Genomic DNA, 56,342 nt, shown 5'->3' with positions numbered 1-56,342 from the left:
ATTGCCGCAGTTGCGATTGGCGATTCTCGGCGGCGGGCTGCTGATCGCGCTGCATCTGCTCGCCGAATACGGCGCATTCGTGATGATCCGCTTCGACACCTTCACCACCGCGATCTTCGAGCAGTATCAATCCAGCTTCGCCGGTCCGGCGGGCAGCATGCTGGCGGGCGTGCTGGTGCTGTGCTGCCTGGTGTTGCTCGCGGCCGAGGCGGGAGCGCGCGGTAAGGCGCGCTACGCCAGGATCGGCAGCGGTGCGCCGCGTGCGGCGACCCGAGTTGCGTTGGGACCGAGCACGATTCCGGTGCTCCTCGCATTGGCCGCGGTTGTCGCCTGCTCGATCGGGGTGCCGCTGTGGACCATCGTGCGCTGGCTGCGCATCGGCGGTGCGCGGGTCTGGGATATCACCGAGATCGGTACGGCGCTCGGGCAGACCATCGCGCTGGCGGCGATGGCCGCGCTGATCACCACGGTGTGCGCATTTCCGGTGGCCTGGATCGCGGTGCGCTCCACCTCGGCATTCGCCCGAACTGTGGAGGGCGCCAACTACATTACGAGTTCGCTGCCCGGCATTGTGATCGCGCTGGCCATGGTGACCGTCACCATTAGGTGGGCGCCGCCGCTCTATCAGACGGTGGCCATGGTCGTCGCGGCATATGTGCTGATGTTCCTGCCGCGGGCGCTGGTCAGCGTGCGCGCCGGACTCGCGCAGGTGCCGGTCGGGCTGGAAGAAGTGTCGCGCTCGCTGGGACAGTCCGGTCCGGTCACCTTCGTTCGCGTCACGCTGCGGCTGACCGCACCCGCCGCGGCCGCCGCGGCCGCGCTGGTCTTCGTGGCCGTCGCGACCGAACTGACCGCGACATTGCTCCTGGCCCCCAGCGGAACTCGCACCCTCGCAATGCGATTCTGGTCGCTGTCGGGCGAATTGGACTACGCCGCGGCCGCACCCTACGCACTCATCATGATCGTCGCCGCGGTTCCGGTGACATATCTGCTGTTCACCCAATCCAGGAAGGCGGCCGGGCTATGAGTCGGCTTGTCGTGGACGACGTTTCGAAGACCTTCGGCCAGCAGCAGGTGCTGGGTGGAATCAGTTTGGACGTGCCCAATGGCAGTTCGACCGCGGTAGTCGGCTCGTCGGGTTGCGGTAAGACCACGCTGCTGCGGGTGATCGCCGGATTCGAGGCCCCGGATGCGGGTTCGGTTGCCATCGGCGCGGAAACCGTGACCCGCGACCGCTTTTCGGTACCGCCGCAGCGGCGCAATGTCGGCTATGTCGCGCAGGACGGTGCGCTGTTCCCGCATTTGACCGTCGGCCAGAACATCGCCTATGGCCTGCACCGCGGATTCTGCGGTCTGCGCCGCGGTAAGAGCCGGGTGAACGAACTGCTGGAGATGGTCTCGCTGGATCCGTCCTACGCCGACCGTCGTCCCCATCAGCTCTCCGGTGGCCAGCAGCAGCGCGTCGCGCTCGCCCGCGCGCTCGCCCGCAAACCCGATGTCATGCTGCTCGACGAGCCGTTCAGCGCACTCGATGCCGGGCTGCGCGCCACCACCAGACAGGCCGTGGCCGAGACGCTGCGTGCGGCGGGGATGACCAGCATTCTGGTCACCCATGACCAGGAGGAGGCGCTGTCCTTCGCCGCGCAGGTCGCGGTCATGCGCGAGGGAGTATTCACCCAGGTCGGCGCTCCGGAAGAGGTCTACGCGGCGCCCACCGACCTGTTCACCGCCAAGTTCCTCGGAGATTGCGTGCTGCTCGACGCGGTGGTCGACGGCGATATCGCCAAATGCGCACTCGGCCGGGTTCCGGTGCAGAAGTCGGCGCCGTCGGGTCGGGCGACCCTCATGATCCGGCCGGAACAGCTTGTGGCGCATGTGGTTTCCGATGGTGAACCGAGCAGTGGGATCGTGTGCGATGTGGAGTTCCGCGGGGCGGATGTGATGCTGACCATCGCACTCGACGGTGACACCGATCCGGTGCTGGTGCGCCGTGCCAGCGTCGCCGCGCCGCCTGTGGGTCAGCGGGTGCACTTGGATGTGCTCGGCACCGCCGTGGCCTTCGAAGCTGCGGCCTGAACCACGGACACCCGGCTCGGCGTTGGCGTATCACCGAGCCGGGCACCCATGGCGGCGCACCCTTTCGTGGAGCGAGCGGCGGGAATTGAACCCGCGTAAACGGCTTTGCAGACCGTTGCCTAAACCACTCAGCCACGCCCGCCTCGCCATGAATATTGCCGTCGCCGCATCGAATTGCCCACGATTGCACTCACCGTGATCTCAACCGGCGAGCAATGATCGAAACCCGTCACGGCGGCCCCATCCGGCGCGTCACATCGCAGCAACTGATTTCGCAAGGACGTGAGTGACCCACCGGGTACGCCCAAATCTCGGCCAGGCACTCGACCGCCGGTCCGCAATGCAACTTTCGCCGCACTCACCGGTCGGCGGAAGCCCCGGGAAGGCGCGGGAACATGCAATGATCGGAGCCATGTCACGGCCACGCCCACTCCCGCAGGATCCGATCGAGGAGGCCCATCGCCAATGGGTCGGCCACGGCTGGGGCGATGTCGCCGACGGCATGGCGGCGGTGACCTCGCTGGTGCGGGCCCAGCAAATCGTGATGGCCCGGGTGGACGAAGCACTGAAACCGACCGGTCTGACCTTCTCCCGATATGAACTTCTCATGCTGCTGTCTTTCAGCAAGACCGGCGCACTGCCGATGGCGAAGGCCAGTGCGCGCCTGCAGGTGCACCCCACCAGCGTGACGAATACCGTCGATCGACTGGAGGCCGCGAAACTCGTCGAGCGCGTGCCGCATCCCAGCGATCGGCGCGCCACTCTTATCGAAATCACCACTGCCGGAAGGGAATTGGTTGCTCAGGCAACCGAGGAACTCAATGCGAAAGTCTTCGCGCTCCCCGGACTTCCACCGGATCGGCTGCACACCCTGCTGCAATTGCTCGCCGAATTCCGCCATGCCGCTGGCGACTTCGACACCGGTGACGCACCGGCACGCTGGTCGACCCACGCGGAGTAGCAAACCGGCCAGACCAGTCGGTCTGTACACCACCCCACCGATCAACCGATAACAGTCTGGCATCCAACTAGCGAATTCCCCGCCCCGTCGTCTTGGCAGCGAACCCGAAAGGGTTCACCATGGATTCCATGGTGCTGGTCTTGGGGGTTTCGGCGGGCGCTGGTGGTGCTCGCGCGATGCTGACACATTCCGATCAGCCGCACCTCCCGCCGATTGATCGCTGTCAGGTGCCGCGTCGGGCGGGTGGTGGGGTCGAGGAACCGGTCTTCGAGGCGATTCGGCAGATGCGCGCGGCCGCCGACCGGCGCGACGAACTGATCAGCGGAACCGCCGTCACCTGTCGCTGCCCGCTACACGCCGACGCCATCCGAACCACCGCGGACCACACCCGGCTCGCCGTCGTCGACGAACCGCTGGCCCAACTGCGGTACCTGCGTTTCACCGGCCGCCTGCCCACCAGCGGTTCGGTCATCCTCTACGACCTCGGCAGCTCCGGCCTGACCATCACCCACGCCGACTGCCGGACCGACACCATCCTGTCCAGCAAACACAGTACGGTGCTCGGCGGCGACGGCTATGACGCACTGCTGCGCTGGCAACTCGCACGCGGCGGGGTGCTCACCGACAAGCCGACCAGCCGCAGGCACCGGGAAGAACTCAGCAGCGCCCGTGTGATCACCGCCATGGACACAAACTCCGGCGAGCGCGCCGTGGTCACCCGCAGCGACCTCGCCGAATTGTGCGCCGCCGGCATCCACCATTCGGCCTCGTTCGTCCGCCAATTGATCGAGGAAACCGGAGTCCAGCCGGAGGCGCTCGTCCTACTCGGCGGCTGCACCCGCAACCCCAGCATCCGCGAGGAACTGACCGAAATGATCGAACTCCCGGTCATTTACGACTCCGAGCCGGAGTACGTCTCGGCCCGCGGTGCCGTCCTGCTCGCCGCCGAACGCCCCATCGGCGACGTGCGCATGGCGCGACTGCGCAGCGGAGCGCAGCCGGGTTCCCTGCTGCCGACCACCGCCGACCGCCGCAAACTCATTGCCGCGGCTGCGGTTACGATCGCATTGGGCGCAACGATCGTCGGCCTCCTCGCCATCGACCACACCGCCGCCCAGCGCCCGGACGGCGGCAACGCCCCGACTCCGGTGGAGATCGCAGGCATCCCGGCGAAGCCGCTCAACTGAGAACCCAGCACGAGCGGGCGCACACGCCGTCTCGCCGCCCTCCAGCAGAGCACCCACGCTCGCGCATATTCGGTGGAGATCGCGCAAGCGTGCACCGTGTGCGAGGTCGCGACCCGGTATGCGGGGACCGCCGCCGCGGATCTGTCGCAACGTTTCGGCAACGTGGCCGTCACTGATCGAATACACCTGTGCCCGGCCGAGATTCACTCGGCCGGGCACAGTGCTTGTTCGAATACCTCAGTGCGGCAAGGTGTCAGCGGTTGGTGAACTTCGCCGGACGCTTCTCGACGAAGGCGGCCATGCCTTCCTTCTGATCCTCGATCGCGAACAGCGAGTGGAAGACTCGGCGTTCGAAGCGCAGGCCCTCGGACAGGGTGGTTTCGAAGGACCGGTTCACCGCTTCCTTCGCGATCATGGTCACCGGGAGCGACATCGATGCGATGGTCTCGGCGACCTCGAGTGCGGTGTCGAGCAGTTCGGCCGCGGGGACGATGCGGGAGACGAGTCCGGCGCGCTCGGCCTCTTCGGCATCCATATTGCGGCCGGTGAGCACCAGATCCATGGCCTTGGCCTTGCCGATCGCGCGGGTCAGGCGCTGCGAGCCACCGATGCCGGGGATGACGCCGAGTTTGATCTCCGGCTGACCGAATTTGGCATTATCGGCGGCGAGCAGGATGTCGCAGATCATGGCCAGCTCGCAGCCACCACCGAGGGCGTATCCGGCGACGGCGGCAATGGTCGGCTTGCGGAACTGCGCCAACCGGTCCCAGCGAGCGAAGTAGTCGTTCATGAACATATCCATGTACGACTTGGGCTGCATCTCCTTGATATCGGCACCGGCCGCGAAGGCCCGCTCCGAACCGGTGATGACAATGGAGCCGATCGCGTCATCGTGCTCGAGTTCGTCGAGCGCGGCAATGACATCGTCGAGGACCTGCGCATTCAGCGCGTTCAGCGCCTTCGGGCGGTTCAGCGTGATCCAGCCGACCCGGCCCTTGCGCTCCAGCAGAATCGTCTCGAAGTCAGGCCCACCCGTCGCCCGACCGCCACCCCCCACGGAATCGCTTCGCGATACATCCATCTTTAGGCACCCTCTTGGTCGGAACGATTTCGGATATCGGTGACGATAGCGGAGAAGTCCCTTCCCGCCTGCGCATGGTTGAAACGGGCGTAGATCTCGGCGGCGAGCAGTCCGAGTTGACCGTCGACACCGTTATCGCGCAGGGCGTTCGCGGCCAGACCCAGGTCCTTGGTCATCAGCGCGGTGGCGAATCCGGGCTGGTAGTCGTTATTCGCCGGGCTGGTCGGTACCGGACCGGGAACCGGACAGTAGCTGGTCAGCGCCCAACTCTGGCCGGATGCGGTGGAGACAACGTCGAAGAAGGACTGGTGGCTCAGCCCCAGCTTCTCACCGAGGACCAGGGCCTCGGACAGGCCGATCATCGAGATGCCGAGCAGCATGTTGTTGCAGATCTTGGCGGCCTGGCCGACGCCGGAGCCGCCGCAGTGCACGACCTTGCCGCCCATCACCTGGAGTACGTCGAGCGCATCGGCGAAGTCGGCCTCGCCGCCGCCGACCATAAAGGTCAGCGTGCCAGCGGCGGCACCCGCGACACCGCCGGAGACCGGGGCGTCCAGTGCGCGATGACCCGCGTCGCTGGCGCGGACGGCCGCGGCCTTGGCGTCGGCGACATCGATGGTGGAGCAGTCGATGAACAGGGTGCCGGCGTCGGCGGCGGGCAGCAGGTCGGCGTAGACGTCGAGAACCAGCTTGCCGTTGGGCAGCATGGTGATCACGACATCGCGGCCAGCGACGGCCGCGACGGCCGAATCCACCACGGTGGCGCCGTCTTTGCGCGCCTGCTCCTGTGCGGCGGGAACCGGGTCGAAGGCGAGCACGTCATAGCCGGCCTTGACCAGATTCGCGGCCATCGGCCCGCCCATATGGCCGAGACCGAGGAAACCGATCTTTTTCGTCACTTGCTTTCCTCCGGTGTTGTCCGGTCGCCGCGCGGGCTCCGCTGCGGCAACCCCAGTTCCCTATTGCCCAATTCGGCGAAGTACGCGTCGACCTGCGCGGCGGTGACATCGGCGAGCGTTGCGGGCGACCACTGCGGGTTGCGGTCCTTATCGATCACCTGCGCGCGAATGCCTTCGACCAGATCGTGCGAGGCCAGCGCGGCGATCGAGACCCGGTACTCCGCGTTCAGGACGGCCTCGAGGCTGGTCGCGGCGCGGGCCGCGCGCAGCGAACGCAGCGTCACCTTGAGCGCAACAGGCGATTTGGCGAGCAGTTCGGTGCCGGCCTTGGCGGCCTCCGGCGACCCGTGCGACCGCAACCGATCGACGATCTCCTCGACGGTAGCGGCGCTGTAGCAGGCGTCGATCCAGGCCCGCTGGGCGAGGAGTCCGGACTCCGGTGCGTCCGTGGCGAATTTGGCGATGGCGATCTCCGCGGTCTCGGTCCGCAGCGTTTCCAGCAGTGCCGGAATATCTTCCGAGGCCATGTAGTAGTCGGCAAAGCCCGCGGCAATAGCGTCACCGGCATTCATTCGCGCGGTGGTCAGTGCGACATGCGTGCCGATCTCGCCGGGGGTGCGGGCGAGCAGGTAGGTGCCGCCGACATCAGGGATGAAGCCGATACCGACCTCGGGCATGCCGACCTTGGAGCGTTCGGTGACGATGCGGTGGCTGCCGTGACCGGAAAGTCCGACGCCGCCGCCCATCACGATGCCGTCCATGACCACGACATACGGCTTCGGATAGCGGCCGATCAACGCGTTGAGCACATACTCATCGCGCCAGAAGACGCCGGTAGCCGAATCCGCCGTGGTGGCGCCACTTTTCGCGTCATTGTGAATGGTGACGATATCGCCGCCCGCGCACAGCCCGCGCTCCCCCGCACCGGTGACGACGACGGTACGCACCTCGTCATCATCCACCCAGGCCCGCAGTGCGGCGGTAATGGCAAGGGTCATTGGATGGTTCAGCGCATTGATCGCCTTTGGCCGGTTCAGTGTGATCAGACCGAGCCCGTCACGTTTATCGATAATGACTTCGGACTCGTTCATGCTGCTCCTACCACCGAGCGGGCGACGACCACCCGCATGATTTCATTGGTGCCCTCCAGAATCTGGTGCACCCGCAGATCGCGGACGATCTTCTCCACGCCGTATTCGGCCAGGTAGCCGTACCCACCGTGCAATTGCAGCGCCTTATTGGCGACCTCGAATCCGGCGTCGGTCGCGAATCGCTTTGCCATCGCGCACAATTCGACCTTGTCGTCGGCGTCTGCATCCAGCGCAGCCGCGGCCCGCCACAGCAGCGTCCGCGCCGCCTCCAGCGAGGTGCGCATATCGGCGAGCTGGAATTGCAGTGCCGGATTGTCCAGCAGTCGGTTGCCGAATGCCTTGCGCTCGGCCAGGTATGCCACCGACTTGTCCAGCGCCGCCTGCCCGCCGCCGAGCGAGCAGGCGGCGATATTGAGCCTGCCGCCGTTGAGTCCGTTCATGGCGATACGGAAGCCATTGCCCTCGATGCCGAGCATATTGGCGGCGGGCACCCTGGCATTGTCCAGAATCACCTGACGGGTGGGCTGCGCATTCCAGCCCATCTTCTTCTCATTGGCACCGAAGGAAATTCCCGGGGTATCGGCCGGCACAATGAACGCCGAAATCCCGCGTGCACCAGCATCGCCGGTGCGCGCCATGATGACGTACACGTCGGTACTGCCCGCGCCGGAGATGAATTGCTTCACCCCGGTGAGCAAATAGTCGTCACCGTCGCGAACGGCCTTGGTACTCAAGGCCGCCGCATCCGATCCGACACCCGGCTCGGTGAGTGCGTAGCTGCCGAGCCATTCCATCGAGGTCAGTCGGGGCAGCCAGTGGTTGCGCTGCTCCGCATTGCCGTAGCTGTCGATCATCCACGAAACCATGTTGTGAATGGAGATATACGCCGCGATGGCCGGGCAGCCGGTGGACAACTGTTCGAAGATGCGCACGGCGTCGAGCCTGCGCAGTCCGGAGCCACCGACATCCTCACCGATATAGATGCCACCCATACCGAGCGAGCCGGCCTTGCGCAGCACATCCACCGGAAAGTGCTTCTGCTCATCCCATTCGAGGGCGTTCGGGGCGAGATATTCGTCGGCGAAGTCGCGCGCCATCGCGGCGATGGCGCGCTCGTCGTCATCGAGTGCGAACACGATCGTCAACCTCTCGTCGGTGCGCTCGGTCAGTCCATGGTCGGAATGACGAAGTGGTTGCTGTCCTTGAGACCGGCGGGCCAGCGCTGGGTGACCGTCTTGGTCTTGGTGTAGAAGCGAATCGAATCCGGGCCGTGCTGGTTCAGATCGCCGAAACCGGAGCGCTTCCAGCCGCCGAAGGTGTGATACGCGATCGGCACCGGAATCGGCACATTGATGCCGACCATGCCGACCTGTACGCGGGCGGCGAAATCCCGCGCGGTATCACCGTCGCGGGTGAAGATCGCGACACCGTTGCCGTACTCGTGCTCGTTGGGCAGGGCGAGTGCTTCGTCGTAATCCTTGGCGCGCACGATCGACAGCACCGGACCGAAGATTTCTTCCTTGTAGATCCGCATGTCCCGGGTGACCTGGTCGAAAAGCGTCGCGCCCGTGAAGTAGCCGCCCTCGCCGCCGTCCACCGCCAGGCCGCGGCCGTCGATCACCAGTTCGGCGCCCTCGTCGATGCCGATCTGGATGTAGTTCTCGACCCGGCCGAGCGCGTCCTTGGTGACCAGCGGGCCGAAGTCGGCACCCGCGTCGTCGGAGCGTCCGACGTTCAGCTTGGCGATCCGCTCGATCAGCTTCTCGCGCAGGCGATCCGCGGTCTCGGCACCGACCGGGACGGCAACCGAGATGGCCATGCAGCGCTCGCCCGCCGAGCCGTAACCTGCGCCGATGAGCTGGTCGGCGACATCGTCGAGGTCGGCGTCGGGCATGACGATCGCGTGGTTCTTGGCGCCGCCGAAGCATTGTGCGCGTTTGCCGTTCGCGGTGGCGGTTTCGTAGATGTACTGCGCGATCGGGGTGGAGCCGACGAAGCCGACGGCCTTGACGGTCGGCGAGTGCAGGATCGCGTCGACCGCTTCCTTATCGCCATTGACCACATTGAACACACCCGCGGGCAGACCGGCCTCGAGGAACAGCTCGGCCAGCCGCAGCGGCACCGAGGGGTCGCGCTCGGATGGTTTGAGCACGAAGGCATTTCCACATGCCAGCGCCGGACCGGCCTTCCACAGCGGGATCATGGCCGGGAAGTTGAACGGGGTGATACCCGCGACGACGCCGAGCGGCTGACGCATGGAGTAGACATCGATCCCGGTGCCCGCGCTCTCGGTGTACTCGCCCTTGAGCAGATGTGGGATACCCGCCGCGAATTCGATGACCTCGATGCCGCGCTGGATATCGCCCTTGGCATCGGCAATGGTCTTGCCGTGCTCGGAGGACAGCAGTGCCGCAAGAGAATCCATCTCGTCCTGCACCAGCGTCAGGAATTTCATCAGCACCCGCGCCCGCTTCTGCGGGTTGAACGCGGCCCAGACCTGCTGCGCCTCGGCGGCATTCGCGATGACGGCATCGACCTCGGCCTTGGACGCCAACGGCACCCGCGCCTGCACCTCGCCGGTATTCGGATCGAAGACATCACCGAAGTTGCCCGAGGCCCCGGCGACATGCTGTCCGCCGATGTAATGAGTCAGTTCGCGAACCATGCCAGTCCTGTTCTCGTAGTCGACGCCGCGCATCGCGCGATCTACGGTCATCCTATAGTTGGATGTCCAAGTAAAATAGACCCGCAGGCAGACTGTGACCGATCCCACAGCAACCGTCGAGCGAACTACTTCCCGCGCACAACCAGCGAGTGTGGGCGGTTCTGCGCAGCTCGTCATGACCGCCGATCCACCGGCTGGCGACCGCATTGATGCCCGAACGCCGGCACGAAATCATCGGCATGAACTGGCCCGCGTGTGATCAGCGGCCCTTGGTCGGCCAACCGAATTCGGTGATCGCCGCGACCGCGACGGCATCGCACATACCGGTCGCGACCGCCGGTGCCTCCACCGCGGTCCAAGCCCCGGAGCCGATTTCGCACCACCATGCGATCCGATCGACGCACTCGATGAGCCACCGTCGGACAACACCGGACTCCGGAGCCTCGCCCGACGCATTTGCACTCATTTCGATGCACCACCCTGCGAATTCGTCCGAACCGAGGAGCCCCAGCAGGGCGCAGCCATGCCGCCACTCTCCATCGGAACTCGAGTCCAGGTGAATGTCGCGAATTGCGGTCACGGTGAACCGAATCACCCGGCGAAAATGCCGCCACCGACGACCTCCCCTTTCGAGCAACCAGGGCGCGTTCACCTAGCGCTGTGACCGCTATCACCGTAGGATTAGTTTGACGTCCTAGTATCGGGCGCCATACCGGATCTCTCCCGGAGGACCCCGTGGCCGATAGCACCGCGCTCTACACGCCCACCCATCCCGTCCGATTTGTGACCTCGGCCGCGCTATTCGACGGGCATGATGCCGCGATCAACATCATGCGGCGGATTCTGCAGGCGCAGGGGGCCGAGGTCATTCACCTAGGGCACAATCGCGCGGTCAGCGATGTCGTCGACGCGGTGCTCACCGAGGATGTCCAGGGCGTCGCGGTGAGTTCGTATCAGGGCGGGCATGTCGAGTACTTCGAATATCTCGCCGATGCGCTGAAAAAGGCAGGGGCCGAACATGTTCGGATCTTCGGCGGTGGCGGCGGGGTGATCGTCCCCGAGGAGATCGCGCGACTCGCCGAATCCGGTGTCACGATCTTCTCTCCCGAGGATGGTCAGCGACTCGGCCTGCCCGGCATGATCAATCAGCTCATTCGCGCCTGCGATATCGATCTCGCCACGGAGCCGCCGGTGCTGGACGCGGTGCTCGCCGGTGAGCGGGCCGCACTTGCCCGTGCGATCACCTGTCTGCAGCAGGACACATTGTCGGAATCCGATCGGCAGGCCCTGGCGACGGCCGCCGCCGCGCGCACCGTGCCGGTCCTCGGTATCACCGGCACGGGCGGCTCAGGAAAGTCCTCGCTCACCGACGAATTGGTGCGCCGTCTGCGGTCGGATCAACAGGACAAATTGCGGGTCGCGATTCTCGCGGTGGATCCGACCCGGCGGCGCGGCGGCGGCGCGCTGCTCGGCGACCGCATCCGGATGAACGCCCTCGATGCCGACCATATTTTCTTCCGCTCGCTGGCCACCCGGGGCGGCCACGAATTGCCGCAGAATATCGATGCCATCGTGACCGCCTGCAAGGCCGCGGGATACGACCTGGTAATCCTGGAAACCCCGGGCATCGGCCAGGGCGACGCCGCGATCACCGACCACGTCGATGTGGCGATGTATGTGATGACACCGGAATTCGGCGCGGCCTCCCAGCTGGAGAAGATCGATATGCTGGATTTCGCGGATGTGGTGGCGATCAATAAGTTCGAGCGCCGCGGCGCCGAGGACGCGCTGCGGGATGTGTCGCGCCAGCTGGTACGCAATCGCGAGGAGTTCACGAAGTCCCCCGAGGATATGCCGGTATTCGGCACCAGCGCGGCCACCTTCAACGATGACGGGGTGACCGCGCTCTACCAACACCTCACCGGATTGCTCGCCGTGCGCGGTCTGCCCATGGAGCCCGGCGTACTTCCCAAGGTGAATACTCGCGCCTCGACCAGATTCGCGCAGATCATTCCGCCCGCCCGGGTGCGCTATCTCGCCGAGATCGCCGAAACGGTGCGCGACTACCACGCCGTGACCGCCGAACAAATCGTCGCGGCACAACGCTTGCAGCGCCTCGACCAGGTGGCGGCCGAACTGCCCGAGGACACCGCGGTGGCCGAGCTGGCCGAAAAGGCCCGCGCCACACTGCATGCCGATAATGCCGCATTGCTCGCGGACTGGCCCGAACTCGCCGAATCCTATCGGGGCGAGGAACAGGTGGTGCGGGTACGCGATCGCGAGATCCATACCCCGCTGCGCCGGGAGACGTTGTCCGGCAATTCCATTCCACGCGTCGCGCTGCCCCGATTCACCGATCACGGTGAGCTGCTGCGGTTCCTGCGTTCGGAGAATTTGCCCGGCCGGTTCCCGTTCACCGCGGGCGTCTTCGCATTCAAGCGCGATAACGAGGATCCGGCGCGGATGTTCGCGGGCGAAGGCGATCCGTTCCGCACCAATCGGCGGTTCAAGGTGCTCAGCGAACATGCCGACGCGACCAGGCTTTCCACGGCCTTCGATTCGGTGACGCTCTACGGTCACGACCCCGCCGAACGCCCGGACATCTACGGCAAGGTGGGCACCTCGGGTGTTTCCATCGCCTCGCTCGACGATATGAAGGCGCTCTATGACGGCTTCGATCTGACTGCGCCGTCCACCTCGGTATCGATGACGATCAACGGCCCGGCCCCGACCATCCTGGCCTACTTCCTCAATACCGCCATCGACCAAGCGCTGGAACGCTTTTCGACCGCCGAGGGCCGCGAGCCCACCGCCGAGGAGACCTCGGACATCACCGCGCGGACCCTGGCGACAGTGCGTGGCACCGTGCAGGCCGACATCCTCAAAGAAGACCAGGGCCAGAACACCTGCATCTTCTCCACCGAATTCAGCCTGCGCATGATGGCCGATATCCAGGAGTGGTTCGTGCGCAACGGCATTCGCAATTTCTACTCGGTCTCGATCTCCGGCTATCACATTGCCGAGGCCGGTGCGAATCCGATCAGCCAGCTGGCCTTCACCCTGGCCAATGGATTCACCTATGTCGAGGCATATCTCGCGCGCGGAATGCAGATCGACGACTTCGCGCCGAACCTGTCATTCTTCTTCTCCAATGGCATGGATCCGGAGTATTCGGTGATCGGCCGGGTCGCCCGGCGGATCTGGGCCATTGCCATGCGAGATCGCTACGGCGCCAACGAACGTTCGCAGAAGTTGAAGTATCACGTCCAGACCTCGGGCCGCTCACTGCACGCGCAGGAGATGAGCTTCAATGACATTCGCACCACCCTGCAGGCGCTCATCGCCATCTACGACAACTGCAATAGCCTGCACACCAATGCCTATGACGAGGCGGTGACCACGCCCACCGAGGAATCGGTGCGCCGCGCGCTGGCCATTCAGCTCATCATCAACTGCGAGTGGGGCGTCGCGATGAACGAGAACCCACTCCAGGGCAGCTTTCTCATCGATGAACTCACCGATCTCGTCGAGGAGGCCGTACTCGCCGAATTCGATCGCATCAGTGAGCGCGGCGGAGTCCTCGGCGCCATGGAGACCGGCTACCAGCGCGGCAAGATCCAAGACGAATCCATGCGGTACGAGCACCGCAAACACGATGGTTCACTGCCGATCATCGGCGTCAACACCTTCCGCAACCCGCACGGGGAACCGCATCGTGTCATCGAATTGGCGCGCGGCACGGAAGCGGAGAAGCAGTCACAGCTGAAGCGCGTGCGCGAATTCCAGAACAACCATCGCGACGCCGGACACGCCGCCCTGGCCCGCCTGGACGCGGTGGCCCGCACCGACGACAACATCTTCGAGGTCCTGATGGACGCCGCCCGGGTCTGCACCCTGCAGCAGATCACCGACACCTTCTTCACCGTCGGCGGCCAATACCGCCGCAACGTGTGAAATAGATTGGGGGCGTGGGTCAGCTCCCCGCCCCCAGTGCAGCTCCCCCGCGACGCGTTGAAGAACGAGATCTGCCGTCGGCCGCGCCAAACGGCGAATCTGGGTCGCGTCCCATTCCGAAGTCGGTGACGTCGGGTCTAACCACGCGAGCGCGTCCATTCCCTCTCGCCTTCGTCGTGATGTCGTTGGCAAGCTCCCCACCCGCCGAGAAATTCACATCGCCCCCAGCGATGGGGCTGAAATAGGCGCTAGGCGTGGGTTTTTCAGCCCGTAACCGCCCACAGTCGTCTACACCGAGGACAACGCACGGTTACCGTTGGACTCATGTACCCCGATGGGGAGAACGTCACAGGTGAGCGGTTGCGCGCTGCGCGTGAAGCGGCGGGACTCAGTCTATCCGCCCTCGCCGCGCGCACGCACTACTCCAAGGCTCTGCTCGGATTATTGGAGATCGGGCAGCGCCGCGTCCTACCCGTGCACGTTCGCGCCTACGCCGATGCGCTGGGGATAGGCTCAGCGCTGTTCATCGAACCGGCCGATGGTGAACGGGGGGCGGCGGAGTGGATTCATCGAGTCGCCGCGTCGGACCTGTGTGCGGACACCCTGGACCGCCTGGAACTGGCGGTGGACGACTTGGCAGCGGGCTACCCGACGACCCCGCCGGGAGAATTGCTTGTGCGCATCCGTCAGCACCTCGGCTACGCCGGACGACTCATGGGCAGCCGCAAGACCCTGGCCCAGCACCGCCGCTTGCTCGTCACGGTCGGCTGGCTGTCGCTGCTGGCCAGCACATGCCATATCGACCTGGGCGAAATCTCCGCCGCAGCGGCACGGGGACACCTGGCATGGAAGCTCGCGGACGAAGCGGGGCACCGTGAGATCGCGGCATGGTGCCTGGAAACACGAGCATGGCAGCAACTGACGGATGGGGAATTCGCGGCGGCGGCCGAACTGTCACGCGCCGCGCAATCCCTTGCCCCGGAGGACAGTTCGGCGTTCATCCAAGCCACCGCCCAAGAGGGCCGCGCATTGGCGCGGCTCGGGGACAGCAAGGCCACGTACGGGGCATTGCGCCGCGTCGCCAGGCTGGTATCCGGGCTGAGCACGCCCGACCGGCCCGAACATCATTTCCGCTACGACCCCGCGAAGTCGGATGCCTACGTGGCCACTACGCTGGCCTGGCTCGGTGATCCAGCGGCGGAGTCCTACGCCCGGCACGTTCTCGCCGATCTGGCAGGCGCAGCGTCCGTCCGGCCGCGTCGAATCGCTTCGGCGAACCTGGATCTGGGGCTGGCGCTGGTCGCGGCCGACAAGACGGACGAAGCGGCACACGTCGCGCTGGCGGCGGTGGAATCCAGGCGCCTGGTGCCGTCGAACTACTGGCGCGTGTCCGAGGTTGTCACAGCGATCGAAGGCCGAGGCGGGCCTGATGCGGCCGTGGTGCGCGAAGCGTTCCGCGACACCTACCGGGCATAGCGGCGAAAGGCTAGTGCGCCCCACACCGCGGGCACACCACCAACGTTTCTACGCGTCCGACTCGATCTCACAAAGGGGCAGCCGGGCCTTGTGAGATCGTCGCCGAACAGCTGCTCGCACGGCTCACCGCGCCGCTGGGAGGCTCGGTGCCGGCTCGGCACCCGTCAGGTCGGCGCGGCCGAACAACGCGATATCGCCGACGCGGCGGTGCGGACATTCCTGTCCGCGTACGGGTCCCGCTGATTGCGAACGCGAGCGAATACGCGCGTGTGACAATCGCGACGTCAGGGCTTCGACACGATTGGGGACGGCGGACATGGCGCTATCGGACATCCGGATGGTCGACGCGCACATTCATCAATGGGACCCATTCGCCACGCCCCGTGAATTCAGCGCGGTCGCGAAGGTGTTCCGGGCGGTGCCGCTGCCGATCGACGTGGCCAAATGGCTGGCACCGCGTAAGGATCGCGAATTCGTCGGGGATCCTTCGGCCTACGCGGATGAATACCTGCCAGCGAACTATCGCGCGGATGCCGCTGGCCTGCCGGTCGAGGCGATCGTGCACATCGAGGTCGCGTGGACGGGCCCGGATAAGTCCGAGGAGACGGCGTGGGTGGCCGGGCTGCCATTCGGTGGCGACAACCCCGACCTCGGGGCGATCATCGGCAATGCCGATCCCGCGGCACCCGATTTCGCCGAACTCCTCGATGCGCACGCCGCCGCATCACCGCTGCTGCGCGGAATTCGCGCGCATGTGGCGCATCACCCCGATTCGGGCGTACGGCCGTATACGAAGATCGAGAGTGCCCTCACCACGAAGGAATTCCTGAATGGTTTCGCACTGCTGGCCGAGCGCGGGCTCACCTTCGAAGCCTGGCTGTATTCGCACGCACTACCGGATGTGACCGCATTGGCCCAGCGCTATCCCGAGGTGCCGATCGTGCTCGACCATCTCGCCACCCCCGCGGGCATTTTCGGTCCGATCGGCAAACACACCGGAACCAATCCGAGCCAGCGCCGGGAACTGTTCGTCCGCTGGCGCGACGACCTCACGGCACTCGCCGAAAACGCCAATGTGGTGGCCAAAGTCAGCGGCCTCATGATGCCCGTGCTCGGCCACCCGGTGCCACGACGCGACACCTCGACCCCGGTTCCCGTGCTATTGGACCGAATTCGCCCGCTGTTCGACCACGCCTATGACGTCTTCGGACCCGATCGGCTGCTCTGGGGATCCAATTTCCCGGTGGACAAACCGATTACGACCATCTCCGACAGTGTCGAGATCATCAGCACCGCGATCACCGAGCACGGCGGCGGCCGCAATGAACTCGAACAGATCTTCCGAACCAACGCCCAGCGGATCTATCGAATCGAATCCTGATACGCCGAGGTGAACCGACTCACCGGTGCGGGAGTTCGAGCGTTCCCGGCCGCATACGGGATTCTCACCTCAGCTCGGTGACCTCCGGCGCCGAGTGGCGGACAGGTCTGCCGGCAGGACAGCTGTGCATCGGCCAACTGCTACTTCGACAAGAACGGCGATGTGCCGCTGCGTCCGACCACAACAGTCGAAGCCGCTTGGTGCAGTGCGCACTTCGACCTGACCAACTACCGCTTCACCAGGGCGGCATAGCGCGAGCCGGACTTGTCGGTGGCGATCGATACCATGTGCCGCATGAAAGCAACCGGCACCTTCTCCGTCGTCTCCTTCGTCCCCACTGACGTCGTGCCGGATCCGGCCGTCACCACCGCGCTGCCGGTCGGCATCGCCACCATCTCGAAGGAGTACGCCGGTGAGGTCACCGGACGCTCCACGACCCTGTTCACCTCCGCTTTCGACCACGCGACGGGCATGGGGACCTATATCGCGATGGAGTCGTTCGAGGGCGCGCTGCACGATCGCGCGGGCAGTTTCAACTTCGCGCATTCGGCGAGCACGCGCGGCTCCGACCGCACCGACGAATTCTTCATCATCGTCGCCAACAGCGGCACCGGCGAACTCACTGGCATCTCCGGCACCGGCGGTCTCACCGTCGATAGCGATGGTGTGCACCACATCTGGTTCGATTACGAACTCGACTGATCGCCTCGGACGACGAAGGCCTCGGCGATCTGACGGGTCAATGTGTCCCGGGCCGTGGCCAGGGACGGGCCGTACCAGGTGAGGCTGCGGCCCTCGACCAGGGCGACCGGAAGGCCCGGAAAGGCTTCGGGGCCATCGGATCTGGTGAATACGTAGGGCTCGTCCGGTAGGAGGACGAGTTCGACGTCGCGGGTCAACTCGTCCTCGGCGATGTGCGGGTAGCGCCCGGGGCGGTCGGCGTGCACGAGTCGGAGTCCGAGGCGCGCGGCCAGGTCACCGGTGAAGGTATCGTGACCGACCACCATCCAGGGATTGCGCCAGATCGGGATCACCGCGTTGCGCGGCGGCTCGGCAGGTGGTGCAGCCCAGGATGATTCGGCTTCGACGAGCCAGTCCGGCACCTGGCCCCCCAATGTTTCGGTGAACAGTCGGCGCAGCGAGGCGAACCCTTCCACCAAGGTCTCGATCTTGGTGACCCACACCGGTATATCCGCACCGCGCAGCCGTTCGACATCGATGCGCCGGTTCTCTTCCTGATTGCACAGCACCAGATCCGGACGGAGCTCGATGATTCGGCGCACATTCGGGTTCTTGGTGCCGCGCACCCGCTCGACGTCCAGCTCGGCCGGATGCGTGCACCAATCCGTCGCCGCGACAAGGATTTCCGGACGGCTCACCGCGACGGCTTCGGTCAAGGAAGGCACCAGCGACACCACTCGCCGAACCGGACGGCCGATCGCGACGGCTGCGCCGAGATCGTCGACGGTCATGACAGGACCCGACGGCAGAGGACGCGCAGCCGTTCGGGTGGCACGGTCGGCAGCACATTGCCCGCGCCGAGTACCAGCAGGTAGAGGATCTGCGCCGTCTCCTCGGCCGCATCCTCGGCGTACCCGCAGTCCATGAGCAGGGTGCGCAGGACATCGAGCCTGGTGCTGTCCACGCGTTCCTTCGCCGCGGCGGCGATCGGATCGTCCAGCGCCCAGGCGCGCACGGCCACCTCGATACTGGCGGGCTCGTCATCCTCGAGTACCAGATCGATGAGCAGTTCGAGCCGACCGCGCGGATCGAGGTCGGCCGCCTCGATCTCGCGCAGATACCGGGTGGTGTGCTGTTCCTCGAAGTAGCCGAGCAGCGCGGATTTGTAGCCGGGCATACCCGAAAAGTGGTGGTAGAACGATCCGGTGCTGAGCCCGGTCGCCGCGACCAGCTTGTCGATCGTGAGCCCGGTCGGCCCGGCTGTGCCGAGGATCACCAGCCCTGATTCCAGCCATGAAGTCTTGCCTGCCACGCTCGCCAGCCTATAACATAATTTTTGTTCTGTTCTGGAACGCACCAGAATTTCCGCGTTTATGGAGGTCGCGATGACCGCGATGACCACATCGTCCGCACCCAGCGCCAGCACATCCGCCCGCTGGGCGGCACCCGTTCAGATCACGGGTGCCGCACTCGTCGGGCTGATCGGAGCGGCACACCTGCTCGTCGTGCACGCCTTCAATGGCGATGACTCCGCTGGCGAAGAGGTGATCAACGAACTATCCAGGAGCACGACGACCGCGCTGTTCGACGGGGGCAGGCAGATCAGCGTCTTCGATCTCAATACCGGTTACAGCGTCGGAATGGGCCTGTTCGGACTGCTTTTCGGGCTAGTGGTGATCAGCGCGGTCCGCGCCGCACCGCAGTTGATCGCCCGCTGGTCGTTGTTCAATGCCATTTGCGTGGCGATGGCCGGTGGCCTCTGCTGGATTGCGGCGCTCTACTTTCCCGAACCGGTGATCGCGGTATCCGCGCTCGCGACACTGTGTTTCGCCGCCGTACTGGTGGCCGGGCCCGTCGAACGGCGCTGAAGCACGGTCAGCGCTCCAGCGCGTGATAGAGCGCGCGCAGATCGCGCAGCCCGGCCGCGGCCATCGGCTCGTCCTCGGCGATCATCCGCAGCGCCCGACGCAGCAGCATCGGATCCAGATCGTCTATGGCGGGACGGAATTCGACCTTCGGCAGATCGGGCAGTTGGGTCCGATCGCCGTAGGGATCGTCGGATACCGCCGGGCGCGTATCGCGTTCGATGCCGACAATGAGCGTATCCAGGTCGAGGCCGCGCAGGGTGAGGATTTCGCGGGGACGCTCGTCGAGACGTTCGGCGAGCAGATAGCAGACCGCCGCCACATGCTTGCACGGCCAGCCGGGATCCGGGCAGGTGCAGGAGAAGTCCAGGTCCGCGGCCGTCGTCGGGAGCAGATGTTCGCCGAGGCTCATCGGCAAAGCGCCGGAGGCGATTTCGGCGAGCACGCCCGGCGCGGTCCGAATGGTTTCGACGAGCAGTTCCAGCTCGTCGTCGCGCAGCGGCCGAATGGCGAAGACGGCGGTGAACGGGCGCGGCTGACTCCCCTGTACTTCCGCGGTGACCGCACCCGGTTCGATCCGGTAGCTCACCACCTGCCCGGCCCTTGCGTAGGTGCGGCCGCGGGCCAGCCGACCGGGTTCGGCCATTGCCTCGACCGCCTCGATGAGCGCCTTACCCCACCAGGTGCGCCCGAATCCGCCACGGCGGCTGCGCGCTTCCACCCCGCCCTTGACCGGACGGCGCTTGCCATACTTGCGGTAGTCCTCGAAGGGGCTCAATCGCCGACCGCCTCGGCGCCGAGGGCGAAGAGCTGGTGCAGTTCGTCGGTACTCAATTCGGTGATCCAGTTCTCGCCAGCGCCGATGGCCAGATCGGCGAGTTGACGTTTGCCGCTGATCATTTCGTCGATCTTCTCCTCGATGGTGTCGACGCAGATCAGCTTGCGCACCTGCACATTGCGCTGCTGACCGATCCGGAAGGCCCGGTCGGTGGCCTGGTTCTCAACCGCCGGATTCCACCAGCGATCCAGGTGCACAACATGATTGGCGGCGGTGAGATTCAGTCCGGTGCCACCGGCCTTGAGCGATAGCAACATCAGCGGCGGGCCGCTCGGCTCCTGGAATCGCTCGACCATGGTGTCGCGCTGCTTCTTGGGCACCCCGCCGTGCAGGAAGGCAATCGCGGTGCCGAAGCGCTCGATGAGATATGGCGTGATGAGATCACCGAATTCCCGGAACTGGGTGAACAGCAATGCCTTCTCGCCGTCCGCGAGCACCGCATCGAGGACATCCTCCACCAGTGCGAGCTTGCCGGAGCGGTGGCGGCCCCGGTGCAGTACGCCCGAACCGTCGCCGAGGAAATGCGCGGGATGGTTGCAGACCTGCTTGAGCCGAGTCAGCGCGCCGAGCACGGCACCCTTGCGCGCCATCCCCTTCGCATCCTTCAGTTTGGCCAACATGTCGTCGACCACCGCCTGGTACAGCGCCGCCTGCTCAACGGTCAGGTTGGCGCGCACCGTCATCTCCAGCTTCTCCGGCAGATCGCTGATGACGGTGGGATCGGTCTTGACCCGGCGCAGCACGAACGGCTGGGTGATGGTGCGCAGCCTGCTGATCGCGTTCTCGTCCCGATCGCGTTCGATCGGCACGGCGAAGCGGGCACGGAAGGTCTGTGCGCTGCCGAGCACCTTCGGCATCGTGAAATCCAGAATCGAGCGCAACTCCTCCAACCGGTTCTCCACCGGAGTTCCGGTGAGCGCCAACCGATGTCGCGCGGGCAGTGCGCGGGCCGCCTTCGCCTGCCTGGTCCCCGCGTTCTTGATGTGCTGTGCCTCGTCGAGCACCACGCGGTCCCATTGCTGGCGGGCCAATTCGACCGCGTCCCTTGCCAAGAGCGAGTAGGTGGTGATCACCAGATCCGCATCGGCGACGGCTTCGTCGAGTTCGTCACCGACCCGCCGCCCCGCGCCGTGATGCACCAGTACACGCAGGTCCGGCGCGAACCGCTCGGCTTCGCGCTGCCAGTTGCCCACCACCGACATCGGGCACACCAGCAGTGTCGGCCCGGGTGCACCATCGTCTGGTCGGTTGCGGTCTTCGATCCGTCCGGCTCCGCCGCGCCGCGCCGCGCCGCGCGAAATGACTTCCGCCGCGGCGTATTGCGATTCGTTGGCCGCGACCGGTGGCGCGGTGTGTACCTCTCGGCCGGTGCGGGCGGCGTCTTCGGTCAGCGAGCGGCTGGTCTCCCGTTCGTGCACCAGCAGGGCCAGCACCTGCACCGTTTTGCCCAGCCCCATATCGTCGGCCAGGATTGCGCCGACGCCATAGCGGCTCATGGTGGCCAGCCAGGCGAGGCCGCGTTCCTGGTACGGCCGCAGTTGCGCTTTGAGGCCGACCGGCGCGGTGACCGGTTCGGGATCGCGGGTCCGGTCCAAAAGGTCCGCGGCCCACCCGGTCGCGGTGACCTCGGTAATCGGCACCTTCTCGACATGACCGGTGACGAGTTCGCCGACCAGATCGGCGAAGGTGATTTCGGAGTCGTCGAGATGGGCGGCGACATAGCGGGCGGCCGCGGCGAGCACCTTGTGGTCGGCCTGCACCCATTCGCCGCGCAACTGCACCAGGTCCGATTTCGAGCGGATCAGCCTGGCCATCTCGGCCTTGGTCAGCACGGTATCGCCGAGCGCGAGTTCCCAACGGTAGGAGACGAGTCCGCGCATGCCGACGGTGCTCTCCGCGGCGGGGACGGCGCTGTCCACCCGCAGCCGCATGGTCGGCGCGGTGATATTCCAGGCCCGCGGCAGCAGCAGCCGGACACCGGCCGCCTGCAACGCGTGCGCACCGTGCTCGACCAGGTCCGCGACCACCTCGGTCGGCAGCAGCAGATCCATCGACTGCGGATCGTTCGGCAGGTCGCGCAGTCGCGGGTAGGCCCGCGTCGCCTGCCCCAGCTTCTCGATCGCCGTCCGGACCAGCACCGGATCACCCAGCAGCGGAACCGGATTCGGCGCCTCACCATCGGCGCGCAGACAGACCTGCAGTCGCCACAGCGCCACCGAATCATCGGCGTCGGCATCGACATCGGCCGCACCGAAGGCGATATCGCCCTCCGGCTCCAGCAGACGCAGCACCAACTCCGGCTCATCCCCGGTCAGACTCGCCCGCCAGCGTTCCAATACCTCGGCCAGCTGATAGCTGCCGCCATCGACGGCGACATCACCTATAAGCGCGGCCACCAGCGGATGCACCGACGGCGGCGGATCCATCAGCTCCCTGGCAATCGGATCGGCGAGCTCGGTGACCATATCCTCGAGCAGCACGGCGGGCTTCCCCGCGACGCGCAGCGCGGGCGGCATCGCCACTGCCAACTCCGCCAGCCACGCGCGCTGCCGCTCCCCGCCGACCAATCGCCATCGCACCCACCACTGCCCGTCGTCCCGGCGCAGCTCCGGTGCCACCCGCCCGGCCCGCACCCACCGCTCGACCCCGTGCGCCACATGCGCGAGAAACCGCAGATCCCCCGAAACCGCCTCGACGGGCAGCCGCTGGCGCAATGCCGCCGCGGCCGCAGCGGGCACCATCGCATGCGCCCGCACCTGCTCGGTCTCCGCATCCACCCCGTTGACCAGCACCTGCGCCCGATGCCGGAACTTCGATGCCGCCAGCACCGCACCCAGCGGATCGGGCAGCGCGACAACCGGGGCCTCCTGCCACAGCAGCAACCCCGATCCCGGCGACCACAGACCGTGCAGCATCACCCCATCCAATCAGGTGCCTCCGACAGCGATCGGGCGGCGGCCGGACCGGTTTCCCAGATTTCTCGACAGAACCGGAACATATTGGCATATCCGCTGGTCACGGGGCTTATATCGAGGCCAGAGCGTGTTGGGCGGCGCCGATGACGAGGGTGCTGCGGGGTGGTTTCGAAGACGTCGGCCGACGTGCAGGCATGCTCACTGTGCGTGAGCCAGCAGGTGGAATGCGCCGCGGATGACGGACTGGCCGGCGAGTGTCACCGACAGTGTGTCGAGGGTGGTGTGTGGGTCGGAGACCATAAGACTTGTCGCCAGGGTTCGGTCGTCGGTGGTGCGGGCCAGGTAGTGCAGGGTGACCACGCCTGGTTCGCTGCCGCCCTTGTACCAGACCGTGGGGAATTGTCTGGTGTCGAGGTTGAGTCCCTCGTCTTTCTGCGATAGGGCGTGGCCGATTTCGGGTTGGTCGAGCCGCGCGAGTCCGGCGAAGGCGTGGCAGATATCGGTCGGGGCGGCGAACCATTCGATCTGGTCGATGTGTTTCGGCTCGGGCCAGGTCTCCTGCAGGTCCGGGAGGGGCCGGTGCTCCAACTGTTCCAACGCGGCGACTCGGTCATGGGGTGACAGTGCCAGGTATCGCTGCGCGCGGGTCGTGTCGCTGTTTCCCTTGAGCTGGAAGAATGCCTTGGTTGTCAGGAAGGGGGTATTCGTGTCGGGTTGCCGATGACCGAACAGCCTCAGCTGGCGTTCCACTGCGTCCCGGCCCAGCTGGTGGATCAGATGGTCGGTGGCGGTGTTGTCGCTGATCGAGATCATCAGGTCGGCATATTCGGCCAACGAGGCGGTGGCGCCTGCTGGACGGTTCTGCATGGTGCCCGACGGCAGGCTTTTCCAGTCATCCCTGATCGCCAATCGCTCGTCCCATCCGACGCGTCCTTCGGCGACCGCGTGGGCGAGGGCTCCCAAGACATAGAGCTTGAACGCCGAACCGATCGGGCGCAGCGTGTCGGGGTTGAGGCCGTGCAGGATCCGGCAGTGGTCGTCCGGTTCGATTTCCGCTGCTGCGAAGGACACTCGCCGGCCGAGCCGGGTGAGCTGCGTATCGATCTCGGCCCACGATGCTGGTGGCGGAACGTCGGCGGTCAGGCGCACTTCTTCGATCAGCCCGGCCGTGTTCGTGCGAACCGTGACGAGATAGTTGCCAGTGTCACCGTGCACCGCGGCTTGGACGAAGTCCGGTCGTGCCGCGACGATTTCACCGACGACGAGCCGGCCGATCCGCATCAGGGCGGCATTGAATCCGTCCGCCCCACCGCTGGCGTCCAGCAGGCCGGATGCCAGATGGTCCCGAATCTCCGGGTCCGGCAGGGGACTTCGGGTCGACGCTGACACTATCCAGTCCAGTTGTGCTGTGGTGGTGGGTGCGCTCTCGATCATTGCGCTGACCTTTCGGTGATGTCGTTGCTGTGGGCCGATTTCGCTCGTCCGCGGTATACGGCTGTTGTTCGGAAGGGGAATTCGAATCCGCGCTACCGCTTGTGGCTCGACAGAAATCGGGCCAGCGGGCCGGGCTTGGTACCGGGAAGAACCCAGTCGGCGATGTCGGCGACCACGGCAGGGTCGAGGTGGTGCGGCCGTTGGTAGTCGGCGGGTGTGGAACGTCCGGAGCCAGAGAAGAACATGTGGTCGTCGGCGTCGTAGACGCGGATCGTGACGCCGGGGCGGTGGGCCAGTCCCGCCCGCCAGCGCGGCAGGTCCGCGTCGACAGTCACCTGGTAGTCGCGGCCGCCCTGGATGACGAGAACCGGCCTGTCCAGCTCTGCGGCGGTCGCGACCGGGTCGTAGTCGCGCAGATCCAGCCAGTACGAGGCCGGCCAACCGAACAGCAACTCCGTGGCAGGGGTCGCGGGTGACAAGTTCACACTCTCCACCAGCGCGGCTTGGCGCGTGATCGACTCGACCGCGCCCGCCATGTCCTGGCCGGAGTCGAGCGCGGCCAGATAGTGGACGGTCCGGACGGCGGCGCGGGGCAGTGGCAGCGTGTCACCGGCCAGAATCACGACGCCGGCAACGGACGGCTCGGCCGCCGCGACCCGCGGAGCGGCCTTCCCGCCTCCGCTGTGGCCGACGACGAACACCCGCGCCGGGTCCACATCCGGATGCTGTTGCAACACACCGACTGCGGCTATCGCATGCGGTAGGTACTCCTCGACCATGGTGAACCCGGGTTCGACCGCCACTTGGCCGTGCACGTGGTTCACCTTGTCGAACCGCAACACCGCCACGCCACGGCTGGCCAGGCCCCACGCCAAGTCTTTGAACGGCTTGTTCGGTCCCACGGTCAAATCCCGGTCGGTGGGCCCGGAAGCCAGCAGCACCACACCCGGGCGCAGGCCACGTCCCCGGGGCACGGTCAAGGTGCCCGGCACGGCCAAACCCCCGGATCCGACCGTGACCTCCTGCTCGGTGAATTTGCGCGGCGCGGCGTAGCGGGGCGGTGTCCACGCCGACGTGATCGGTGGGGCGAGCCGGAAACCGTGCAGCCTGCCGGTGTCGTCGACCGAGACGACGACCGTGAGCCCGCCGCGCTCGCAAGTCACCGGGACACTCATCTTGATCAGACCGGCTCCGATCGGCTCACTCAGCGCCGCGCCCACCGCGCGGACCGCTCCGATTTTGGCGATCTCGCCACGCCACGCCACCTCTACCGTCTCGGCGGACACCGCGGCCCGCAGCCGAGGCGCGAACATGTCCTCGATCTCGGCGAACCGCTGCGCACGCGCCAGTTCGACCACGGCCGCGGCAATCGCGGCCGGATTCACATCAACCATCATATCCGTACCTTTCTCGTTCTTTGAGAAAGGTATCATGATGTGAGATCGTTAGGAAGTGGATGCATTCGAACTACTGGCACACCCGGTGCGACTGCGAATCGTGCATGCGATGCGCGGTGGGCAGATCCGCACCACAGCCGAGCTGTGCGCCCGCCTTCCCGACGTATCGAAAGCGATGGTCTACCGGCACGTCGACCTGCTCGCGGACGCCGGAATCCTGGAAGTCGCCGAGGAGCGGCGGGTACGCGGCGCGGTGCAGCGCCACTATCGGCTGCGCCAGGACCGGGCGAGCGTCGATGCCGAGGCTGCCGCGGCACTGTCGCCCGAGGACCACCGACGCATCTTCGCCACCTCGCTGGCAGTACTGATCGCCGAGTTCAACGCCTACCTCGACCGGGAAAACCCCAACCCGGTAACCGATCTCGTCGGCTACCGGCAGCACGCCGTCTGGCTCAGCCGACCGGAACTGGAACAGATGATCACCGAGCTACGCCAGGTGATCTGGCCCCGGCTGGCCAACCAGCCGACCCCCGACCGCGGGCAGTACCTGCTCAGCCCGATCTTCTTCCCCATCGAACCACCATCAGCCGACCCTGAAACCAAATGAGGCGGGCGGAAATCGACCTCTGCGGATCTGCAGAGCCGCGTTTGTCGCTCCTGCCGCGACAAACCTCGCACCCACCAGCGAACGAGATGCGCCGAACGAGCACGGTTGCCGCATAGCGCGCGGCGGGGTCCTCTCGCTAACGAACGATTCTCCGCGGCGAACCGCTTGTCAGGCTCGCTGAAAACGACTCGTCCGGAACCGAAGTCGGTAGCGGCGAAACGGTGCTGGCCTCGGATGGCTCAGCGGTCCCGATCTTCGTCCTCGATACGTGCTCGGATCGCCTGCACCGTGCGGTCCTTCGGGATGCGCTCAGGCCAGCAGGTCACCGCGACGATCACGACCAAGGGCAGCCCGATCACAACGACGTACCCGAGCACAATCCATCCGCCGCTCATCGAATCTCGCTGTCCACGACCGACAGCGGGTCTACGGCGATCGCCGCGCGCATCGCCGCGGCAATCGCCGAAAGCACATCGGTGTCGGGTTCGGCGAACTCGACTTCCCATCCGTCGCTATCGACCAGTGACCATGACCCGTCGTCGCGCTGGAGATAGCCGTACCCCTCGTCGTCGTCCGGAGCCATCGCCAGCTTCCTGGCGTCTTCGTCATCGAATCGCGCGGGGAGTTCCATCTCCCGTCCCCCTTCGGCCGTCGTTGGTGGTGAGCACCCACCGCCGGGGTGCCGTTGCGGGCACGGCATCGACCCGGCGGCGGGGCTGAAAAACACGCTAGGCGTGCGACTTTCGGGGATGGAGTAGTTCGGCGTCCACAGGCGTCTACAGCACAAAGCCCGTTAGGCTGGTCTTATGGAACCCGGTGCGCTGCTGCGCGCCGCTCGCGAGGCGGCGGGTATCTCGCTGCGCGCTATGGCCGAGCGGAGTTACTACAGCCGGGCGTATCTGTCACTCATCGAGACCGGCCAGCGCCCGGTGCCTGCCGGTGTCGTCGCTGCCTACGAAAGGGTGCTGGGCGCGGACTTGGAGCGGCTGACAGCGGTGGCGCGAGCGCCAGCCAGCGTCGACCCCGTCGCTCTGTCCGACGTGGCAGTAATGCTGGCGGCTACGCGCCGAATCGAGGACGCGGCAGGGGCTTTGACGGTTCTACCGGCCGTCCGGGGCATGGCCGAGATGGCCGAGGCCTTTGCCGGTGAGGCACGTACCGGACAGAGCGACGCGGCGTGCCTCGCGTCGGAGATCACGCAGTATCGGGGATGGCTGGAGCACGCGATCGGAGCCGACTCTGCCGCCCGGCGAAGCCTGGGCACGGCAGCGAGCCTGGCGAAGGAGTCCCGCGACCCGGACCGGATTGCGCACAGCCTGGGCTTTCTTGGCTACGTGACGGTCAGCGCGGGGAATTACGGCGAAGTCCTCGCACTGTCGGACGCCGCTCTGGCGGTACGAGACGCGCACCCCGTCATCACGGCCTACGGACGGATGCGGCGAGCCGAGCTATTGGCCGCGCACAGAGAGACGCGCCAAGCACAACGCGCGCTGGCTCTGGCGGACGCTGCGGCGGAAGCGGCGGACGGCATCGAGGCCCCCGCGTCGATGTACTGGTGGAGCACTGGATTCGGAGCTGTGCAGCGTGGCGGCGTTCTGGCGCTGCTGGGGTACACGGGCGAAGCAATCGAGGAAGCGACACACGGGCTGGCCGTGATGCCAGCCGAGCATCGCAGGTCCGAATGGTTGGCATCAGCGCTACGCCGCGTCGACCCGGATATGAGCGCGGGCGATTCGGTCGCATCGCAAACATGACACATAGTGGTGGCGACACCGCTGGTCTGTCGCTGATCGAGTCCGGCAAACGTGCTTTGCCCGCCGCTGTCATCGCCGCGTACGAGTCCGCGTTGGGTGAATCGGCGGACGGCGAGCGGGCTGGCGCTGAGTGGATTCGGCCCGTGGCCGCGTCGGATGTCGGTGGTGACACCCTCGACCGCCTCGAACTGGCTGTCGATGATCTGGCGTCGGCGTACTCGACCAGTCCACCCGGTGAGCTGCTGAACGATATCCGGCAGCATCTCGGCTATGCCGCACGCTTGTCCGGCCGCGCCGAATCGCGACGGCGAACATAGATCTGGGCTTGGCCCTGGTAGCGGCCGATAAGCCGGACGAGGCGGCTGATGTCACGCTTAGGGCCGTGATTTCCGGCCGCCTGGTCCCGTCGAACTTCTGGCGCGTCGCCGAGGTGGTCTCCGGAATCGAAGGCCGGGACGCATCGGATGCGGCAACCGTCCGCGACGCGTTTCGCGACACCTACCCGGCGAAATCGAGCGCTTCCTGACCGACGGCGCATCGCGGATCTGAACACCTGACGGCAGCGACATCGCTGGTCGACGATAGTTTCCGGGATGTCGAGGCAGACAGATATAGATTGGACACAGCGATACCGGCTGGACACGGATCAGTCTCTGACCTCGGCTAGATGGACTGATCGCTACCACTCGGACAAAATTCGGAGAATACTGGTATATCCGCTGGTCATCGCGAGAGAACCGCAGTTGGGTGTCAACGGAAGCGGAGGGCAAAGCATGACGATTCTGCTCCAGGTACTCGAGCAGAGCTTCACGCCGACTACGCCGTGGGAACGGCGCAAATTCACCTTCGTCAATGCCGACAAGATCGTCGGCATGCGACTCGACGGACAATCCGGCGTCTGGCTGGATCTGTCGCGTCCTGGTGAATCTCAGCGTCTGGCCCGAACCCTGGACCCGCGTGAGGCGGTCACGTTCCTGCTCAACACCTTCGCGAAGATCGCCGAATGCGAGGAGCGCGGCGGCTCGTGGTTGATCGGGCACGATGGCGCGCACCCGGAGTCCATATCGGCGACCAGATTCCCGCCGCGGACGAGCGAAGTCGCCGATGACGAACTGCTGGCGCGCGCCTGGTTGTGAGCCCTGACCGGCTCGCTTCTCGAGGCGCTCCAGCTAGGCGCTACGAATGTCGGTGCATGCGGGTACATCTAACACCGTGCGTGCCGACATTCGACGATGGCTGCGTGCCCTGCTCGCAGTGGCGCTGCTCGCCGTACCTGCATGCGCTGACCTGGGCACCGAACCGGTCGCGCGCACACCTGGCAGCCCGAGCCGGGCCCAGCTCGAGCATCTGCTCGCCTCGGTGCGGGTCGTCGCCGTGCGCGGGCATCCGGGTGGTTATGAGCGCGGATGTCAGGAGGGGCGGGGATGCGTATTCGGTCCGTCCTGGACAGATGATTACGACGGACCCGGTGGGCACGACGGCTGCGATACCCGCAACGACGTGCTGAGCAGACAGCTGACCGGAGTGAGCTTTCGGCCCGGCACCAACGACTGTGTGGTCACCGCGGGCACGCTCGACGATCCGTACACCGGCAACCGGATCACATTCACCAAAGCCGATGCGGGCGATGTCCACATCGATCACGTCTACCCGCTGGCCGCGGCCTGGGATATGGGTGCGGTGTACTGGCCACGCCAGCGCCGGGTGCGGTTCGCCAACGATATCGATGCGAACCTGCTCGCCACCGCCGCGAACACCAACCAGGCCAAGGGCGACAGCACGCCGTCGGCATGGCTGCCGCCCGCGCGGGCGAACCATTGCTTCTACGCGGGCAGATACCTCACCGTCGCGGTCCAGTACGACCTGCCGGTGACGGCCGCGGATAGCGCAGTTCTGAACGATATCGCCCGCACCTGCCCGTGATTCGCGTTCGTCTGGGGCTGATGCACTTCAGCTGTACTGCGCCTCGCACCGGGGCCGGACTCAGGCTCCGGTGGCGACCGCACGCTTCGGGTCATTGGACCACTGCGACCACGAACCCGGGTACAGGGCCGCCTCGATGCCAACGGCGGCGAGTGCGGCGACCTGGTGGGCCGCGGTGACGCCGGACCCGCAGTAGACCGCGATCGGTCCGGAACCGAAGGCGGCGAACCGATCCCGCAATGCGTCCAGGGCATGGAATCGGCCGCTGGCGTCGAGGTTGTCCGCGGTCGGTGCGCTGACCGCGCCCGGAATGTGTCCGGCCTGCGGATCAACGGGCTCCACCTCGCCGCGATAGCGTTCGCCCGCACGCGCATCCAGCAGTACACCCGACCATTTGGCGGCGGCGTCAGCATCGATCACCGGCATCTGCCCCGGCTGCACCTCGACATCACCGAGTTCGGGATCGGGCTCCGCGCCGGTGGCGATCTCGCCACCCGCACCGATCCACGCGGGCAGGCCGCCGTCGAGAATCCGCACATCCGCGATCCCGGCCCAGCGCAGCAGCCACCAGGCCCGGGCCGCGGCCATACCGCCGGTCGCGTCGTAGACGACCACCGGATCCCCGTTGCACACACCCCAACTGCGCGCACACTTCTCCAGCTGCGTCGGATCGGGCAGCGGATGCCGCCCGCGCGCCGGTGACGGTGGTGCCGCCAGTTCGGTTTCCAGGTCGACGAAGACCGCGCCCGGGATATGCCCTTCCAGATAATGCTGCGGGCCGTCCGGATCCCCCAGTGCCCATCGCACATCCAGTAGACGAACCCGCTTGTCTGCCAATACTTCCCGAAGTTCATCCGTCGAGATCAGTACCGCGCTCAACAAAGCTCCTAGTTCTGAATCCGTACCCTACGAGCACCGACGCTCCTCACCCTACGCATTCACTAGCACAGATGTCAGCGCGCCATGAAAGGTACCGGCGGGTAGACAACACCCTTTTCGATCGGCTGCACACGCCCTCGGGAGTGCGCGCGCCAGCAATTCAGTCCAGTTTCGAGCGACTGGCTGTGACAACTGGACTGATGACCGGGGAAGATCCCAGAAATGTCCAGGCTTTCCCCGGCGCTCGCCGAATCCTCACCAGCAGCATCGGCTACCCCGCAGGCGCGGCTCACCCAGCCGCTCGCCGCTGGTGTCGTGACCGCTTTGGTCGGGTTCACCAGCGCATTCGCGGTAGTGCTCAGCGGTCTGACCGCGGTCGGGGCCAGCTCGGCACAGGCGGCATCGGGGCTCTTGGCACTCTGCGTGACCCAGGCCATCGGCATGATGCTGCTGAGTTACCGGTATCGGCTGCCCATCACACTGGCCTGGTCGACACCGGGCGCAGCGCTGCTCGCCAGCACGGGGGCCGTCGCCGGTGGCTGGGCGGCGGCGGTCGGCGCATTCGCGATCACCGGAGTGTTGATCGTGATCACCGGACTCTGGCAGCGGCTCGGCAATCTGGTCGCCGCGATTCCGGTGGAGATCGCGCAGGCCATGCTCGCCGGAGTGCTGCTGCCGCTGTGTCTCGCACCGGTGAAGGCCGTGCAGGCCAGTCCGGCGGTGGTGGTCCCGGTGATCGCGGTGTGGCTGGTGCTACAGCGATTCGCCAAGCGCTGGGCGGTGATCGCGGCCTTTGCCACCGCCGCGATCGGGGCGGGCATCAGCATCGCGGTGCAGCACAAACATCTCGATCTCGCCGCCATGGCACCCTCGCTCGAATTGACCGTGCCGCAATGGAGCTGGCAGGCGATGATCGGCATCGCCATCCCGCTCTACATCGTCACCATGGCGTCTCAGAACATTCCGGGCACCGCCGTGATGAAGTCCTTCGACTACCAAGTGCCATGGCGCGCTTCGATGACCGTAACCGGTATCGGCACCATCCTCGGCGCACCCGCGGGCGGTCACGCCATCAATCTGGCCGCGATCAGCGCCGCGCTCTCGGCGGCTCCGGCCGCGCACCCGGATCCGAAGCGTCGCTGGATCGCGGCGTGCACCGCGGGCGCCACCTACCTGCTCCTCGCGCTCGGCTCGGCCGCACTCGTCACGCTGATCGCCACCGCCCCCAGGGGCACGCTGGAAACCGTTGCCGGACTTGCCCTGCTGGCCACCCTCGCCGCGGCGCTGGCCGGTGCACTGAAGTCCGAACAGCACCGCGAGGCGGGTGTCGTCACCTTCCTGATCGCCGCATCCGGAGTCGGGTTCCTCGGCATCGGGGCGGCCTTCTGGGCTCTGGTCGCAGGCCTGGTCGTCCGCAAAGTTCTTGCGCACCGCCAAGACTGACGTCCTTTCGGGGATGACCCGAGCTGAACGACAGTGCGGCTCGGACTGAGAGGCTTGCCCTGAGCTTCGGGGTGCAGCGGCAGCCTCCGCAGGACGCAACCGCGCCTGCGCTGGGCTACATGCGACTCAGCAATGTCAACGGGTCCTCGAGCAATCCGGCGACGGTCGCGAGGAACCGGGCGGCGAGCTCACCGTCGATCATCCGGTGGTCGAAGCTGATACCGAGGGTGGTCACCCAGCGGACGGCGAGCTCATCGCGAAATACCCACGGACGCTTGCGGATCGAGCCGAGGCACAGGATGGCCGCCTCACCCGGGTTGACCAGCGGAACACCGGTGTCGACACCGAAGACGCCGACATTGGTAATGGTGAAGGTGCCACCGCGCAGGTCCGTCGGCGTGGCGGCGCCGGAGCGGGCGGTCTCGGCCAGCCAGCCGATTTCGCGGCACAGTTCGCGCAGGCTCAATGCCTGGGCTTCCTTGAGATTGGGCACCATCAGGCCGCGTTCGGTGGCCACCGCGATGCCGAGGTTCACATAGTGCCTGGTGACGATCTGTTGATTCGCCTCGTCCCAGAACGCGTTGATACCGGGATACTCCGCGAGTGCGGCGAGCACCGACTTGGCGACCAGGGCCAGCGGCGTCAGTGTCAGGCCCTCGAAGGATTTGGTGGTGCGCAGGTGATCGAGCAGTTCCATGGACGCGGTGAAGTCGATGGTCACGAAGGTGCTGGCCTGCGGGATGGTGCGGGCACTGATCACCATTGCGGCAGCCATGCGTTTGCGGATCCCGCTGATCGGCGTGCGTTCCTCGCGAACCGCGGGCCGGATGATCCCTGCGTTCGGATCGGTGACCGAGGGTGGCACGGGCAGTGCGGTGTCCTCGCCGTCGCCGATGCGGCCCGCCACGGCCCGCGGCTGCGATACCGGGACGGCGCCGCGCACGTCATCGACCGTCACCGCGCCTTCGGGGCCCGAACCCGCGATATACCAGAGGTCGATCCCGAGTTCCTTGGCGAGCTTGCGTGCCGCCGGGGTAGCCGCGGCCCGGCGCATCCCCGCCGTCTCGCTCGCCCCCAGGTCGCCGGGCTTCGCGCTGGCTAGTTGCGAATCATCCTGCGGCGCAGCGGATTCCGTTGGCACCGGCCGCCGTCGCCGGGACACCGGCTCGCCTTCGGGCCCATACCCCACCAGTACCGAGGTCCGCCCGTTCGCCCCTTCCTGCGCGGCCCCGGTCTCCAGGTCGTTGCGCACCCGGATCAAAGGCGCGCCCACCGCGATCGTCTGGCCGGGTTCGGCGAGCAATTCGACCACCGTGCCCGAGAAGGGCGAGGGCAGCGATACCACCGCCTTGGCCGTCTCCACCTCGGCGATCGTCTGATTCAGCTGCACCGTCTCGCCGATACCCACCGACCACGACACCAACTCCGCGTCGGCGAGTCCCTCGCCGAGATCGGGTAGTCGGAATTCCAGAATATGACCCTGATCTTCGGCGGGGGCGCGATCTTCCACTGGGGCACCTCTCAGTCAGCGGTAGTCAGGCGGCGAGCGAGCGATCGACCGCGGCGAGGATGCGGTCCGGATCGGGCAGGTGGTGCTTTTCGAGCTTAGCCGGGGGGTAGGGGATGTCGAACCCACCGACGCGCAGAACCGGCGCCTCCAGGTGGTAGAAGCAGCGTTCGGTGATCCGCGCGGCGATCTCGGCGCCGAGTCCGGCGAAGACCGGCGCCTCGTGCGTCACGATCAGCCTGCCGGTCTTGGCCACCGACGCCTCGATGGTGTCGAAGTCGATCGGCGACAGACTGCGCAGATCGATCACCTCTAGCGAATGGCCCTCCTCCGCGGCGATTTTCGCGGCGGTAACGGCGGAAGCCACGGTGCCGCCATAGGCGACGATGGTGGCGTCGTCACCATCGGTGCAGACGCGCGCCCGGTGCAGTGGCAGTGCGTCGGCGTCGAAGTCGACCTCGGCCTTATCCCAATAGCGCCGCTTGGGTTCGAAGAAGATCACCGGATCATCGAGCGCGATCGCCTGGCGGATCATGAAGTACGCGTCGGCGGGATTGCTCGGCGTCACCACGCGCAGTCCGGCGGTGTGCGCGAAATACGCCTCGGGCGACTCGGAGTGATGCTCCACCGAACCGATCCCACCGCCGAACGGAATGCGAATCGTGATGGGCGCGATCACCTTTCCCTGCGTCCGATAATGGATCTTGGCGACCTGCGAGACGATCTGGTCGAAGGCCGGATAGACGAAGCCGTCGAACTGGATCTCGCAGACCGGCCGCCAGCCGCGCAGTGCCATGCCGAAAGCCGTTCCGACAATGCCGGATTCGGCCAGCGGCGTATCGATGACGCGATTGTTCCCGAAATCCTTCTGCAGGGTGTCGGTCACTCGGAACACCCCGCCGAGGCGACCGATATCCTCCCCCATCAGCACGACCTTCGGGTCGTCGTCCATGGCCCGTCGCAGCCCGGCGTTGAGTGCGGCGGCGAAGGTCGTGATCATGTGGGAACTCCTTCCGGTCGCGCGGTGGCCTGGCCGGGATCACCGGCCAGGTACGCCGCGTACTCGCTGCGCTCTTGGCTGATGAGCGGATGCGAGGTGGCATAGACGTGATCGAACAGCTGCGACGGCGCCGGATCCGGCATGTCGATGGTCGCGGTGCGCACCTGGTGCGCGACTTCGTCCGCGCGGGCACCGACCTGACGCTCGAATGCCTTGTCCCACAGCGTCTCTCGTTCGAGTAGCTTGCGCATCCGCTCGATCGGGTCGCGGCGGGCCCATTCCTCGGTCTCGGCGGCGGAGCGGTAGCGCGTCGGATCGTCGGCGGTGGTGTGCGGGCCCATCCGATAGGTGAGGGCTTCGATGAAGGACGGGCCGCCACCGGTCCTGGCCCGCGCGGCGGCCTGTCGGGTGACCGCGAGCACGGCGAGTACATCGTTGCCGTCGACCTGTACGCCCGGAATCCCATATCCGTAGGCGCGCCGCGCGATCGGGGTCGCGCTCTGGATTCGGACCGGGGAACTGATCGCCCAGTGGTTGTTCTGGCAGAAGAACACCACCGCCGCGCTCCAACTCGCGGCGAAGCCGAGTGCCTCGGCGAGATCGCCCTGGCTGGACGCACCGTCACCGAAGTAGGCGATGGTCGCGATCTCCGCGCCGTCGAGGTGGGCGGCATAGGCGTAACCGGTCGCGTGCAGGCCTTGGGAGCCGACGATGATATTCGGATTGGTCATATTGACCGCGCGCGGATCCCAGCAGGAGTGCGCGACCCCGCGCCACATCCGGGTGAGTTCGGTGGGATGGACGCCGCGACAGTAGGCCACGGCGTGCTCGCGGTAGCTGCAGAAGACGTAATCGTCGGGGTTCAAGGCGTATGCCGAGCCGACCTGCGCGGCCTCCTGCCCGAGCATCGGCGCCCACAGTCCGAGTTGCCCCTGCCGTTGCAGCGCGGTTGCCTCGACGTCGATCCGACGGGTGACGACCAGGTCCTGGTACAGCGCACGCAGCTGTTCGGGCCCGATATCGGTGATCAGGGCGGCGTGTTCGCGATCGAACACGCGACGGCCGTCGGGTTGTACCAACTGAACCGGGTACTCGGTTTTATTCGTCATTCGGGATCGCCTCCTGACTGCGAGCACAGGGCGGGTGTGCCCCATATCACATAGCATCCACGAGAAGGCGATGTGCGCAAGTGATCAATACGCGAGTAAGCAGAATGCCCAATTCTGAACCGCGAACTGATGTCATACTGCGTCGTATGACCAGTAGAGAACCCGCCGACGTGACCTTGGACGCCACCGACGCGCGGCTATTGCTGGAACTGGTCGCCAACCCACGTGCGACCGGCGTCGAGCTGGCCACCCGGCTCGGTTTGTCCCGCAATACCGTGCAGGCGCGGCTGTCGCGCTGGGAGGCGAGCGGGGTGCTCGCGAGCTTCGAGCGCCGGGTGCAACCGCGAGCACTCGGCTATCCGCTGGCGGCCTTCGTCGCGGTCGTCGCCGATCAGCACCGACTGGATTCGGTGGTCGACGAACTCGCCGAAGTGCCCGAGGTGACCGAGGTGTGTGGCATGACCGGGCTGACCGACCTCACCGTGCGGGTAGTCGCGACCGATGCCGACGATCTGTATCGAATCGCCGGTCAGATATTGAAGATTCCCGGTGTGGAGCGCACGAATATGGCATTGGTGATGCGGGAATTGGTCGGCCCACGCACGGCCCCGCTATTGGATCGGCTGGCCGGATCCAGCTAGACCGCATGGCTGCCTGCCGTTCGCACGTGTTCGAAACCGACAGATTCCAAGACTCGCAAGACCTTCCGCACCGGAAGGTCCGACAGCGCCGGGCTCACGCTGCGGTGCCGGGAATCTGGAATGAAGTCACCAATGGTGTGGCAGTTAGCTGGGGTTCCGGCGCCTCGGCGAGGTAGAGCGCGACCGCTTCACGCAGATTGTTCAGAGCCTCCTCGATCGTCTGGCCCTGACTGGCGACATCGACCTCGAGGCACTGTGCGACATACCAGTCCTCTTCCTGGTGCACCGCAGCCGTCAATACTCGCTGATCAGCCATGGAAGTAGTGTCCCACAAGGTCTTCGGCCGCCGCATCGTCCGGCTCGGGTCAGTCGGTGAGGAGGGTGGTGGCGGCGGTGCGGATTATTTCGGGGATTTCTACTGGCTTGCGGGTTTCGTTGTCCACGTAGACGTGGACGAAGGTGCCGGTGGCGGCGAGTTCGAGGGCGTCGCCGTCTTCGCGGAAGATGGCGAGATCGTAGGTGATGCTGGAGCGGCCGAGGCGGGAGACGCGCAGGCCGACCCTGAGCTGGTCCGGGAAGCTGAGCGAGCCGTGGTACTGGCAGGAGGTCTGGGCGACCACGCCGAGGGCGGGCAGTTCACGGATATCGGTGCCGGTGGCGTGCATCAGCCAGGCATTGACCGCGGTGTCGAAGTACGAGTAGTACGTCACGTTGTTGACGTGGCCGTAGTGGTCGTTATCGGCCCAGCGGGTCGGCACCGGCCAGAGGACTGGATACTGCTGCGTCACCCGGCCGACGATAGCTCAGCCGGGGTGGTGCCCTGCCGGTGGTCGCGCGGACTCACGCCGAAGTGGCGTTTGAACGCCGTACTCAGGGCGAACGCGCTGCCGTAACCGACTTGGCGGGCAATGGATTCGATGGTGGCGTCGGATTCCTGCAGCAGGTCGGCGGCCAGGGCCAGGCGCCATTCGGTGAGGAACGACATGGGCGGCTCACCGACCAGATCGGTGAAGCGGCGGGCCAGCGCGGCCCGCGAGACACCGACCGCATCGGCCAGGCTGGCGACCGTCCAACCGTGGGCCGGATTGTGCTGCAGCAGGCGCAGCGCCTTGCCGACCAGCGGATCGCTGTAGGCGTGATACCAGGCGGGCGCGTCATTGCGGGCGAACCAGGCGCGCAGGGCCGCGATCAGCACCATATCGAGCAGCCGGTCCAGTACGACGCCCTGTGCGGGCTCATCCTTGGTGGCCTCGTCGACCAGGATGTCGAGCAGCCGGGTGTCGAAATCGCCGCGCTGCAGCACGATTACCGGCGGCAGGGCGCGCAGCAGCCGCTGACTGGCCGCGCCCGCGGACTCATAGGTGCCGGTCACCATCAGCGTGGCGCCGTCCGCGTCGGTCCCCCACTGACGCACACCGAGACTCAGTGTCTCGCAGAGGATTTCACCGTCGGCCGTCTTGGTGATATTGCCGGGGTCGATGAATATCTGCGGTTCGGTGGCCGGATCGTCGGCGACCGTATAGGGATCGGGACCGCGGAAGATCGCGATATCGCCCGCGCTCAGCTCCCGCGGCTTACTACCAGCCGCATCGGTCATGATCCAGGCCGTGCCACGGATCATCGAGACCACCGTCAGCGGCGCCCGATCCTGGATGCGCAGCGACCACGGCGGATCGAGCAGTGAACACATGACGAACGCGCCTCGGGCGCGTGGACCTTCGAGCAGACTGGCGAGCGCATCCACACATCAACAGTAGACGCTGACACATGATCACGAGCCGCTGAACTATGTCTCGCCGCGGCCAGCGCCGATGTACTGAAACCATGACAAACAGCAGCTCCCACCAGCGTCCCATCCTCGTCACCGGCGGCACGGGCAAGACCGGTGGCCGCGTCGTCGCCCGGCTGCGCGCGGCCGGTCACGCGGTCCGAATCGGATCGCGCGCGGCCGAGATCCCGTTCGATTGGGCCGATCGCGGCACCTGGACACCGGCGCTGTTCGGTGTCGACGCGGTATATATCGCATTCCAGCCGGATCTGGCGGTGCCTGGCGCGCCCGAGACCATCCGCGCATTCGTCAACGCGGCGAAGGCCAACGAGGTGCGCAAGCTCGTCCTGCTCTCCGGCCGCGGCGAGCCGGAGGCCGAGCAGTGCGAGCGGATAGTGCAGGGCTCGGGATTGGACTGGACCATCGTGCGCTGCAGTTTCTTCGCACAGAATTTCAGCGAGGGCGCCTTCCTGGAGTACATCCTCGCCGGTGCGGTGGCGCTGCCCAATGGTGATGTGCCAGAACCGTTCGTGCATGCCGATGATGTCGCCGATGTCGCCGTCGCCGCGCTGACCGAGGACGGGCACGGCGGCGAACTCTACGAACTGACTGGACCGAGGTCGTTGACCTTCGCCGAGGCGGTCGCCGAGATCGCCGCGGCGACCGGACGGACGATCGAGTTCATCCCGATCTCGCGCACCGATTTCGTCGCGGCGCTGACCGAATACCAGGTCCCCGCCGATGTGGTCAGCCTGCTCGACTACCTGTTCGGCACCGTATTGGACGGTAGAAATTCCAAAACCGAGGATGGCGTACGGCGGGCGCTGGGGCGGGAACCGAAAGATTTCCGGGATTTCGCCGATGTGACGGCAGCCACAGGAATCTGGAACATTCAGGGCTCGTAAAATAGTTGGAACGCTACAGAGACCACCGCGCGGACGCCGATCTCAACGGCGAGATCCGCGGAGCCGGTCACCGAGCCGATGATGTCCCGGACCGACTCCCCGCGCGGTTCCCGAATCAACCGCGACCAGGAGGTCGCATGCCAGGACGCGCCTTCGGATAACGCCCGGCTCGAGGTACCGATCGCGAACCGCGCGGGCTGATCAATCGGTACCGTCGAATCGGTGGCCACCACGACGATCGATCCGCAGACCCGGATAGCGCGCGCCGCAGTGTTCGTGGTGTTCGCACTGAACGGCTTCCTGTTGGCCATGTGGGTGGTGCACATCCCGGCCATCACCGACCGCACCGGTATCGCGCACTCCACCCTCGGCATGTTCATTCTGATGCTGGCCGGTGCCGGCATTGTCGGTATGCGCATCGCGGGGCCGCTGGCGGACCGCTTCGGCAGCCGGACCATGGTCGGAGCCGCCGCGGCGATCACCGCGGTGTCGGTGCTCGGCCCCGGACTCGCGACCGGGCCGGTCACCCTGGCGATCGCACTGGCCTGCTTCGGTTTCGGCAACGGCGCGCTCGACGTCTCGATGAATACCCAGGCGGTACATGTCGAGCGGGCGTATCAGCGGCCGATCATGTCGGCATTCCACGCATTGTTCTCCGGTGGCGGCTTACTCGGCTCGCTGTTGGGCGCGGCTGCCCAGAGCGCGGGATGGGATGTGCGCTCGACGTTATCGCTCGCGGCGGTGGGCGGGTTGCTGGTGCTCGCCGCACTTGTGCCGCGACTGCTCGGCGATACCGGATCGGTTGCGGACGAACCGAATCCGGACCCGCTCAGCCCAGATCCGCCGAACGCTGGCACGCACGCGCAAAGCAACATTCCGCCGGGCCATCGACTGGACCGCGTTGTGCAGGACGCGGGCGATGGATCCGAAACGCCCACCCACACAAGCTCGGCGGACCGCTCCCGAAGAGTCCTGGCGCTGGCCGCGATCGCATTCGCGCTCTTGCTGACCGAGGGCGTGGCCGCCGACTGGAGCGCACTGCAGGTCCGCGACCACCTCGATGTCGACGACGCCACCGCCGCACTGGCATTCGGCGCATTCTCCGGCACCATGACCGCGGGCCGCTTCGCCACCGACCGGGTGGCCGGAGCCTTCGGCCGGGTCGCCGTGGTCCGCTACGGCACCTTGATCGCCGCGTGCGGGCTGGTGCTGATCATGACATCCGGATGGGTACCGCTGACGCTGCTCGGCTGGGCCATGTGCGGTCTCGGCCTCTCCGGCGGCATACCGCAAATCTTCACCGCCGCAGGCAATCTCGGCTCCATTACCGCGGCGACCGATATGTCGCGCGTCTTCAGCCTCGGCTACTTCGGCCTGCTCGCCGGCCCCTCCATCATCGGCTGGATCACCGCCATCGTCCCCCTCACCATCGCCATGGTCGTCCCCCTCATCGCCGTCCTACTGTGCTGCCGCTACGCCGGTGTGGTCGACCCCCAGCGGAAATAGCGGTCAGTCCACGAGCGCGGCGAGTTCCCGCCATTGCGGAAGCGGCAGTTCCGTCGGATCGGCGGTGAGCACTTGCAAACACACGTGATCGGCACCCGCGTCCAGATGCTGCCGAACGCGCTCGCCGATCACATCCACATCGCCATATGCCACCACCGAATCCACCAGCCGCGCACTCGGACCGCCCACGATATCCTCGTCACCGAAACCGCATCGGCGCAGATTGGCCACCTGATGCGGCGCGGATTCGAGATACCCGGCGATATGCGCCCTGGCCACCTCGCGGGCCCGCGCCCGGTCGGTATCGAGGACAACAACCTGCTCGACACCGAGAAACGCGTCCGGCCCGATGATCCGCCGCGCCGCCGCGGTGTGTTCGACCGGCGCGTGAAACGGATGTGCACCCCAAGTCCGTTCGGCGGCCAAGGCCAGCATTGCGGGTCCGAGCGCCGCGAGTACCCGTCGGGGCGCGGAGTTCGGCATCGGCCCGTACTGCGGAACGGCGTCCATCGCATCAAGATATCCGCGCATCAGCGCCAGCGGCCTGCCACCGGATGGAACCGTGTAGCCCCCGACTTCGAGGGATCGGCCACCGACCCGCTGACCGCCGAGCCCGAGTAGATAGCGGCCGGAAAACGCCTCGCCGAGCGCACGTTCGGCCGTGGCCATGGCCATCGGATCACGCAGTGCCGCATTGGCAATGCCCGCGGCGACCACGATCCGCTCGGTCGCCCCGAGCAACAGCCACGCCTGCCCGACCGTATCGCGGCCGAATCCCTCGCCGAACCACAGTGCGCCGTAACCCAATTCCTCGATTTCGGCGGCGGCATCGCGCACCCGTCCGGCCGGTTGTCCGTCGAAGGCGAAGGTCCAGATGCCGACGCGACCGAGTTCATGCTCCACCATCACCGTGCTCCCAACACTAAACCGGAGAAGTTCTCCGTTTCCCTGGCGCTACAATAACGGAGAACTTCTCCGGTTAACAAGGGATGCGTATGCGAGTCGACGCTCAGCGGAACTACGAACGCATACTCGAGGCCGCGACCGCGGCATTCGCCGAGGAGGGCCCCGAGGCCTCCCTCAATGACATCGCCCGCCGCGCCGGAGTCGGTCCCGGGACCCTCTACCGACACTTCCCCAACCGGCAGGCACTGCAGGCGGCCGTACTACGCGAGCGGATCGAAGCGCTCTGCGGGCATGCCGAGGCATTGGGGTCGACCGAGCCGACCACGGCGCTCATCGACTGGCTGCGGGCTCTGCTCGTCCACGCCCGTACCGACCACGGCCTGGGCGGCGCGGTGCTGGCCGGACCGGTCGACCTGGATTTCGACTGTCAGCAGGCCATTCACCGATCAGGTGCCGACCTACTCGCCAGAGCGCAGCGCACCGGCGGCATCCGCACGGATATCGCTGTCGACGATGTCATCCAACTGGTCGTGGGCATTGCCCTCGCTGCACGTCATGGCCGCGATCCCGACCAGCCGGACCGCCTGCTCGGCCTCGTCATGGACGCGCTGCGCTGTCCGAGCGAATAGCGTCGCGCCCCAGCGATATCGGTAAGTTCAAGGGATGTTCGACAACAACAGGCTCGAGCGCAGGATCAATCACCTCGAGCGCAAGCTCGACATGATCATGAAGCACCTCGGTCTCCCTGATCTCGTCCCGGCGTCGGCCTCCGGAGAAATCGACGAACTCATTCGGCAGGGCAAGAAGATCCAGGCCATCAAGCTCTATCGCGACCTCAATCCGGGCAGCGGCCTGAAGGAGGCCAAGGATGCGATCGAGGCGCGCGAACGGCATTTGCGATAAGGACTTCTTGGTGTGACGATGCCGCTCGGCACTGCGCGTTGCGCTGTGCGCTGAGGGCGTTCAGCGCGACGGCCCCCTGTTCGTATCGAACAGAGGGCCGTCGCTTGGAAAGTTGCCGCGCACGGCAGGGAGTTACAGCGCCTTCAGTTCCTCGGTGACCGCACCGACCGACTTCTTCGCGTCGCCGAAGAGCATGGAGGTGTGGTCGGCGTAGAACAGCGGGTTGTCGATGCCGGCGAAGCCGGAGTTCATCGACCGCTTCAGCACGATCACGCTCTTGGCCTGGTCGACGTTGAGTACCGGCATGCCGTAAATGGGGCTGGAGGAGTCCTCGCGGGCGGCGGGGTTGGTGACGTCGTTGGCGCCGATCACCAATGCGACATCGGTGCGGGAGAATTCGCCGTTGATGTCGTCCATTTCCTTGAGCGCGTCATAGGAGACCTCGGCCTCGGCCAGCAGCACGTTCATGTGGCCGGGCATCCGACCGGCGACCGGGTGAATGGCGTATTTGACCTCGACACCCTTGGCCTCCAACAGCGAGGCCATTTCCTTGACCGCATGCTGGGCCTGGGCCACCGCCATACCGTAGCCGGGGACCACGATGACCTGGTTGGCGTAGGCCATCTGGATCGCGGCGTCCGCGGCGGAGGTGGCCTTGGCCTGCTTCTGCTCGCCACTACCGGCGCCGGGAGCGGTGCCGCCGCCACCGAAGCCACCGGCGACGATGGCGGGGATCGAGCGGTTCATGGCCTTGGCCATCAGGTTGGTCAGGATGGTGCCGGACGCGCCGACGATCATGCCCGCGACGATCATGGCGGTGTTGTTCAGCGCCAGACCCGCTGCGGCGGCACTCAATCCGGTGAGGGCGTTGAGCAGGGAGATGACGACCGGCATATCCGCGCCACCGATCGGCAGCACGACCATCAGGCCGAGCACACCGGCGAGCACGAGCACGGCGATCATCCAGTACTGCGGCACACCGTCTTTGGTTGCGCCGATACCGATCACCACCGCGGCGGCGATCGCGCCGAGCAGCAGTAGCAGGTTCAGCGGCTGCTGGAGCTTGCCGAGACCGATCGGACGCCCGGGTAGGATTTCCTGCAGCTTGCCGAACGCGATCAGCGATCCCCAGAACGACACCGAACCGATGATCGCCGCGAACAGCGACCCGATCACGATATGGACCGTCGGTTCCTCGTCGAAGTGCGAAAAGCCTTGACTGTTGAGGAATTCCGACCACGCGATGAGCGCGACGGTGCCACCACCGACACCATTGAACGCGGCCACCAACTGCGGCATCGCGGTCATCTTGGTGTATTTCGCGGGTGGCACGCCCAGCACGACACCGACGACCAGACCGGCGACGATCAGAATCCAGTTGGAGGTGTGGCGGATCGAGATCAGGGTGGCCACCACGGCGATGACCATGCCCGCGGCGGCGATCAGATTGCCGCGCACGGCGGTCTTCGGGCCGGTCAGGCCCATCAGACCGTAGATGAACATGCCGAAGGCGATGATGTAGAGACCGTTGACCAGGTAGGTCACATTGTCGAAGGTATGCATCACGCTGCTCCCTCTGACCGCTCCGCGGCGGCGACCTTCACGGGTGCGGCCTTCTTGCCCTTGAACATGCCGAGCATCCGGTCGGTAACCACGAAACCACCGATGACGTTCAGGGTTCCGAATACGACGGCGACGAACAGGATGATCTGGGTCAGGATCGAGGGATCCTCGACATTGCCCAACGTCACCAGAGCGCCGAGCACGACGATGCCGTGAATGGCGTTCGTACCCGACATCAACGGCGTGTGCAGGGTATTGGGGACTTTGGAGATGACGGCGAAGCCGACGAACCCGGACAGCACCAGGATCGCGATATTGGCAAGCAGTTCGGTGTACATCAGGCATCCACCTCACGAGTAACGCAGGAGTCCGCGAGCACCTGGTCACCGAAGTCGGGCGCGATCTTCCCGTCGACCAACATCAGTTCCAGCAGTGCCGCAATATTTTTCGAGTACAGCTCGCTGGCGTGCTCGGGCATGGTGGCGGGCAGGTTCAGCGGCGAGGCGATGGTCACCTCGTGCTTGACCACGGTCTGACCGGGTTCGGTCAGCTCGCAGTTGCCGCCGGTCTCACCGGCCAGATCCACGATCACACTGCCGGGCTTCATCCCCTGCACCGCCGCGGCGGTGACCAGGCGCGGCGCGGGGCGTCCCGGCACCAGCGCGGTGGTGATCACCACGTCGAAGCCCTTGATCGCATCCTCCAACGCCTGCTGCTGGGTGGCCTTTTCGTCATCGGTGAGCTCACGGGCATACCCGCCCTCACCGGCGGCGTCGATACCCAGATTCAGCCACTGCGCACCCACCGACCGCACCTGATCGGCGACCTCGGGGCGCACGTCGTAGCCGGTGGTCCGGCCGCCGAGCCGCTTGGCCGTGGCCAGGGCCTGCAGACCGGCGACGCCGACACCGAGCACCAGCACGGTCGCGGGTTTCACGGTGCCCGCCGCAGTGGTCAGCATCGGGAAGAAGCGGGTCGATTCCGACGCGGCCAGCAGCACGGCCTTGTACCCGGCGACATTGGCCTGTGAGGACAGCGCGTCCATCACCTGGGCACGTGAAATCCGCGGAATCGCCTCGACAGCGAAGGCTTGCACCCCGGCCGATTTCAATGCGGGAATCTGGTTGTCGGCATTGCGGGGGGCGAGGAAGCCGATCAGGGTCTGCCCGCTGGTCAGCTTCGCCACCTCGGCGTCGCTGGGCGGAGCCACCTTCACGACCACGTCGGCCGACCACGGATCACCGATGGTCGCGCCCACCTCTTCATAGGCCGCGTCCGGAATGAGCGCGCCGAGTCCGGCACCCGCTTCGACCACCACTTCCACGCCCTGCTTCAGCAGGCTCGGGATGATCTTCGGCACCAATGCGACACGCCGCTCGCCCGCGTTTGACTCGCGAACGACTCCGACACGCGCTCCGCGCGGCGACTGGTCGCCTACGCTCTGCGTTGTCTCCACTTGTCAGACTTCCTTCTCTGGCTGAGCTTCAAGCAACCGGTCGACGGCCGGACGATGTTACTGGGGAGTAAGTTCGTCCAAATCCTCGCAACTGTACCCGGCTCGCGGTGAGCGTAGCTGAGATGACGGTCACAAGTTGCGGCCGGAATCCGCCGGTATGTCGGATTCGCGACATCGGGACGGACATGGCGAGTACCTCCGGCGCATGCGGTTGATCAGGGCTTTATCGGTTTCGATAGTTGTCGTCGCAGGTAACGGCCACAAGAGCGAACGTAACGGTCCCTTACTAACCTTCGGGTTCGAATCCTGGTCAGTGCGACACAAAACTCGAGTGGCGTGATCTGCATCATGCCCGAGTCTGTCGCCAATGAGTCGTACGCCGTATGGTCGGCCCTGTGAACGACTGCGTGTTCTGCCGCATCGCGGCGGGCGAGGCCCCGGCGACGAAGGTCTACGAGGACGACACGCTGTGCGCCTTCCTGGACATTCGCCCCATCGCGCGCGGCCACACGCTGATCATCCCGAGACGGCACGCCACCGAACTGGAAGATCTGGACGCCGAATTGGGTGCCCATATCTTCCGCGCCGGACACCGGCTCGCGCTGGCGATCCGGCGCAGCGGCCTGGCCGCCGACGGCGCGAATCTGGTACTCAACGACGGCAAAGCCGCCTTCCAGACCGTCCCGCATGTCCACCTGCATGTGATCCCGCGCCGACATGGCGACAAACTGAGCTTCGCCGCCGGACTGCTGCTGCGACGTCCGCATGATCCACGGTCCACCGCGGCGGCCATCCAGGCCGGAATATCGGCGTTGGACAACGATGACGAGACAACCGCCGAGCAAAGACGACGCTGGGCTGGTCGACAAGATGAGGAAGGACAACACGGATGACCGCCCCCGCGCTGCACCGGGCCGAGCTGAGCAACCTGCTGTCGGAGCAATGGGATGCGATCGCGGCCCTGGTCGCCGATCTGGACGAAGAGCGTTGGCGCACACCGTCTCCGCTGCCGGGGTGGTCGTTGTTCGATGTGGTCGCCCATGTCGTCGGGACCGAATCATGGTTGCTCGGCGAGCGCCCGCCCGCACATGATCCGATTCGGCCCAAGACCGATGTCACCACGCTGCCGCATGTGCGCAATGAAACCGGTGTGCTCAACGAGATCTGGGTCGACCGGCTGCGGCCGCTGTCGGGTAAGCGGCTGCTGGCGCTGTACACCGATGTCACCGAACGCAGGCGCGCGGCGCTGGCCGGCATGGGTGATGCCGAATGGGAGGCCGAGACCGTATCGCCGATCGGCAAGGTCAGCTACGGCCGGTTCATGCTGGTTCGGCTGTTCGACTGCTGGATGCATGAACTCGATATCGCCGATGGACTCGGCATTTCCATCGACGAGGGCGGACTGCGTGCCGAGCGGGCGTTCGCCGAACTCACCGCCTCCATCGGCCGGGCGGTGGCCAAGGGTGCGCAGGCGCCGGATGGCTCCCGGATCACCTTCGAGCTGACCGGCGCGCTGCCGCGGACATTGCACGTCGCGGTGGACGGCCGGGCCAATATCGTGGAAACCCTGGACGCGCCCGCCACCGTGGTGGTCGGCATGGACTCCGGCCTGTTCGCCCGACTGCGTGGCGGACGCACCGAGGCGGATGCGCACGCGGGCGAGTTCACTGTCTCCGGTGACCAGGAACTCGGCACCCGCTTGGTCCGCAATCTGGCCTTCACCATCTGAGCCTCGGTGCGACTGTTCCTGTCCAGCTACCGATTCGGTGCGCACTACGACCGGCTCGCCGCACTCGTCGGTGAGCCGGGCCGAGTCGCGGTGATCCCCAACGCATGTGACGCCTGGCCCGCGGCTTGGGCGAGCGCGGTCACCAGCGATGTGACCCCGCTGCGTCGGCTCGGCTACTCCCCCGATGTGCTCGACCTGCGCGATTTCATCGGGCGCGCAAGCGATTTGGAGCTGGCCATGGCCGACTACCCACTGGTGTGGGTGCGCGGCGGCAATACCTTCGTACTGCGCGCCCAATTCGCCCGCAGCGGAGCCGATGTCGTACTGCCGAAGCTGCTCGCCACCGATGCGCTGGTGTACGCCGGATACAGCGCTGGCGCCTGTCTGCTGACGCCGGATCTGCACGGCCTGGAGTCCACCGATGATCCCGCAGAGGTCGCACCCGCCTGCGGTGTCGAACCACAATGGGACGGACTGGGTTTGGTCGACCACCGCATCGTGCCGCATCTGGACTCTCCGACCGACCCGGATGGTGCGTCCGTGCTACTTGCCGCCCGCTATCGCGCCGACGGCGTCGCGCACTGGGCGCTCACCGATAATGACGTCGTCGTGGTGGACGGCGACCGAACCGAGGTGCTGCGGTGATCGGTACACCGCCGACGCTGGGACCTCAGAGTGCGTCAGGTGCGAGTTCGCGTTCCGGCCGCACCGCCTCGCGGCCGCGGAACACCACCCAGCGCATCGCGCTGTACATGTAGACGGCCTCGCACGCCCCCGCGAGCAGGCGCGAGAGGTGATACTCCAGGCCGAGCGCGGTCAGACCGCTGCCGACGCCGAGGATGAAGGCGAGGTAGTTGACGATGACCACCAGCACATAGACCGCGGCCTGTCTGCCGACGGGTGCGTGCGAGTGGAAGTTGAAGGTGCGGTTGAGCACGAAGCTGAGCCCGAACGCGCAGACATAGGCGACCGTCACCGCGAGCCACACCGGCAGCCCCAGCCCGCCGTGCAGCGCCGTGAGCAGCGCCAAATCGACGCCGAAGGTAAAGCCATTGATCAGCGCGAAGCCGAGAAAGGTCGGCGCGACAAGCCGATTCAGCCCCCACGGCAACCGTGCGACCACCGCCGCACACCACCGGGAGAAGCCGGCCACCATGGCCTCAGTGCTCGTCACGCCGCCAGCATGCCAGCGACAGGTGTCCACCAAGTGATCACCGGGCGAACCGCGCCCGCTGCAACAAGATCAGGCGGCGGCTTCTCGACGCTGCCGCCGCGGCGCTGACCCGACCTCGATCAGCCGATTTGGGTAAGCGGTGAGCGACGATCCATATCGGACCAGGCGACGAGCCAGCGGCGGCGGGTGACGTCGTCGACCTCCTCCAGGAGGGCGTCCAAGAGCCTGCGGGGCTCGCGCTGCCACTGGTCGGACAGGCTGGCGATGGCGGTCTTGCCGAACATGCCAGAACGATCCAGTGCGGTGATCCATTCGCTGACGTCGCCCGCGTGGATGCGGTGCAGCGCGTCGGTATCGATGTCACCGTCGACGAATTCGTAGGAGAACACGGCGGCGACCAGTTCGCGGTAGTCCGGCGACTCGACCTGCATGAAACCTCCCTCGGTGTCGCTGCGCACCTTGGATTCGGGCATCCCATCCGGAACCGCGGATGCCTTTGCCCCGAAATTCTTACCGTCGAACCGGCCCGGCACCACTGGACCGGCCCACATCCCGCCGGTCTCCGCGTTGTAGCAACCTCCAGGGAGAACCGGCACCGCGACTGTTAGGGTCGACCGTCCACTGCGGCCTTCCCGCCGTATAGCGTGAGTTGTGTGGACCTGCATGACCTGATTTCCCGCCTGCCCGACGGTGCGGTGCTCACCGACCCAGACCTGTTGGCAGGCTATCGGCAGGACTGGGCACGCGACCCCGATGCGGGCACGCCGCTGGCGGTGGTCCGTGCGACCGGCACCGATGACGTCGCGGCAACACTGCGCTGGGCGCACGAGCACCGGGTCGCGGTGGTGCCGCGCGGGGCCGGATCCGGACTGTCCGGCGGTGCGACGGCCGTGGACGGCGGCATCGTGCTCAGCACCGAACGCATGCGCGCGATAACGGTCGATCCGGTCACCCGCACCGCGGTGGTGCAGCCGGGCCTGCTCAACGCGGAGGTCAAGCGCGCGGTAGCCGAATACGGTCTGTGGTACCCGCCGGACCCGTCGTCATTCGAGATCTGCTCGATCGGCGGCAATGCCGCCACCAATGCGGGCGGCCTGTGCTGCGTAAAGTACGGCGTCACAACCGATTACGTGCTCGGCATGGAGGTGGTGCTGGCCGATGGCACGGTGGTGCGGCTCGGCGGACCGCGCCTGAAGGATTCGGCGGGCCTGTCGCTGACCAAGCTGTTCGTCGGCAGTGAGGGCACGCTCGGGATCATCACCGAACTCACCCTGCGGCTGCTGCCCGCGCAACCACCGCAGTCCACCGTGGTCGCGAGCTTCGCGACGCTGAGCGCCGCCACCGACGCCATCCTCGGCATCACCGGAACACTGCGCCCCGCCATGCTCGAATTCATGGACGCGGTCGCGATCAACGCGGTCGAGGACGAAATGCGGATGGGTCTGGATCGCGAGGCGGCGGCGCTGCTGGTCGCGCGCTCGGACGCGCCGGGAGAATTCGCCGGGCATGAAGCCGAAGTCATGGTCGGCATCTGCGAAAAGGCCGGTGCCACCGAGGTTTTCCACACCGAGGATCCGGAGGAGGGCGAGGCCTTCACCGCCGCACGGCGTTTCGCCATCCCGGCGGTGGAGAAGATCGGGACGCTGCTGCTCGAGGATATCGGTGTGCCGCTGCCGCGGCTCGCCGATCTGGTCAATGGGATCGCGGCCATCGGCGCCCGCAATGAGGTGCTGGTCTCGGTGATCGCACATGCCGGGGACGGCAATACCCACCCGCTCATCGTGCACGACCCGGCCGACGCGGCGATGACCGAGCGTGCACACCGCGCCTTCGGCGAGATCATGGATCTGGCCATCGAACTCGGCGGCACCATTACCGGCGAGCACGGGGTCGGCCGATTGAAGAAGGCGTGGCTGCCCGATCAGCTCGGCCCCGATGTGATGGCGCTCACTCGCCGCATCAAGGATTCGCTCGACCCGCATGGCATCCTCAACCCAGGCGCGATCCTCTAGGAACATTCCCGGCCGCGAAGGAGTTTGATCCGAACATGACCACCAGGCTCGAGCACAATGTCGCCGATACCCGGTTCGAGATCTATCTCGACGACACCCTCGCCGGATACGCCGACTACGCCGAACGTGACGATCAGAAGGTCCGCGACTTCCACCACACCATGACCTTCCCGGAGTTCCGTGGCCGTGGCGTGGCCGCCCAGGTGGTCGAATACGCGCTGAACGACTCCCGCGCCGAGGGCTTCGCCATCATCCCGACCTGCTGGTATGTCGAGAAGTACATCGCCGACCACCGCGAATATGCGGATCTGGTGGCCTAACGGTCGCGATCGCTTGCGGGTCGCTCGAAAAGATCAGCGTAGGTAGTCGGCGAGGATCGGGCCGATCACTGCGAGAGCTTCGGGGCCGGTGAGCTTGTTGTGCTCCTGGCCGACCTGGTGGTCGACGATGCTTCCGGTGACGTAGGGGCGCCAGGTTTCCGCATTCGGGACGACGCCCGGTCGGCCGTTGATGCCGCTGAAGAAGATCAGGTCACCGTCGAAGACCTGCGGATGGTAGTCGGCGCCTTCCCGGATCAGCTGCTGGTAGTCGTAGTAGAGGTGTTCGAGATCCGCCGGGGTCAGGTCCGCGAAGGTGCCGCCGGCGGCGCGCAGCAGTTCGGCGGCGCGGTCGGCGAGCGCGGCGTCGGTATCACCGGTGCCCAGCAGTACGGGATCGATGCCGCCGAATTCGGCGAGCAGTGCCTGCGGTGGTGGCATCTCGACGGCGCTCTCCGGTTCTACATCGGCACGACCGTCCATGATGACCAGGGCCGATACCTCGGCGCCTCGACGCTGGAGTGCAACGGCGACGGCGTGCGCGATCGGGCCGCCGGCGGAATAGCCGAGCACGCGGTAGGGGCCCGCGGGCTGGGTCAGCAGGATCTGGTCGACGTAGCGGGCGGCGCGTTCGGTCAGGGTGATATCGGGTCGGACGCCCTCGGCGAGGGCCGGTGACTGTAGGCCGTAGATCGGGTGGTCACCGTCGAGGTATTGCACCAAACCGGCGTAGCACCAAGCCAATCCGATCGCGGGATGGACGCAGAACAGGCCGGGACCCGTGCCCGCCGCACGCAGCGGCAGCAGGGTGCGCAGTGCGGGATCGCCCCCTGGCTGCTCACCCTCGGTAATGCGCTGTGCGAGGACGGCGGGTGTCGGTTCGCCGAACATCCACTGCACCGGCATGGTGAAGCCGCTGCGCTCGCGGATTTCGGTGACGAGCCGGATGGCGACCATGGAAGTGCCGCCGAGTTCGAAGAAGTTGTCGTCCAATCCGATTCGGTCCGCGCCGAGCACGGCTTCGAAGGCCCCGACCACGAGATGTTCGGTGCTGGTGACAGGGGGGCGATACGGCAGATCGGTACGCCGCATGGTCGTCGGTGGAGCCCGGTGCACGACTGTTCCCGGTGGTGCGGTGACATCGAGGTCGCCGATGACCACGGACGGGTTCGCGGTCACCTCCTCGAGCACCTGAACGAATTTGCGCGCCAAGGTCTGCGCGGTGGTCTCCTCGAACAGGTCGCGGGCAAAGGTCAGCGATCCGGTGATCCCGGCGGGTGCGCCATCGGCACCGAACTCCTCGGCCAGCATCCACTCCAGGTCGTATTTGGCTCCGACCGCGGCCAGCGACATCGGGGCGATCTCCAGGCCGGGCAGGCGGACCGGTTCGCGATCGAAGTTCTGGAACGCCAGGATCACCTGGAACAGCGGCGAATGCGCGGTCGACCTGGCCGGTGCGAGCACCTCGATCAGCCGCTCGAAGGGCAGATCGGCATTGCCGAAGGCGTCCAGATCGGCGTCTTTGGTTGTGGCGAGTACGTTTTCGAAGGTCGCGTCCGGTTCGACCCGGGTGCGCAGCACCAGGGTGTTGACGAACATGCCGACCAGGTCATCGAGTTCGCCGTCGCCGCGCCCGGCGGTGACCGAACCGATCGCCACATCCGCTGCATCGGACAGCCTGGCGAGCAATACGGCGAGGGCGGCATGCGCCACCATGAATACGCTCGCGCCGTGCCAGCGTGCTGTCTCCCGAATCCGTTGCTGCACAGCGATATCGATATCGAACTCGACCATGCCGGCACGGTGGCTGGCCACCGCGGGTCGCGGATGGTCGGTGGGCAGCGCCGACACTTCCGGCAGTCCGTCCAGCGCGCCGCGCCAGTACTCCAACTGCCGGTACGCCGTGCTGTCGGGATCGTTGTCGGCACCGAGCAATTCGTACTGCCACAGTGCGTAATCGGCGTACTGCAAGGGCAATGGTGCCCATTGCGGTGCGCCACCGGCCCGCCGCGCGGCGTAGGCCAGCAGCACATCGCGGGTCAGCGGCGCCAATGACCAACCGTCCGAGGCGATGTGGTGCATGACGACGGTGAGGATCCAGCGCTGCGGCTCGAGGCGCAGCAGCCAGACGCGCACCGGCATTTCGCGGGTCAGATCGAAACCCTGGGCGGCGGCGCGGATGGTCAGCTCCACCGCGTTCTGGGTGCCGATATCGGCCAACACCACCGGCACCACGGCTTTCGCCGCCGGGAGGATGTCCTGATAGGGGTCGCCCACCGCATCCACCGGATAGACGGTGCGCAGCGATTCGTGCCGGTCCACCACATCCGCAATGGCCGCCCGGAGCGCGTCCAGTTCGAGCTCACCCTTGACCTCGACCGCGATCGGCACATTTTGGGCGGCCGAGCACGGGTCGTAGCGATTGAGGAACCACATGCGCCGCTGCGCCGCCGACAGTGGGGTGTGCCGGGGTCGGTTGCGCGGTCCGGGCCGCGGGCCAGGTGGGGCGGCCCCGGCCCGGATCACCTCGGCGAGATCGGCGACGGTGGGGGCATCGAAGACGGCGCGAACAGGAATCCGGGCATTGAGTGCGGCACCGAGCCGGGCGACAATGCGAGTGGCGATCAGCGAATTGCCGCCGAGCGCGAAGAAATTGTCATCGAGGCCGATGCGCGCGACTCCGAGCAATTCGCCGAAGGTCTCGGCAACCACTCGTTCGGTAGGCGTCTCGGGGGCGCGGTATCGACCGCTGCGCAGGTCTGGTGCGGGCAGCGCCCTGTGGTCGAGCTTTCCGCTCGCGGTGCGCGGCAGCTCGGGCAGCGCGATGACGACCGCGGGCACCATATACGACGGAAGGCGCTGTGCCACAGTGCTCTTGATGACGTCGGGGGTGAATTCACTATTCGGCACCGGGACGATATAGCCGACGAGCAGTTCGCCGACCGCTGGATCGTGGTGCACGCACACCGCCGCTCGAGCCACCGCCGGGTCGGTGAGCAGCGCCGATTCGATCTCACCGAGTTCGATGCGCAGACCGCGCAGCTTCACCTGCAGATCCGAGCGGCCGAGGTAGTCCAGGTCGCGGCCGCGCCAGCGCACCAGATCGCCGGTGCGGTACATCCGCTCCCCCGGCTGGCCGTACGGATCGGCGACGAATCGTGTCGCGGTCTGGCCGCCGTGCCCGTGATAGCCGCGGGCCAGTGCGATGCCCGCCAGGTACAGCTCGCCGGCAACGCCTTCGGGCACCGGGTGCAGCCGGTCGTCGAGCACCAGCGCGGTCATACCCGCGATGGGGCCGCCGATGGTGACCTCCGCGCCCGTGCGCAGCGGGTTGCTGCCGGTCGCCCAAATGGTCGTCTCGGTGGGACCGTAATCATTGAAGTGCAGGCGATTCGGCGCGCTCCAGCGCGCGGCCAGTTCGGGCGGGCATCGTTCGCCGCCGGTAATGATCACGCGTAGTTCGTCGCATCCGGTCGGGCCGATCGAGGCGAGCGCCGACGGTGTCAGGGCGATATGCGAAATGCGTTCGCGCACCAGTAGTTCCGCGAGTTCCGGGCCGCCGAAGGCGGTAGGTCCCGCGATGACCAGGGTCGCTGCCGCGCCGACGGCGATAAGGAGTTCCAGGACCGCGGCGTCGAAACTCGGGGAGGCAACGTGCAGGACGCGCGAGGCGCTGGTGGTGCCGTTGCGATCACGCTGTGTCACCGCGAGGTTGGCGAGTCCGGTGTGGGTGACGACGACACCCTTGGGTCGGCCGGTCGAGCCGGAGGTGAACAGGACGTAGGCCGGGTGCGCTGGATAAATCCGCCGCGGTTCGATCGGCGAATCCGATGTGGTGGTGAGAGATTCGATGACCTCGGGGTCATCGAGGGTCAGCCACCTGACCGCACGGGGCAGACGCTGCCCGATCGCGCTCCTGGTGATGCCGAGTGCTACACCCGAGTCCGCGATGATCTGTTCGATCCGCTCGGCCGGGTAGCCGGGATCGACGGGTACGAAGGCCGCCCCGGTTTTAGCGACCGCCCAGACCGCGAGCACCGACTCGAGTGAGCGGCGCAGTGCCACCGCGACCAATGCCTCGGGGCACGCGCCCGCCCCGATCAGCGCTCTGGCCAGCCGATTCGACTGCGCATCGAGTTCGGCATAGGTCAGCGTCGCGGTGCCGTCGACCACTGCGACGCCCGCCGGATTCGCGGCGACCGCATCCGCGAGCAGGTCGGCGAGAACGCGCGGTGCTTGCGCGGTCCTGGTCCGTCGCGCCAGCAGATCTCGGCGCTCAGCAGGTGCGAGCAATTCGATATCACCGACGGGTACCGCGGGATCGGCCACCACCGTGCACAGCACCCGCAGCCAGCGCTCGGCCAGCTGCCCGACGGTGGCGCGGTCGAAGAGATCGGTGGCATAGGCGATCCGGATCCCCAGTCCGGACGAATCGGTCTCCGCCACCGTGATGCTCAGATCGAAACGGATGCTGCGCTGATCGAGTTCCAGTGCCTCGCCGCGCAGATCGGGCAGTGCGAGTTCGACCGGGGCGAGGTTCTGGTACACCAGCATGGCCTGGATCAAGGGGTGCCTGGCCGCCGAGCGGGTGGGTTCGAGCAGATCGACGAGCCGCTCGAAGGGCACATCGGCGTGGGCGAGTGCGTCGAGGTCGATGCGTCGTACTCGACCGAGTAGCTCGGTGAATGGTTCCGCGGCAGGTATTTCGGTCCGCAGCACCAGGGTATTGACGAACATGCCGACCACATCGTCGAGTTCGGCGGCGCCGCGCCCGGCGACAGGGGTGCCGATGGCGATATCGGTGGTGCCGCTCAGTCGTGCGAACAAGACCGCGAGTGCGCTGTGCAGCACCTGGAATCGGGTGCATTGGTTCGCGCTGGCGAGCGCGTCGAGCCCGGCGGTGAGTTCGGCACCGAATTCGCGGTAGATCGTGGCTGCCCGCAGTGATGCGGTTGCCGGGCGGGGGCGGTCGGCGGGCAGCGGCAATTGGTCGGGAAGTCCGTCGAGTGTGTCGGTCCAGTATCGGATCTGCTGTGCCAGTGGCGATTCCGGATCCTGCTCGGAACCGAGGCGCTCGTGCTGCCAGAGGGTGTAGTCGGCATATTGCACCGGAAGCGGGGTCCAGTCGGGTGCCGTGCCATTGCGCCGGGCGGCGTAGGCGGTCATGACATCGCGGGCCAGTGGGCCCATTGATAGGCCGTCGGCACTGATGTGGTGGATCACCACCACCAGTACCTGGGTATCCGGTGTGAGCTGGAACAGCCGGACGCGCAGCGGCACCGCGGCGGTCACATCGAATCCCGCACTGACACATGCCATGATCGCGCCCGGCAGTTCCT

Annotated in this window: 54 protein-coding genes, 1 tRNA gene and 1 pseudogene (2 of these 56 running past the window's edge); 27 read left to right on the top strand and 29 right to left on the bottom strand. The window is 66.3% G+C overall.

Annotation, left to right across the window (positions count from 1 at the left end):
- Positions 1-1,027, top strand: partial view of an ABC transporter permease gene (locus ACWEO2_RS20740; protein WP_452406791.1) — the 3' portion only. It extends 527 nt beyond the left edge of the window; the window shows 1,027 of its 1,554 coding nt (coding positions 528-1,554); its start codon lies off the left edge, out of view; the stop codon is at positions 1,025-1,027.
- Positions 1,024-2,076: an ABC transporter ATP-binding protein gene (locus tag ACWEO2_RS20735; protein ID WP_452406790.1), complete on the top strand. Its 1,053-nt coding sequence runs from the start codon at positions 1,024-1,026 to the stop codon at positions 2,074-2,076. The genes ACWEO2_RS20740 and ACWEO2_RS20735 overlap by 4 nt, the downstream gene beginning before the upstream one ends.
- 67 nt (positions 2,077-2,143) lie before the next feature.
- Here the strand turns inward: ACWEO2_RS20735 and ACWEO2_RS20730 are convergent.
- Positions 2,144-2,218 (bottom strand) — tRNA-Cys (locus tag ACWEO2_RS20730).
- A gap of 270 nt (positions 2,219-2,488) precedes the next feature.
- Here ACWEO2_RS20730 and ACWEO2_RS20725 point away from each other — a divergent pair.
- Both ACWEO2_RS20725 and ACWEO2_RS20720 read left to right on the top strand, forming a co-directional pair.
- Positions 2,489-3,037 carry a MarR family winged helix-turn-helix transcriptional regulator gene (locus ACWEO2_RS20725; protein ID WP_355186561.1) on the top strand — a complete coding sequence of 183 codons (549 nt, stop codon included), beginning with the start codon at positions 2,489-2,491 and terminating at the stop codon, positions 3,035-3,037.
- 119 nt (positions 3,038-3,156) lie between these two features.
- Positions 3,157-4,224: an Hsp70 family protein gene (locus ACWEO2_RS20720; RefSeq protein WP_452406789.1), complete on the top strand. Its 1,068-nt coding sequence runs from the start codon at positions 3,157-3,159 to the stop codon at positions 4,222-4,224.
- A gap of 253 nt (positions 4,225-4,477) precedes the next feature.
- On the opposite strand, the gene ACWEO2_RS20715 is transcribed toward ACWEO2_RS20720, so the two are convergent.
- From ACWEO2_RS20715 to ACWEO2_RS20690, 6 genes are all read right to left on the bottom strand, one after another.
- Positions 4,478-5,305: an enoyl-CoA hydratase gene (locus ACWEO2_RS20715; RefSeq protein ID WP_452406788.1), complete on the bottom strand. Its 828-nt coding sequence runs from the start codon at positions 5,303-5,305 to the stop codon at positions 4,478-4,480.
- Between the two features lie 2 nt (positions 5,306-5,307).
- Complete coding sequence (gene mmsB, locus ACWEO2_RS20710; protein ID WP_452406787.1) at positions 5,308-6,204, bottom strand: 3-hydroxyisobutyrate dehydrogenase; 897 nt, start codon at positions 6,202-6,204, stop codon at positions 5,308-5,310.
- Entirely contained in the window at positions 6,201-7,295 is a 1,095-nt protein-coding gene (locus ACWEO2_RS20705) for an enoyl-CoA hydratase/isomerase family protein (protein WP_452406786.1), read from the bottom strand. The genes mmsB and ACWEO2_RS20705 overlap by 4 nt, the downstream gene beginning before the upstream one ends.
- Positions 7,292-8,431 carry an acyl-CoA dehydrogenase family protein gene (locus ACWEO2_RS20700; RefSeq protein ID WP_452406785.1) on the bottom strand — a complete coding sequence of 380 codons (1,140 nt, stop codon included), beginning with the start codon at positions 8,429-8,431 and terminating at the stop codon, positions 7,292-7,294. The genes ACWEO2_RS20705 and ACWEO2_RS20700 overlap by 4 nt, the downstream gene beginning before the upstream one ends.
- A gap of 29 nt (positions 8,432-8,460) precedes the next feature.
- The gene (locus tag ACWEO2_RS20695) at positions 8,461-9,960 is read right to left on the bottom strand and encodes a CoA-acylating methylmalonate-semialdehyde dehydrogenase (protein WP_452406807.1); all 1,500 of its coding nucleotides are present in this window, start codon (positions 9,958-9,960) and stop codon (positions 8,461-8,463) included.
- A gap of 259 nt (positions 9,961-10,219) precedes the next feature.
- Positions 10,220-10,426, bottom strand: a complete 207-nt coding sequence (locus ACWEO2_RS20690) for a hypothetical protein (protein ID WP_452406784.1) — start codon at positions 10,424-10,426, stop codon at positions 10,220-10,222.
- 269 nt (positions 10,427-10,695) lie between these two features.
- On the opposite strand from ACWEO2_RS20690, the gene icmF reads away from it, so the two are divergent.
- The 5 genes and pseudogenes from icmF (at position 10,696) to ACWEO2_RS20665 (ending at position 17,473) form a co-directional block, all read left to right on the top strand.
- The gene (gene icmF, locus ACWEO2_RS20685) at positions 10,696-13,914 is read left to right on the top strand and encodes a fused isobutyryl-CoA mutase/GTPase IcmF (protein ID WP_452406783.1); all 3,219 of its coding nucleotides are present in this window, start codon (positions 10,696-10,698) and stop codon (positions 13,912-13,914) included.
- Positions 13,915-14,238: 324 nt separating this feature from the next.
- Positions 14,239-15,390: a helix-turn-helix domain-containing protein gene (locus ACWEO2_RS20680; RefSeq protein ID WP_452406782.1), complete on the top strand. Its 1,152-nt coding sequence runs from the start codon at positions 14,239-14,241 to the stop codon at positions 15,388-15,390.
- 316 nt (positions 15,391-15,706) lie between these two features.
- Positions 15,707-16,771, top strand: coding sequence for an amidohydrolase family protein (locus tag ACWEO2_RS20675; RefSeq protein WP_452406781.1), 1,065 nt, complete (start codon positions 15,707-15,709; stop codon positions 16,769-16,771).
- Between the two features lie 102 nt (positions 16,772-16,873).
- Positions 16,874-17,023: pseudogene (locus ACWEO2_RS20670) on the top strand (hypothetical protein); the annotation flags it as partial.
- Positions 17,024-17,065: 42 nt separating this feature from the next.
- A complete protein-coding gene (locus ACWEO2_RS20665; protein ID WP_452406780.1) occupies positions 17,066-17,473 on the top strand; it encodes a DUF3224 domain-containing protein in 408 nt (135 codons plus the stop codon).
- On the opposite strand, the gene ACWEO2_RS20660 is transcribed toward ACWEO2_RS20665, so the two are convergent.
- Positions 17,458-18,243: a helical backbone metal receptor gene (locus ACWEO2_RS20660; RefSeq protein ID WP_452406779.1), complete on the bottom strand. Its 786-nt coding sequence runs from the start codon at positions 18,241-18,243 to the stop codon at positions 17,458-17,460. The genes ACWEO2_RS20665 and ACWEO2_RS20660 overlap by 16 nt on opposite strands.
- Positions 18,240-18,764, bottom strand: coding sequence for a TetR/AcrR family transcriptional regulator (locus ACWEO2_RS20655; RefSeq protein WP_354953522.1), 525 nt, complete (start codon positions 18,762-18,764; stop codon positions 18,240-18,242). The genes ACWEO2_RS20660 and ACWEO2_RS20655 overlap by 4 nt, the downstream gene beginning before the upstream one ends.
- A gap of 73 nt (positions 18,765-18,837) precedes the next feature.
- Here ACWEO2_RS20655 and ACWEO2_RS20650 point away from each other — a divergent pair, with 73 nt between their 5' ends.
- A complete protein-coding gene (locus ACWEO2_RS20650) occupies positions 18,838-19,320 on the top strand; it encodes an LIC_13387 family protein (RefSeq protein ID WP_452406778.1) in 483 nt (160 codons plus the stop codon).
- A 7-nt stretch (positions 19,321-19,327) separates the two neighbouring features.
- Here ACWEO2_RS20650 and ACWEO2_RS20645 read toward each other — a convergent pair whose 3' ends face one another.
- The 4 genes from ACWEO2_RS20645 to ACWEO2_RS20630 all read right to left on the bottom strand — a co-directional run bounded on the left by ACWEO2_RS20645 (position 19,328) and on the right by ACWEO2_RS20630 (position 25,901).
- Positions 19,328-20,095, bottom strand: coding sequence for an SWIM zinc finger family protein (locus tag ACWEO2_RS20645; protein WP_452406777.1), 768 nt, complete (start codon positions 20,093-20,095; stop codon positions 19,328-19,330).
- Positions 20,092-23,070: a DEAD/DEAH box helicase gene (locus ACWEO2_RS20640; RefSeq protein WP_452406776.1), complete on the bottom strand. Its 2,979-nt coding sequence runs from the start codon at positions 23,068-23,070 to the stop codon at positions 20,092-20,094. The genes ACWEO2_RS20645 and ACWEO2_RS20640 overlap by 4 nt, the downstream gene beginning before the upstream one ends.
- Positions 23,071-23,268: 198 nt before the next feature.
- Positions 23,269-24,504: a serine hydrolase gene (locus ACWEO2_RS20635; protein ID WP_452406775.1), complete on the bottom strand. Its 1,236-nt coding sequence runs from the start codon at positions 24,502-24,504 to the stop codon at positions 23,269-23,271.
- A gap of 92 nt (positions 24,505-24,596) precedes the next feature.
- Positions 24,597-25,901 (bottom strand): hypothetical protein, encoded by a 1,305-nt coding sequence (locus tag ACWEO2_RS20630; protein ID WP_452406774.1) that lies wholly within the window; start codon positions 25,899-25,901, stop codon positions 24,597-24,599.
- Between the two features lie 55 nt (positions 25,902-25,956).
- Here ACWEO2_RS20630 and ACWEO2_RS20625 point away from each other — a divergent pair, with 55 nt between their 5' ends.
- Entirely contained in the window at positions 25,957-26,508 is a 552-nt protein-coding gene (locus ACWEO2_RS20625; RefSeq protein WP_452406773.1) for a helix-turn-helix domain-containing protein, read from the top strand.
- Between the two features lie 239 nt (positions 26,509-26,747).
- On the opposite strand, the gene ACWEO2_RS20620 is transcribed toward ACWEO2_RS20625, so the two are convergent.
- Both ACWEO2_RS20620 and ACWEO2_RS20615 read right to left on the bottom strand, forming a co-directional pair.
- Positions 26,748-26,903 (bottom strand): hypothetical protein, encoded by a 156-nt coding sequence (locus ACWEO2_RS20620; RefSeq protein ID WP_354953538.1) that lies wholly within the window; start codon positions 26,901-26,903, stop codon positions 26,748-26,750.
- Complete coding sequence (locus ACWEO2_RS20615) at positions 26,900-27,139, bottom strand: hypothetical protein (protein ID WP_452406772.1); 240 nt, start codon at positions 27,137-27,139, stop codon at positions 26,900-26,902. The genes ACWEO2_RS20620 and ACWEO2_RS20615 overlap by 4 nt, the downstream gene beginning before the upstream one ends.
- 175 nt (positions 27,140-27,314) lie before the next feature.
- Here ACWEO2_RS20615 and ACWEO2_RS20610 point away from each other — a divergent pair, with 175 nt between their 5' ends.
- The 5 genes from ACWEO2_RS20610 to ACWEO2_RS20590 all read left to right on the top strand — a co-directional run bounded on the left by ACWEO2_RS20610 (position 27,315) and on the right by ACWEO2_RS20590 (position 30,185).
- Positions 27,315-28,262: a helix-turn-helix domain-containing protein gene (locus tag ACWEO2_RS20610; RefSeq protein WP_452406771.1), complete on the top strand. Its 948-nt coding sequence runs from the start codon at positions 27,315-27,317 to the stop codon at positions 28,260-28,262.
- Positions 28,259-28,579, top strand: coding sequence for a hypothetical protein (locus ACWEO2_RS20605; RefSeq protein WP_452406770.1), 321 nt, complete (start codon positions 28,259-28,261; stop codon positions 28,577-28,579). The genes ACWEO2_RS20610 and ACWEO2_RS20605 overlap by 4 nt, the downstream gene beginning before the upstream one ends.
- Before the next feature lie 65 nt (positions 28,580-28,644).
- Positions 28,645-28,788, top strand: coding sequence for a hypothetical protein (locus ACWEO2_RS20600; RefSeq protein ID WP_452406769.1), 144 nt, complete (start codon positions 28,645-28,647; stop codon positions 28,786-28,788).
- Positions 28,789-29,035: 247 nt separating this feature from the next.
- Positions 29,036-29,398 carry a hypothetical protein gene (locus ACWEO2_RS20595; RefSeq protein ID WP_354953546.1) on the top strand — a complete coding sequence of 121 codons (363 nt, stop codon included), beginning with the start codon at positions 29,036-29,038 and terminating at the stop codon, positions 29,396-29,398.
- Between the two features lie 76 nt (positions 29,399-29,474).
- The gene (locus tag ACWEO2_RS20590; RefSeq protein WP_452406768.1) at positions 29,475-30,185 is read left to right on the top strand and encodes an HNH endonuclease family protein; all 711 of its coding nucleotides are present in this window, start codon (positions 29,475-29,477) and stop codon (positions 30,183-30,185) included.
- A 60-nt stretch (positions 30,186-30,245) separates the two neighbouring features.
- On the opposite strand, the gene ACWEO2_RS20585 is transcribed toward ACWEO2_RS20590, so the two are convergent.
- Positions 30,246-31,064 (bottom strand): sulfurtransferase, encoded by an 819-nt coding sequence (locus ACWEO2_RS20585; RefSeq protein ID WP_452406767.1) that lies wholly within the window; start codon positions 31,062-31,064, stop codon positions 30,246-30,248.
- Between the two features lie 222 nt (positions 31,065-31,286).
- Between ACWEO2_RS20585 and ACWEO2_RS20580 the strand changes: the two genes are divergently transcribed.
- The gene (locus ACWEO2_RS20580; protein WP_452406766.1) at positions 31,287-32,507 is read left to right on the top strand and encodes a benzoate/H(+) symporter BenE family transporter; all 1,221 of its coding nucleotides are present in this window, start codon (positions 31,287-31,289) and stop codon (positions 32,505-32,507) included.
- A 115-nt stretch (positions 32,508-32,622) separates the two neighbouring features.
- Here ACWEO2_RS20580 and ACWEO2_RS20575 read toward each other — a convergent pair whose 3' ends face one another.
- Genes ACWEO2_RS20575 through pdhA form a run of 3 tightly spaced genes read right to left on the bottom strand, consistent with a single transcriptional unit; the run spans position 32,623 to position 36,123 of the window.
- Positions 32,623-34,017: a dihydrolipoamide acetyltransferase family protein gene (locus tag ACWEO2_RS20575; RefSeq protein WP_452406765.1), complete on the bottom strand. Its 1,395-nt coding sequence runs from the start codon at positions 34,015-34,017 to the stop codon at positions 32,623-32,625.
- 25 nt (positions 34,018-34,042) lie between these two features.
- The gene (locus ACWEO2_RS20570; RefSeq protein ID WP_452406764.1) at positions 34,043-35,014 is read right to left on the bottom strand and encodes an alpha-ketoacid dehydrogenase subunit beta; all 972 of its coding nucleotides are present in this window, start codon (positions 35,012-35,014) and stop codon (positions 34,043-34,045) included.
- Complete coding sequence (gene pdhA, locus ACWEO2_RS20565; protein ID WP_452406763.1) at positions 35,011-36,123, bottom strand: pyruvate dehydrogenase (acetyl-transferring) E1 component subunit alpha; 1,113 nt, start codon at positions 36,121-36,123, stop codon at positions 35,011-35,013. Before pdhA ends, ACWEO2_RS20570 begins: the two co-directional genes overlap by 4 nt.
- 146 nt (positions 36,124-36,269) lie before the next feature.
- On the opposite strand from pdhA, the gene ACWEO2_RS20560 reads away from it, so the two are divergent.
- The gene (locus ACWEO2_RS20560) at positions 36,270-36,764 is read left to right on the top strand and encodes an Lrp/AsnC family transcriptional regulator (protein ID WP_355186610.1); all 495 of its coding nucleotides are present in this window, start codon (positions 36,270-36,272) and stop codon (positions 36,762-36,764) included.
- Positions 36,765-36,858: 94 nt separating this feature from the next.
- Here ACWEO2_RS20560 and ACWEO2_RS20555 read toward each other — a convergent pair whose 3' ends face one another.
- The 3 genes from ACWEO2_RS20555 to ACWEO2_RS20545 are packed head-to-tail and all read right to left on the bottom strand — an operon-like array spanning position 36,859 to position 38,508.
- Positions 36,859-37,080 carry a type II toxin-antitoxin system HicB family antitoxin gene (locus ACWEO2_RS20555; RefSeq protein WP_327095706.1) on the bottom strand — a complete coding sequence of 74 codons (222 nt, stop codon included), beginning with the start codon at positions 37,078-37,080 and terminating at the stop codon, positions 36,859-36,861.
- A gap of 49 nt (positions 37,081-37,129) precedes the next feature.
- On the bottom strand, positions 37,130-37,552 hold the full coding sequence (locus ACWEO2_RS20550) for an acyl-CoA thioesterase (RefSeq protein ID WP_354953560.1): 423 nt from the start codon (positions 37,550-37,552) through the stop codon (positions 37,130-37,132).
- A complete protein-coding gene (locus tag ACWEO2_RS20545) occupies positions 37,549-38,508 on the bottom strand; it encodes an AraC family transcriptional regulator (protein ID WP_452406762.1) in 960 nt (319 codons plus the stop codon). Before ACWEO2_RS20545 ends, ACWEO2_RS20550 begins: the two co-directional genes overlap by 4 nt.
- Positions 38,509-38,588: 80 nt before the next feature.
- Between ACWEO2_RS20545 and ACWEO2_RS20540 the strand changes: the two genes are divergently transcribed.
- Together ACWEO2_RS20540 and ACWEO2_RS20535 are read left to right on the top strand one after the other, a co-directional pair.
- The gene (locus tag ACWEO2_RS20540) at positions 38,589-39,437 is read left to right on the top strand and encodes an NAD(P)H-binding protein (protein WP_452406761.1); all 849 of its coding nucleotides are present in this window, start codon (positions 38,589-38,591) and stop codon (positions 39,435-39,437) included.
- A 222-nt stretch (positions 39,438-39,659) separates the two neighbouring features.
- Positions 39,660-40,943 (top strand): MFS transporter, encoded by a 1,284-nt coding sequence (locus ACWEO2_RS20535; RefSeq protein ID WP_452406760.1) that lies wholly within the window; start codon positions 39,660-39,662, stop codon positions 40,941-40,943.
- A gap of 3 nt (positions 40,944-40,946) precedes the next feature.
- Here ACWEO2_RS20535 and ACWEO2_RS20530 read toward each other — a convergent pair whose 3' ends face one another.
- Complete coding sequence (locus tag ACWEO2_RS20530; RefSeq protein ID WP_452406759.1) at positions 40,947-41,849, bottom strand: TIGR03620 family F420-dependent LLM class oxidoreductase; 903 nt, start codon at positions 41,847-41,849, stop codon at positions 40,947-40,949.
- Between the two features lie 89 nt (positions 41,850-41,938).
- Between ACWEO2_RS20530 and ACWEO2_RS20525 the strand changes: the two genes are divergently transcribed.
- Both ACWEO2_RS20525 and ACWEO2_RS20520 read left to right on the top strand, forming a co-directional pair.
- The gene (locus tag ACWEO2_RS20525; protein WP_452406758.1) at positions 41,939-42,478 is read left to right on the top strand and encodes a TetR/AcrR family transcriptional regulator; all 540 of its coding nucleotides are present in this window, start codon (positions 41,939-41,941) and stop codon (positions 42,476-42,478) included.
- 34 nt (positions 42,479-42,512) lie between these two features.
- The gene (locus ACWEO2_RS20520; RefSeq protein ID WP_355186624.1) at positions 42,513-42,752 is read left to right on the top strand and encodes a hypothetical protein; all 240 of its coding nucleotides are present in this window, start codon (positions 42,513-42,515) and stop codon (positions 42,750-42,752) included.
- A gap of 132 nt (positions 42,753-42,884) precedes the next feature.
- Here the strand turns inward: ACWEO2_RS20520 and ACWEO2_RS20515 are convergent, their stop codons facing one another.
- From ACWEO2_RS20515 to ACWEO2_RS20505, 3 genes are read right to left on the bottom strand one after another with little or no spacing between them, the layout of a single operon-like run.
- A complete protein-coding gene (locus tag ACWEO2_RS20515) occupies positions 42,885-44,315 on the bottom strand; it encodes an NAD(P)(+) transhydrogenase (Re/Si-specific) subunit beta (RefSeq protein WP_354953578.1) in 1,431 nt (476 codons plus the stop codon).
- Positions 44,315-44,653: an NAD(P) transhydrogenase subunit alpha gene (locus ACWEO2_RS20510; RefSeq protein ID WP_355186628.1), complete on the bottom strand. Its 339-nt coding sequence runs from the start codon at positions 44,651-44,653 to the stop codon at positions 44,315-44,317. The genes ACWEO2_RS20515 and ACWEO2_RS20510 overlap by 1 nt, the downstream gene beginning before the upstream one ends.
- Entirely contained in the window at positions 44,653-45,771 is a 1,119-nt protein-coding gene (locus ACWEO2_RS20505) for a Re/Si-specific NAD(P)(+) transhydrogenase subunit alpha (protein ID WP_452406757.1), read from the bottom strand. Before ACWEO2_RS20505 ends, ACWEO2_RS20510 begins: the two co-directional genes overlap by 1 nt.
- 395 nt (positions 45,772-46,166) lie before the next feature.
- Here ACWEO2_RS20505 and ACWEO2_RS20500 point away from each other — a divergent pair, with 395 nt between their 5' ends.
- The 3 genes from ACWEO2_RS20500 to ACWEO2_RS20490 are packed head-to-tail and all read left to right on the top strand — an operon-like array spanning position 46,167 to position 48,145.
- Positions 46,167-46,664, top strand: a complete 498-nt coding sequence (locus ACWEO2_RS20500; RefSeq protein ID WP_452406756.1) for an HIT family protein — start codon at positions 46,167-46,169, stop codon at positions 46,662-46,664.
- A complete protein-coding gene (locus ACWEO2_RS20495) occupies positions 46,661-47,500 on the top strand; it encodes a maleylpyruvate isomerase family mycothiol-dependent enzyme (protein ID WP_452406755.1) in 840 nt (279 codons plus the stop codon). The genes ACWEO2_RS20500 and ACWEO2_RS20495 overlap by 4 nt, the downstream gene beginning before the upstream one ends.
- A 6-nt stretch (positions 47,501-47,506) precedes the next feature.
- Entirely contained in the window at positions 47,507-48,145 is a 639-nt protein-coding gene (locus ACWEO2_RS20490; protein WP_452406754.1) for a Type 1 glutamine amidotransferase-like domain-containing protein, read from the top strand.
- A 25-nt stretch (positions 48,146-48,170) separates the two neighbouring features.
- On the opposite strand, the gene ACWEO2_RS20485 is transcribed toward ACWEO2_RS20490, so the two are convergent.
- Both ACWEO2_RS20485 and ACWEO2_RS20480 read right to left on the bottom strand, forming a co-directional pair.
- Positions 48,171-48,656, bottom strand: a complete 486-nt coding sequence (locus tag ACWEO2_RS20485; protein WP_452406806.1) for a GtrA family protein — start codon at positions 48,654-48,656, stop codon at positions 48,171-48,173.
- A 137-nt stretch (positions 48,657-48,793) separates the two neighbouring features.
- Entirely contained in the window at positions 48,794-49,225 is a 432-nt protein-coding gene (locus tag ACWEO2_RS20480) for a hypothetical protein (RefSeq protein ID WP_452406753.1), read from the bottom strand.
- 102 nt (positions 49,226-49,327) lie between these two features.
- Here ACWEO2_RS20480 and ACWEO2_RS20475 point away from each other — a divergent pair, with 102 nt between their 5' ends.
- The gene (locus ACWEO2_RS20475; protein ID WP_452406752.1) at positions 49,328-50,686 is read left to right on the top strand and encodes an FAD-binding oxidoreductase; all 1,359 of its coding nucleotides are present in this window, start codon (positions 49,328-49,330) and stop codon (positions 50,684-50,686) included.
- A gap of 35 nt (positions 50,687-50,721) precedes the next feature.
- Positions 50,722-51,006 (top strand): GNAT family N-acetyltransferase, encoded by a 285-nt coding sequence (locus ACWEO2_RS20470; RefSeq protein ID WP_452406751.1) that lies wholly within the window; start codon positions 50,722-50,724, stop codon positions 51,004-51,006.
- 33 nt (positions 51,007-51,039) lie between these two features.
- Here ACWEO2_RS20470 and ACWEO2_RS20465 read toward each other — a convergent pair whose 3' ends face one another.
- Positions 51,040-56,342, bottom strand: partial view of an amino acid adenylation domain-containing protein gene (locus ACWEO2_RS20465; RefSeq protein ID WP_452406750.1) — the final stretch only. The gene runs 8,155 nt beyond the window's last position; the window shows 5,303 of its 13,458 coding nt (coding positions 8,156-13,458); the start codon falls outside the window, past its right edge; its stop codon occupies positions 51,040-51,042.

The sequence above is a fragment of the Nocardia sp. NPDC004278 genome (assembly GCF_053602975.1).
The sequence above is the reverse complement of the archived record's forward strand: the minus strand, read 5'-3'. Positions and strand labels throughout refer to the sequence as shown.

What these genes read in the sequence shown, in the direction of transcription:
- ACWEO2_RS20495 (WP_452406755.1), top strand. Translation starts at nt 46,661, where the DNA reads ATGACCGCCCCCGCGCTGCACCGGGCCGAGCTGAGCAACCTGCTGTCG.
- ACWEO2_RS20640 (WP_452406776.1), bottom strand. Translation starts at nt 23,070, where the DNA reads ATGCTGCACGGTCTGTGGTCGCCGGGATCGGGGTTGCTGCTGTGGCAG.
- ACWEO2_RS20515 (WP_354953578.1), bottom strand. Translation starts at nt 44,315, where the DNA reads ATGCATACCTTCGACAATGTGACCTACCTGGTCAACGGTCTCTACATC.
- ACWEO2_RS20615 (WP_452406772.1), bottom strand. Translation starts at nt 27,139, where the DNA reads ATGGAACTCCCCGCGCGATTCGATGACGAAGACGCCAGGAAGCTGGCG.
- ACWEO2_RS20650 (WP_452406778.1), top strand. Translation starts at nt 18,838, where the DNA reads ATGACCGCGATGACCACATCGTCCGCACCCAGCGCCAGCACATCCGCC.
- ACWEO2_RS20680 (WP_452406782.1), top strand. Translation starts at nt 14,239, where the DNA reads ATGTACCCCGATGGGGAGAACGTCACAGGTGAGCGGTTGCGCGCTGCG.
- pdhA (WP_452406763.1), bottom strand. Translation starts at nt 36,123, where the DNA reads ATGACGAATAAAACCGAGTACCCGGTTCAGTTGGTACAACCCGACGGC.
- ACWEO2_RS20690 (WP_452406784.1), bottom strand. Translation starts at nt 10,426, where the DNA reads ATGAGTGCAAATGCGTCGGGCGAGGCTCCGGAGTCCGGTGTTGTCCGA.
- ACWEO2_RS20635 (WP_452406775.1), bottom strand. Translation starts at nt 24,504, where the DNA reads ATGATCGAGAGCGCACCCACCACCACAGCACAACTGGACTGGATAGTG.
- ACWEO2_RS20485 (WP_452406806.1), bottom strand. Translation starts at nt 48,656, where the DNA reads ATGGTGGCCGGCTTCTCCCGGTGGTGTGCGGCGGTGGTCGCACGGTTG.
- ACWEO2_RS20660 (WP_452406779.1), bottom strand. Translation starts at nt 18,243, where the DNA reads ATGACCGTCGACGATCTCGGCGCAGCCGTCGCGATCGGCCGTCCGGTT.
- ACWEO2_RS20720 (WP_452406789.1), top strand. Translation starts at nt 3,157, where the DNA reads ATGGATTCCATGGTGCTGGTCTTGGGGGTTTCGGCGGGCGCTGGTGGT.
- ACWEO2_RS20520 (WP_355186624.1), top strand. Translation starts at nt 42,513, where the DNA reads ATGTTCGACAACAACAGGCTCGAGCGCAGGATCAATCACCTCGAGCGC.
- ACWEO2_RS20560 (WP_355186610.1), top strand. Translation starts at nt 36,270, where the DNA reads ATGACCAGTAGAGAACCCGCCGACGTGACCTTGGACGCCACCGACGCG.
- ACWEO2_RS20665 (WP_452406780.1), top strand. Translation starts at nt 17,066, where the DNA reads ATGAAAGCAACCGGCACCTTCTCCGTCGTCTCCTTCGTCCCCACTGAC.
- ACWEO2_RS20480 (WP_452406753.1), bottom strand. Translation starts at nt 49,225, where the DNA reads ATGTGGGCCGGTCCAGTGGTGCCGGGCCGGTTCGACGGTAAGAATTTC.
- ACWEO2_RS20630 (WP_452406774.1), bottom strand. Translation starts at nt 25,901, where the DNA reads ATGATGGTTGATGTGAATCCGGCCGCGATTGCCGCGGCCGTGGTCGAA.
- ACWEO2_RS20580 (WP_452406766.1), top strand. Translation starts at nt 31,287, where the DNA reads ATGTCCAGGCTTTCCCCGGCGCTCGCCGAATCCTCACCAGCAGCATCG.
- ACWEO2_RS20525 (WP_452406758.1), top strand. Translation starts at nt 41,939, where the DNA reads ATGCGAGTCGACGCTCAGCGGAACTACGAACGCATACTCGAGGCCGCG.
- ACWEO2_RS20510 (WP_355186628.1), bottom strand. Translation starts at nt 44,653, where the DNA reads ATGTACACCGAACTGCTTGCCAATATCGCGATCCTGGTGCTGTCCGGG.
- ACWEO2_RS20735 (WP_452406790.1), top strand. Translation starts at nt 1,024, where the DNA reads ATGAGTCGGCTTGTCGTGGACGACGTTTCGAAGACCTTCGGCCAGCAG.
- ACWEO2_RS20570 (WP_452406764.1), bottom strand. Translation starts at nt 35,014, where the DNA reads ATGATCACGACCTTCGCCGCCGCACTCAACGCCGGGCTGCGACGGGCC.
- ACWEO2_RS20470 (WP_452406751.1), top strand. Translation starts at nt 50,722, where the DNA reads ATGACCACCAGGCTCGAGCACAATGTCGCCGATACCCGGTTCGAGATC.
- ACWEO2_RS20715 (WP_452406788.1), bottom strand. Translation starts at nt 5,305, where the DNA reads ATGGATGTATCGCGAAGCGATTCCGTGGGGGGTGGCGGTCGGGCGACG.
- ACWEO2_RS20705 (WP_452406786.1), bottom strand. Translation starts at nt 7,295, where the DNA reads ATGAACGAGTCCGAAGTCATTATCGATAAACGTGACGGGCTCGGTCTG.
- ACWEO2_RS20610 (WP_452406771.1), top strand. Translation starts at nt 27,315, where the DNA reads ATGGAACCCGGTGCGCTGCTGCGCGCCGCTCGCGAGGCGGCGGGTATC.
- ACWEO2_RS20530 (WP_452406759.1), bottom strand. Translation starts at nt 41,849, where the DNA reads ATGGTGGAGCATGAACTCGGTCGCGTCGGCATCTGGACCTTCGCCTTC.
- ACWEO2_RS20605 (WP_452406770.1), top strand. Translation starts at nt 28,259, where the DNA reads ATGACACATAGTGGTGGCGACACCGCTGGTCTGTCGCTGATCGAGTCC.
- ACWEO2_RS20555 (WP_327095706.1), bottom strand. Translation starts at nt 37,080, where the DNA reads ATGGCTGATCAGCGAGTATTGACGGCTGCGGTGCACCAGGAAGAGGAC.
- ACWEO2_RS20695 (WP_452406807.1), bottom strand. Translation starts at nt 9,960, where the DNA reads ATGGTTCGCGAACTGACTCATTACATCGGCGGACAGCATGTCGCCGGG.
- ACWEO2_RS20595 (WP_354953546.1), top strand. Translation starts at nt 29,036, where the DNA reads ATGACGATTCTGCTCCAGGTACTCGAGCAGAGCTTCACGCCGACTACG.
- ACWEO2_RS20675 (WP_452406781.1), top strand. Translation starts at nt 15,707, where the DNA reads ATGGCGCTATCGGACATCCGGATGGTCGACGCGCACATTCATCAATGG.
- ACWEO2_RS20620 (WP_354953538.1), bottom strand. Translation starts at nt 26,903, where the DNA reads ATGAGCGGCGGATGGATTGTGCTCGGGTACGTCGTTGTGATCGGGCTG.
- ACWEO2_RS20540 (WP_452406761.1), top strand. Translation starts at nt 38,589, where the DNA reads ATGACAAACAGCAGCTCCCACCAGCGTCCCATCCTCGTCACCGGCGGC.
- ACWEO2_RS20725 (WP_355186561.1), top strand. Translation starts at nt 2,489, where the DNA reads ATGTCACGGCCACGCCCACTCCCGCAGGATCCGATCGAGGAGGCCCAT.